General features: G+C 53.1%; 52 protein-coding genes, 1 tRNA gene, 1 other RNA gene and 1 pseudogene (2 of these 55 cut by a window edge). 34 read left to right on the top strand and 21 right to left on the bottom strand.

Annotated features, from left to right (window positions below; all coding sequences use genetic code 11):
* The 6 genes from RJ38_RS09675 to rnpB form a co-directional block, all read left to right on the top strand.
* Positions 1–408, top strand: the final stretch of a protein-coding gene (locus RJ38_RS09675) for a transporter substrate-binding domain-containing protein (protein ID WP_082005695.1). It extends 648 nt beyond the left edge of the window; the window shows 408 of its 1,056 coding nt (coding positions 649–1,056); its start codon lies beyond the left edge, outside the window; it ends in the stop codon at positions 406–408.
* A 97-nt stretch (positions 409–505) separates the two neighbouring features.
* Positions 506–793, top strand: coding sequence for an Asp-tRNA(Asn)/Glu-tRNA(Gln) amidotransferase subunit GatC (gatC, locus tag RJ38_RS09670; protein WP_039018625.1), 288 nt, complete (start codon positions 506–508; stop codon positions 791–793).
* Entirely contained in the window at positions 793–2,280 is a 1,488-nt protein-coding gene (gene gatA / locus RJ38_RS09665; protein WP_039018624.1) for an Asp-tRNA(Asn)/Glu-tRNA(Gln) amidotransferase subunit GatA, read from the top strand. The genes gatC and gatA overlap by 1 nt, the downstream gene beginning before the upstream one ends.
* Positions 2,281–2,320: 40 nt before the next feature.
* Positions 2,321–3,007 (top strand): hypothetical protein, encoded by a 687-nt coding sequence (locus tag RJ38_RS09660; RefSeq protein ID WP_039018623.1) that lies wholly within the window; start codon positions 2,321–2,323, stop codon positions 3,005–3,007.
* Positions 3,008–3,116: 109 nt separating this feature from the next.
* The gene (locus RJ38_RS09655; RefSeq protein WP_052245334.1) at positions 3,117–3,740 is read left to right on the top strand and encodes an N-acetylmuramoyl-L-alanine amidase; all 624 of its coding nucleotides are present in this window, start codon (positions 3,117–3,119) and stop codon (positions 3,738–3,740) included.
* Positions 3,741–3,751: 11 nt separating this feature from the next.
* Positions 3,752–4,152, top strand: an RNA gene (gene rnpB / locus RJ38_RS18175) — RNase P RNA component class A.
* Positions 4,153–4,280: 128 nt separating this feature from the next.
* Here the strand turns inward: rnpB and RJ38_RS09650 are convergent.
* The gene (locus tag RJ38_RS09650) at positions 4,281–4,760 is read right to left on the bottom strand and encodes a GFA family protein (RefSeq protein WP_162183563.1); all 480 of its coding nucleotides are present in this window, start codon (positions 4,758–4,760) and stop codon (positions 4,281–4,283) included.
* Between the two features lie 180 nt (positions 4,761–4,940).
* On the opposite strand from RJ38_RS09650, the gene rpmG reads away from it, so the two are divergent.
* A complete protein-coding gene (gene rpmG / locus RJ38_RS09645; RefSeq protein WP_039018622.1) occupies positions 4,941–5,108 on the top strand; it encodes a 50S ribosomal protein L33 in 168 nt (55 codons plus the stop codon).
* 118 nt (positions 5,109–5,226) lie between these two features.
* Entirely contained in the window at positions 5,227–5,796 is a 570-nt protein-coding gene (locus RJ38_RS09640; protein ID WP_082005693.1) for a GNAT family N-acetyltransferase, read from the top strand.
* 24 nt (positions 5,797–5,820) lie between these two features.
* Here the strand turns inward: RJ38_RS09640 and RJ38_RS18155 are convergent, their stop codons facing one another.
* The 3 genes from RJ38_RS18155 to RJ38_RS19235 all read right to left on the bottom strand — a co-directional run bounded on the left by RJ38_RS18155 (position 5,821) and on the right by RJ38_RS19235 (position 7,495).
* The gene (locus tag RJ38_RS18155; protein ID WP_052245311.1) at positions 5,821–6,294 is read right to left on the bottom strand and encodes a GNAT family N-acetyltransferase; all 474 of its coding nucleotides are present in this window, start codon (positions 6,292–6,294) and stop codon (positions 5,821–5,823) included.
* Positions 6,295–6,369: 75 nt separating this feature from the next.
* Positions 6,370–7,149, bottom strand: a complete 780-nt coding sequence (locus tag RJ38_RS09630) for a Bax inhibitor-1/YccA family protein (protein WP_039018621.1) — start codon at positions 7,147–7,149, stop codon at positions 6,370–6,372.
* Positions 7,150–7,279: 130 nt separating this feature from the next.
* The gene (locus tag RJ38_RS19235; protein WP_039018620.1) at positions 7,280–7,495 is read right to left on the bottom strand and encodes a DUF1127 domain-containing protein; all 216 of its coding nucleotides are present in this window, start codon (positions 7,493–7,495) and stop codon (positions 7,280–7,282) included.
* A 124-nt stretch (positions 7,496–7,619) separates the two neighbouring features.
* Between RJ38_RS19235 and RJ38_RS09620 the strand changes: the two genes are divergently transcribed.
* Positions 7,620–8,474: a LysR family transcriptional regulator gene (locus RJ38_RS09620; protein ID WP_039018887.1), complete on the top strand. Its 855-nt coding sequence runs from the start codon at positions 7,620–7,622 to the stop codon at positions 8,472–8,474.
* Positions 8,475–8,479: 5 nt separating this feature from the next.
* Here the strand turns inward: RJ38_RS09620 and RJ38_RS09615 are convergent, their stop codons facing one another.
* Positions 8,480–9,454, bottom strand: coding sequence for an NADPH:quinone oxidoreductase family protein (locus RJ38_RS09615; RefSeq protein ID WP_039018619.1), 975 nt, complete (start codon positions 9,452–9,454; stop codon positions 8,480–8,482).
* Positions 9,455–9,862: 408 nt separating this feature from the next.
* Here RJ38_RS09615 and RJ38_RS09610 point away from each other — a divergent pair, with 408 nt between their 5' ends.
* The 3 genes from RJ38_RS09610 (at position 9,863) to RJ38_RS09600 (ending at position 12,729) form a co-directional block, all read left to right on the top strand.
* Positions 9,863–10,237, top strand: coding sequence for a helix-turn-helix domain-containing protein (locus tag RJ38_RS09610; RefSeq protein ID WP_039018618.1), 375 nt, complete (start codon positions 9,863–9,865; stop codon positions 10,235–10,237).
* A gap of 90 nt (positions 10,238–10,327) precedes the next feature.
* Complete coding sequence (hisN, locus tag RJ38_RS09605; RefSeq protein WP_039018617.1) at positions 10,328–11,134, top strand: histidinol-phosphatase; 807 nt, start codon at positions 10,328–10,330, stop codon at positions 11,132–11,134.
* Between the two features lie 233 nt (positions 11,135–11,367).
* A complete protein-coding gene (locus tag RJ38_RS09600; RefSeq protein WP_039018616.1) occupies positions 11,368–12,729 on the top strand; it encodes an 8-oxoguanine deaminase in 1,362 nt (453 codons plus the stop codon).
* A gap of 79 nt (positions 12,730–12,808) precedes the next feature.
* On the opposite strand, the gene guaD is transcribed toward RJ38_RS09600, so the two are convergent.
* Complete coding sequence (guaD, locus tag RJ38_RS09595) at positions 12,809–14,098, bottom strand: guanine deaminase (protein WP_039018615.1); 1,290 nt, start codon at positions 14,096–14,098, stop codon at positions 12,809–12,811.
* Positions 14,099–14,264: 166 nt separating this feature from the next.
* Between guaD and mgtE the strand changes: the two genes are divergently transcribed.
* The 11 genes from mgtE (at position 14,265) to lpxK (ending at position 26,768) form a co-directional block, all read left to right on the top strand.
* Positions 14,265–15,647 carry a magnesium transporter gene (gene mgtE / locus RJ38_RS09590; RefSeq protein ID WP_039018614.1) on the top strand — a complete coding sequence of 461 codons (1,383 nt, stop codon included), beginning with the start codon at positions 14,265–14,267 and terminating at the stop codon, positions 15,645–15,647.
* The gene (locus tag RJ38_RS09585) at positions 15,644–16,216 is read left to right on the top strand and encodes a 5-formyltetrahydrofolate cyclo-ligase (RefSeq protein ID WP_039018613.1); all 573 of its coding nucleotides are present in this window, start codon (positions 15,644–15,646) and stop codon (positions 16,214–16,216) included. The genes mgtE and RJ38_RS09585 overlap by 4 nt, the downstream gene beginning before the upstream one ends.
* A 274-nt stretch (positions 16,217–16,490) precedes the next feature.
* Complete coding sequence (locus RJ38_RS09580) at positions 16,491–17,324, top strand: TIGR00282 family metallophosphoesterase (RefSeq protein ID WP_039018612.1); 834 nt, start codon at positions 16,491–16,493, stop codon at positions 17,322–17,324.
* Complete coding sequence (locus RJ38_RS09575; RefSeq protein WP_238321672.1) at positions 17,321–18,220, top strand: DMT family transporter; 900 nt, start codon at positions 17,321–17,323, stop codon at positions 18,218–18,220. Before RJ38_RS09580 ends, RJ38_RS09575 begins: the two co-directional genes overlap by 4 nt.
* A 156-nt stretch (positions 18,221–18,376) precedes the next feature.
* A complete protein-coding gene (locus tag RJ38_RS09570; protein WP_039018611.1) occupies positions 18,377–20,158 on the top strand; it encodes an SLC13 family permease in 1,782 nt (593 codons plus the stop codon).
* A 232-nt stretch (positions 20,159–20,390) separates the two neighbouring features.
* The gene (locus tag RJ38_RS18150; RefSeq protein WP_052245310.1) at positions 20,391–21,935 is read left to right on the top strand and encodes a hypothetical protein; all 1,545 of its coding nucleotides are present in this window, start codon (positions 20,391–20,393) and stop codon (positions 21,933–21,935) included.
* 129 nt (positions 21,936–22,064) lie between these two features.
* Positions 22,065–23,411, top strand: coding sequence for a TldD/PmbA family protein (locus RJ38_RS09560; RefSeq protein WP_039018610.1), 1,347 nt, complete (start codon positions 22,065–22,067; stop codon positions 23,409–23,411).
* Positions 23,398–24,189 (top strand): inositol monophosphatase family protein, encoded by a 792-nt coding sequence (locus tag RJ38_RS09555; RefSeq protein WP_039018609.1) that lies wholly within the window; start codon positions 23,398–23,400, stop codon positions 24,187–24,189. Before RJ38_RS09560 ends, RJ38_RS09555 begins: the two co-directional genes overlap by 14 nt.
* Before the next feature lie 95 nt (positions 24,190–24,284).
* A complete protein-coding gene (locus RJ38_RS09550; protein WP_039018608.1) occupies positions 24,285–24,530 on the top strand; it encodes a DUF4170 domain-containing protein in 246 nt (81 codons plus the stop codon).
* Entirely contained in the window at positions 24,527–25,780 is a 1,254-nt protein-coding gene (locus RJ38_RS09545) for a glycosyltransferase N-terminal domain-containing protein (protein WP_082005690.1), read from the top strand. The genes RJ38_RS09550 and RJ38_RS09545 overlap by 4 nt, the downstream gene beginning before the upstream one ends.
* Positions 25,767–26,768, top strand: coding sequence for a tetraacyldisaccharide 4'-kinase (gene lpxK, locus RJ38_RS09540; protein ID WP_039018606.1), 1,002 nt, complete (start codon positions 25,767–25,769; stop codon positions 26,766–26,768). The genes RJ38_RS09545 and lpxK overlap by 14 nt, the downstream gene beginning before the upstream one ends.
* Here lpxK and RJ38_RS09535 read toward each other — a convergent pair.
* The 3 genes from RJ38_RS09535 to RJ38_RS09525 are packed head-to-tail and all read right to left on the bottom strand — an operon-like array spanning position 26,758 to position 29,120.
* Positions 26,758–27,900, bottom strand: coding sequence for a CaiB/BaiF CoA transferase family protein (locus tag RJ38_RS09535; RefSeq protein WP_039018605.1), 1,143 nt, complete (start codon positions 27,898–27,900; stop codon positions 26,758–26,760). The two genes, lpxK and RJ38_RS09535, sit on opposite strands and share 11 nt — an antisense overlap.
* Positions 27,897–28,574, bottom strand: a complete 678-nt coding sequence (locus RJ38_RS09530) for a DsbA family protein (protein ID WP_039018884.1) — start codon at positions 28,572–28,574, stop codon at positions 27,897–27,899. The genes RJ38_RS09535 and RJ38_RS09530 overlap by 4 nt, the downstream gene beginning before the upstream one ends.
* Before the next feature lie 12 nt (positions 28,575–28,586).
* Entirely contained in the window at positions 28,587–29,120 is a 534-nt protein-coding gene (locus tag RJ38_RS09525) for a DUF721 domain-containing protein (protein ID WP_039018604.1), read from the bottom strand.
* Positions 29,121–29,193: 73 nt separating this feature from the next.
* Between RJ38_RS09525 and mutY the strand changes: the two are divergent.
* Both mutY and RJ38_RS09515 read left to right on the top strand, forming a co-directional pair.
* Positions 29,194–30,233: pseudogene (gene mutY, locus RJ38_RS09520) on the top strand (A/G-specific adenine glycosylase).
* A 46-nt stretch (positions 30,234–30,279) separates the two neighbouring features.
* A complete protein-coding gene (locus tag RJ38_RS09515) occupies positions 30,280–31,413 on the top strand; it encodes an alkane 1-monooxygenase (RefSeq protein WP_039018603.1) in 1,134 nt (377 codons plus the stop codon).
* A 156-nt stretch (positions 31,414–31,569) separates the two neighbouring features.
* Here the strand turns inward: RJ38_RS09515 and RJ38_RS09510 are convergent, their stop codons facing one another.
* The gene (locus RJ38_RS09510; protein ID WP_039018602.1) at positions 31,570–32,673 is read right to left on the bottom strand and encodes a site-specific DNA-methyltransferase; all 1,104 of its coding nucleotides are present in this window, start codon (positions 32,671–32,673) and stop codon (positions 31,570–31,572) included.
* A gap of 105 nt (positions 32,674–32,778) precedes the next feature.
* On the bottom strand, positions 32,779–33,414 hold the full coding sequence (locus RJ38_RS09505; RefSeq protein WP_039018883.1) for a ribonuclease HII: 636 nt from the start codon (positions 33,412–33,414) through the stop codon (positions 32,779–32,781).
* Positions 33,415–33,927: 513 nt separating this feature from the next.
* On the opposite strand from RJ38_RS09505, the gene RJ38_RS09495 reads away from it, so the two are divergent.
* From RJ38_RS09495 to queG, 5 genes are all read left to right on the top strand, one after another.
* Positions 33,928–34,971, top strand: coding sequence for a LacI family DNA-binding transcriptional regulator (locus RJ38_RS09495; protein WP_039018600.1), 1,044 nt, complete (start codon positions 33,928–33,930; stop codon positions 34,969–34,971).
* Positions 34,972–34,991: 20 nt separating this feature from the next.
* Positions 34,992–36,956 carry a CocE/NonD family hydrolase gene (locus RJ38_RS09490; protein ID WP_039018599.1) on the top strand — a complete coding sequence of 655 codons (1,965 nt, stop codon included), beginning with the start codon at positions 34,992–34,994 and terminating at the stop codon, positions 36,954–36,956.
* 261 nt (positions 36,957–37,217) lie between these two features.
* Positions 37,218–37,886, top strand: coding sequence for a monofunctional biosynthetic peptidoglycan transglycosylase (gene mtgA, locus RJ38_RS09485; RefSeq protein WP_039018882.1), 669 nt, complete (start codon positions 37,218–37,220; stop codon positions 37,884–37,886).
* Positions 37,887–37,941: 55 nt separating this feature from the next.
* Entirely contained in the window at positions 37,942–38,607 is a 666-nt protein-coding gene (gene fzlA, locus RJ38_RS09480) for an FtsZ-binding protein FzlA (protein WP_039018598.1), read from the top strand.
* Between the two features lie 53 nt (positions 38,608–38,660).
* Positions 38,661–39,698: a tRNA epoxyqueuosine(34) reductase QueG gene (gene queG / locus RJ38_RS09475; RefSeq protein WP_039018597.1), complete on the top strand. Its 1,038-nt coding sequence runs from the start codon at positions 38,661–38,663 to the stop codon at positions 39,696–39,698.
* A 25-nt stretch (positions 39,699–39,723) separates the two neighbouring features.
* Here the strand turns inward: queG and RJ38_RS09470 are convergent, their stop codons facing one another.
* Both RJ38_RS09470 and dapD read right to left on the bottom strand, forming a co-directional pair.
* Complete coding sequence (locus tag RJ38_RS09470) at positions 39,724–41,820, bottom strand: methyl-accepting chemotaxis protein (RefSeq protein WP_052245309.1); 2,097 nt, start codon at positions 41,818–41,820, stop codon at positions 39,724–39,726.
* A gap of 147 nt (positions 41,821–41,967) precedes the next feature.
* Positions 41,968–42,795, bottom strand: coding sequence for a 2,3,4,5-tetrahydropyridine-2,6-dicarboxylate N-succinyltransferase (dapD, locus tag RJ38_RS09465; RefSeq protein WP_039018596.1), 828 nt, complete (start codon positions 42,793–42,795; stop codon positions 41,968–41,970).
* Between the two features lie 214 nt (positions 42,796–43,009).
* Between dapD and RJ38_RS09460 the strand changes: the two genes are divergently transcribed.
* A complete protein-coding gene (locus RJ38_RS09460) occupies positions 43,010–43,828 on the top strand; it encodes an LOG family protein (protein ID WP_420319417.1) in 819 nt (272 codons plus the stop codon).
* A 15-nt stretch (positions 43,829–43,843) separates the two neighbouring features.
* Here the strand turns inward: RJ38_RS09460 and RJ38_RS09455 are convergent, their stop codons facing one another.
* The 4 genes from RJ38_RS09455 to RJ38_RS09440 form a co-directional block, all read right to left on the bottom strand.
* Positions 43,844–44,941 (bottom strand): alanine racemase, encoded by a 1,098-nt coding sequence (locus RJ38_RS09455; protein ID WP_039018594.1) that lies wholly within the window; start codon positions 44,939–44,941, stop codon positions 43,844–43,846.
* 126 nt (positions 44,942–45,067) lie between these two features.
* Positions 45,068–49,582: a glutamate synthase large subunit gene (gltB, locus tag RJ38_RS09450; protein WP_039018880.1), complete on the bottom strand. Its 4,515-nt coding sequence runs from the start codon at positions 49,580–49,582 to the stop codon at positions 45,068–45,070.
* Between the two features lie 76 nt (positions 49,583–49,658).
* Positions 49,659–50,411, bottom strand: coding sequence for a hypothetical protein (locus RJ38_RS09445; RefSeq protein WP_039018593.1), 753 nt, complete (start codon positions 50,409–50,411; stop codon positions 49,659–49,661).
* A gap of 86 nt (positions 50,412–50,497) precedes the next feature.
* Positions 50,498–51,931 carry an NAD(P)-dependent oxidoreductase gene (locus tag RJ38_RS09440; protein ID WP_039018592.1) on the bottom strand — a complete coding sequence of 478 codons (1,434 nt, stop codon included), beginning with the start codon at positions 51,929–51,931 and terminating at the stop codon, positions 50,498–50,500.
* 210 nt (positions 51,932–52,141) lie between these two features.
* Here RJ38_RS09440 and RJ38_RS09435 point away from each other — a divergent pair, with 210 nt between their 5' ends.
* Positions 52,142–52,951, top strand: a complete 810-nt coding sequence (locus RJ38_RS09435) for an undecaprenyl-diphosphate phosphatase (RefSeq protein ID WP_039018591.1) — start codon at positions 52,142–52,144, stop codon at positions 52,949–52,951.
* On the opposite strand, the gene RJ38_RS09430 is transcribed toward RJ38_RS09435, so the two are convergent.
* Positions 52,952–53,935, bottom strand: coding sequence for a complex I NDUFA9 subunit family protein (locus RJ38_RS09430; RefSeq protein ID WP_039018590.1), 984 nt, complete (start codon positions 53,933–53,935; stop codon positions 52,952–52,954).
* Positions 53,936–54,172: 237 nt separating this feature from the next.
* On the opposite strand from RJ38_RS09430, the gene RJ38_RS09425 reads away from it, so the two are divergent.
* Together RJ38_RS09425 and RJ38_RS09420 are read left to right on the top strand one after the other, a co-directional pair.
* Positions 54,173–54,259: transfer RNA gene (locus RJ38_RS09425), tRNA-Leu, on the top strand.
* 517 nt (positions 54,260–54,776) lie between these two features.
* A complete protein-coding gene (locus RJ38_RS09420; RefSeq protein WP_039018589.1) occupies positions 54,777–55,466 on the top strand; it encodes a DUF7424 family protein in 690 nt (229 codons plus the stop codon).
* Between the two features lie 159 nt (positions 55,467–55,625).
* On the opposite strand, the gene RJ38_RS18875 is transcribed toward RJ38_RS09420, so the two are convergent.
* The 3 genes in view from RJ38_RS18875 to RJ38_RS09410 are tightly spaced (each overlapping or abutting the next) and all read right to left on the bottom strand, a layout consistent with a single transcriptional unit that may run on beyond the window.
* Positions 55,626–55,799 carry a hypothetical protein gene (locus RJ38_RS18875; RefSeq protein WP_156121816.1) on the bottom strand — a complete coding sequence of 58 codons (174 nt, stop codon included), beginning with the start codon at positions 55,797–55,799 and terminating at the stop codon, positions 55,626–55,628.
* Complete coding sequence (locus RJ38_RS09415; RefSeq protein ID WP_039018588.1) at positions 55,796–57,298, bottom strand: YfjI family protein; 1,503 nt, start codon at positions 57,296–57,298, stop codon at positions 55,796–55,798. The genes RJ38_RS18875 and RJ38_RS09415 overlap by 4 nt, the downstream gene beginning before the upstream one ends.
* Positions 57,295–57,671, bottom strand: partial view of a DUF7146 domain-containing protein gene (locus RJ38_RS09410; protein ID WP_039018587.1) — the end only. The gene runs 481 nt beyond the window's last position; only the last 377 of its 858 coding nucleotides appear in the window; its start codon lies off the right edge, out of view; the stop codon is at positions 57,295–57,297. Before RJ38_RS09410 ends, RJ38_RS09415 begins: the two co-directional genes overlap by 4 nt.

Genomic DNA, 57,671 nt, shown 5'->3' with positions numbered 1-57,671 from the left:
ACAATCACCGCATCAATCACCGTAGGGGCAATCAAACAAGGCGCGACATCCCTGGCAGACATAGAACAACATCATATTGCGACAACAGAAGGCTCAACCGCATCCGCCTTTTTGTCAGCACGCGAAATCAGCCACGTAACCACCCCTGATTATGCCGCGCTCATTGAGGGTTTTGAAAATGAAGAATATGGTGCTGTGTTCTTTGATCAACCAATATTGTCTTGGTATGCCCGCACGCAATCAAGCGGTGAGGTGCGCTTGCTTGATCGCAGATACCACCCCGAAAACTATGGCATTGCGCTGGCCCAAGGCAGCCCAAAACGCGAGGCCATTAATCGCGCGTTGCTGACCTTACGTGAAGTTGGAAGATACGACCAAATCCATACCAAGTGGTTCGGCCTGCAATAACCGCCCTTCCAATAGGCGCCGCCTGTAAGCAAGCTTGCGGGCGGCTCGCAGGCGGGTTAAAGCAAGGATAACGAAATAGATCCACAGGAATCCTGGCATGTCGATTGACAAGGACACCGCCGCACGGGTGGCGAAACTGGCCCGTATCAAGGTTGAAGATGACGCACTTCCAGCGCTGGCGCAGGAATTCAACGCAATTCTCGGCTTTATCGAAGAACTGAACGAAGTTGACGTTGAAGGTGTTGAGCCAATGACATCTGTGACTCCGCAGCGGTTAAAGCGTCGCGTGGATGTCGTGAATGATGGCGACCAACAAGCCGCCGTCTTGAAGAATGCGCCCGATGCGCGTGAAGGGTTCTTTGCTGTGCCGAAGGTGGTTGAATAATGACTGATCTGAACAAACTGACCATCGCCGACGCACGTGACGGTATGCGCAAAGGTGATTTCACATCTGCCGAAATCACCGAAGCTTGCCTGACAGAAATCGACGGCGCATCTGCGCTGAACGCATTTGTACATGGCACCGCTGATATGGCGCGTGAACAGGCTGCGGCTGCGGACACACGCATCAAGGCCGGTGATGCACCTAACATGTGCGGAATTCCTTTGGGTATCAAAGATTTATTCTGCACCAAAGGTGTGCCAAGCCAAGCCGCTTCGCGCATTTTGGAAGGCTTCAAACCAGAATACGAAAGCACAATCACCAGCCAGCTGTTTGACGCGGGCGCTGTAATGCTTGGCAAGTTGAACATGGATGAATTCGCCATGGGGTCCTCAAACGAGACCTCTATTTATGGCGACGCTGTGAACCCATGGCGTCGTGAAGGTTCAGACGCGAAGATCACGCCTGGCGGCTCGTCCGGTGGGTCCGCTTCCGCTGTTGCTGCTGATCTCTGCTTGGCTGCGACCGGCACAGACACGGGTGGTTCCATCCGTCAACCCGCTGCTTTCACTGGCATCACAGGCATCAAACCCACCTATGGTCGCTGTTCACGTTGGGGCGTTGTTGCCTTTGCGTCCAGCCTTGATCAAGCGGGTCCAATGACCAAAACCGTGCGTGATTCTGCGATTATGTTGCAGGCGATGTGTGGTTTTGATCCAAAAGACAGCACAAGCGCCGATCTGGCAGTGCCTGATTTTGAAGCGGCGATCACCGGTGACATTCGCGGCAAGAAAATCGGTATTCCAAAAGAATATCACATGGATGGCATGCCCGCCGAGATCGAAGCGCTTTGGGCCGATGGCCGCGCAATGCTGAAAGATGCTGGCGCTGAGATCGTCGACATTTCCCTGCCGCACACAAAATACGCGCTTGCCGCTTATTATGTAATCGCGCCTGCGGAAGCGTCTTCAAACCTCGCGCGTTATGATGGTGTGCGTTACGGCCACCGCGCAACTTTGGGTGCAGGCGACGCGATTGATGACATGTACGAAAAGACCCGCGCCGAAGGTTTCGGTGCTGAGGTTCAACGTCGTGTGATGATCGGCACCTATGTGCTGTCCGCTGGTTTCTATGACGCCTATTACAACCGCGCACGCCGCGTTCGCACCCTGATCAAACAGGATTTTGAGAACGTCTTTAATGCCGGTGTAGATGCCATTTTGACCCCGGCCACACCATCCGCCGCCTTTGGCTTGGGCGAGATGAAGAACGCTGATCCCGTGCAAATGTATCTAAATGATGTCTTTACGGTCACAGTCAACATGGCAGGCCTTCCCGGCGTCGCCGTGCCAGCAGGCCTCGATAAACAAGGGCTTCCATTGGGTTTGCAGCTAATCGGACGTCCGTGGGAAGAAGGCGATCTGCTGAATTCCGCCGCCGTACTGGAACAGGCCGCTGGTTTCGTTTCCAAGCCCGCCAAATGGTGGTAAAAGCACCTAATTATAGGTGAACAATAAAGGTGAGTGTTAAATGCAGTTCAAGCGATCAGCGCTATTAGTTCTTTGCGCCGCAGCCTTGGTGGCTGGTTGCGCGGAAAACACAAATTCTGGCAATTACGATACAGGCGTCGGATTTGGCAGTTATTCGGATTACGAACAAGAACGTCTACGTCGCGCCGCAGAATTGCGCGGTGAAACAGTGGCACCATCCATCACACCAGCGCCAGCCGCTGATTTGTCAACGGCCGAGCTTTTGGCGAATGCAGATCGTGCCGTCGAAGATGGGGCGGCCATTGTTGGCAATCCCAACAACGCCACGATTTCCGATGAACAAGATTTCACCGCAGTCTCGGGCCGCGAAACCATTGAAAGTGATGCACAACGCATCGCCAACAATCGCAGCCGCTACGAGATCATTCAACCAACTGCTGTGCCTACGCGTTCCGGCGGCTCAGGCCCCAATATTGTTGCTTTTGCTTTGTCCACGACAAACTCTGTTGGCGAACAGCTGCATTCGCGGACCAACATTCTTTCGGGAAATCGCTTCAGCCGGAACTGTGCAAAATTCGCGTCACCTGATCAGGCGCAGGAAGCATTCTTGAAGGCCGGTGGTCCAAACCGTGACCGTACTGGTGTTGACCCAGATGGTGACGGCTTTGCCTGTTCGTGGGATCCATCCCCCTTCCGCAATGCACGCCGGGCCGCATCAGGCAATTGATCTGATGCACGACCCAGACGGCCCGGTGGACAGTCCCGTGCAATTGCCCATAAGTCACCGCTGGCGCTCGCCCAATTTCACAGAGCGCCGCGGTACAGACCGGCCTGACATGGTTGTTCTACATTATACTGCGATGGAAAGCTGTGAAGCCGCCGCTGAACGTCTTTGTGATCCGCAGTTCGAAGTTTCCGCACATTATCTGATTGCTGAAAACGGCGATATTCACCAGTTGGTCGATGAGATGGCACGCGCCTGGCATGCAGGTCGCGGGTCATGGGGCAATGTGACCGACGTCAATTCCCACTCTATTGGCATTGAACTGGCCAACACCGGCTTTCATCCTTTCCCTGAACCACAGATGGCCGCATTGGAAACCCTGCTTGCGGATATTTTACGCCGTCATGATATCGCACCAGAACGTGTGATCGGGCATAGCGATATGGCGCCAGGTCGTAAATCTGATCCTGGGTCGCGATTCGATTGGAAACGTCTTGCGCACAAACATCTGTCTGTCTGGCCGACTGATGCGCCCACAAATACACCCTTGAGCAGCTTTCCCAATCTGGCGACCTGCTTCGGCTATCCAAACGACGCCGCCCAAGATGATATCCTCAATGCCTTTCGTTTGCGCTTTCGACCCAATGCAAGCGGCCCCTTGGCCAAACAAGACGTCGCAATACTGGCATCCCTCGTCGCGAGATACCCTATTGACCCGCCAGCTGGGGACGCCTAAATCAGCCCTGCGTGGATGGCCGGATGGTCGCGGGGTCTTTATGGCCGCGAGGAAAGTCCGGACTCCAGAAAGCAACGGTGCCGGGTAACGCCCGGCCAGGGTAACCTGAGGGAAAGCGCCACAGAAAAGAAACCGCCAGCGTGTAAGGTCGGGCAACCGATACCAGCGCAGGTAAGGGTGAAACGGTGAGGTAAGAGCTCACCGCGATCTTGGCAACAAGAACGGCACGGCAAGCCCCACCGGGAGCAATGCCAAATAGGAACCGCGTGCGACGCAAGTCGCGGGAATGCTTCTTCTTAGCAGGTTCGGGTTGGCAGCTATAGTGCGTTGGTAACAGCGGACAAAGAAGAATGATCATCTATGGGGGCCTCGGCCCTCGGGACAAAATCCGGCTTACAGGCCATCCACGCAATCCCCCCGCCCACTTTTGACATGACTTTGGGTCTTGCGCCGCACGCGAAGCGTGCCCGGCCCAACAGGTTTCATTCGTCAGAATGCAAACTTGGCGGGAGCCCTTGGTTGCGAATTTCAAGTTCGGCATTAAATCCGGCGCGCCGCATCAAAGACCGTCACGGGCTGAGGGTTGCCAGCCCGATCCGTAACATGTTCAGCATAGGTTTCGATATGCGGGGGAATTATCGTTCCATGACGTGCTGTTGACAAAAAGATCTGCTTCGAATTTTCCGGCGCGATCTCAAACCAATCGGGGTCGTCAAAACTGCCCGTGAAAACACCTATGACCTGATCGAAGCGCTCAAACCCCAAATACAAGCGTCCACCACAATCTGGGCAGAAATGCAGCCAAACATGCTTACCCGATCCAGCGGAAAGATGTTCCCAAATCTTCGGCTGTCCCGCCGTGAGGTTGAAACTGTTATGTGTGAAAATCGGTTCTACCATATAGGCGCTGCCCGTGCTTCTTTGACAGAATCGGCAATGACATGTGGTGACTCGCAGAGGCGGGGCTGTAACCAAATACCGGCATTCCCCACATAAACATCCGCCTTCTTGATGTTTCATCACAACCTCCGCACCTATTACACACCTCAGCATAGCACAATTTTGCATGATTTTCACGATTGGGGTAGAATCCTTGTGTGAAGTGGTTGACTTGGGGCATGAGCACGCTACAAGCAGGCTTCAAGAATTTCACGGGCGGATGGACTATATCCCTGCCGCCCCGTTGACTGGAGAAGACCCATGGCGAAGCCGACCACAATTAAAATCCGTCTCAACTCGTCTGCGGGCACTGGTCACTTTTATGTGACTAAGAAGAATGCTCGTACCATGACAGAAAAAATGGTCATGAATAAATACGACCCAGTTGTGCGCAAACACGTTCCGTATAAAGAAGGCAAAATCAAGTAAGCCACTTTACTACGAATACAGAACATAAGCCGCGCAACCCACATCGGGAAGCGCGGTTTTTCTTTTAAGACATCCGCGCAGCCCCAACAGCCCAAGCTGACATCCGCCGGAGAAGACCATGCAACATATATCAGAGCTGAACGAATTCACTGCGATCCAACCACGTGCCACGCGCGTGCAGACCGCCAGTGGTCAGACGATTATTGTGCGGGTTGCGCGAAAACGGGACTTTGACGCGGTTGATACGCTTCTATCCCAAAGCTATCCAAAAATGTTGACAGCGGATTATGCCCCTTCTGTCTTGGCCCTTGCTTTGCCCAAAATCGCCCGCGCCAATATGCGTTTGTTGCGCTCTGGCCGCTACTACGTGGCCGAAAGCGAAGGCAGACAATTGCTGGGTGCTGGCGGATACAGCATCGAAGCCCCCGGTGGGCGCAAGTCATTTCCGGGCACCGCCCATATCCGCCATGTGGTGACCCACCACGCCCACCAAGGGCGCGGCATTGGGCGCGCGCTGTTGCGTCACACATTGGATCACGCCGCACAGGAAGGTATCACCCGATTTGATTGCCTCTCGACGCTGAACGCCGAAGGCTTCTATGCCGATATAGGGTTTCGTCGGGTGGGGTTGGTCGAATTGCCGCTTGCGCCGGGCATCCGCTTTCCAGCGGTGCAGATGCAACTCTAAAACGCCTTAAAAGGGGCTGTGGCTTCACACAGCCCCTTCTGCATAATTGCTCACCGGCAGCAAACCTGCGGATTTCATTAACTCAGCCGAGGCCGCGTTGAACGTGCCGTAAATTGCACCCATGGTGGTGTACCCTTCGTCCTTTAAATGTTCACGCAACACCTCAATCAACGCATGCCCAATTCCTTGCCGATGATGGGAAGGCAGCACCGAAATATGTTCGATCAAGCCATGGTTTCGTGCAGGGATCATCGGGGCATCTGCACCACTTCGCTTGTGGCATAGAATATATCCGATTGCGGTGCCTTCTAAGTCACGCGCCACAAAAGCAATGTGATCAGGTCCTTTTAGCGTCTCACTCAGCCAGGTGACACATTGGTCCCGATCAGGATTGGCCACATAACGCTGGGGTTGATGATCTACATGTAGATCATGCACGACGCACAACAATGGCCAAAGCTCATGCGCCTGGGCGGCGGGCAATCGGGTAATATTCATAACATGTCTCATAATTTAAACATAAAAAAGGCCGATCACTTATGACCGGCCTCGTAATTCTCTATGGTCTTAGGGTTAGTCCTGCTGACCAAGGAACATCAGCAAGAACTGGAACATGTTGAGGAAAGCCAGATAGAGGCTCATCGCGCCATCAATCGCAGCTTTGTTCAACCATTCCTGATCGCCATGCATTGCATGAGCAACATATGTGTTTTTGATGTCCTGTGTGTAATACGCGGTCAGACCAGCAAACAGCACAACACCAATTGCGGAAATCGCGAGCGTCAGAACGCCAGATTGCATGAACATGTTCAAGATCATTGCGATCAACAGGCCAACAACACCCATCATCAAGAAACCACCCATCGCGGATAGGTCACGTTTGGTGACATAGCCGTAGAGGGACAGTGACCCAAATGCGATTGATGTAACCAAGAAAGTTTGAACGATGGAACCGCCTGTGTAGACAAGGAAGATCGAGCTCATGGAAAGGCCGATAACCGACGCAAACACAAAGAAGCCAAGCTGAACGCCCGCAGAAGATGCGCGGTTCATCAAAGCGCCCCAACCAAAGAACAAGAAGGCCAGCGGGCCAAACATGATCGCGTATTTTAGGGGGGATGCGTAAATCGCTTCGCCGAATCCTGTCAGAAACTGGCCTTCGCGCAGCATGTAAGTCGTGCCGGTTGGGTCAGATGTGACCGCAAGACCTGCAACAGCCCAAGCGGCCAAAGCTGTGATCAACATGCCGATGGACATGGTGCCATAGACTTTATTCATATGGGCGCGTAGGCCTGCGTCAATGTCAGCTGCGCGTGCACCGACGCGGGCGTCGGACTGGTGATAGGTAGCCATGTTGGCCTCCGAATTAAGAAATACATGCGGACAAAAGAAAGCCGCCTCCCCGTTAATATCGGTGAAGGCGGCGGTGTTTTCAAGGTTTTCCGACCTAGATCAGGCCGATTGTAGCTATTTTTGCTGCAAATCAGAACAAGCGATGCGCTTCAACGCTTGCGTTGCGCGCTGATACACCGATGTCTTCCAGAAGATGATCATCAAGGCGCGCCAAGGCACGGCGCTGGCGCATGATAGAAGTCATTTTCGCGAAACGCGCAAAAATCGATGGGGCCTGGGGGCGTGCATTCGCATAGGCCGCAAAATCTGCGTAAGAAGTCACGGCAGTTACAGTTGCGTTGGTCATTATCCGTTCCATTCATGTTTCGTGAAGCTATTGCTTCGTTTCATCAAATCACTTGATGTATATTGCATTTCATGTTTCACATTGAAAATGAATGTTTTTGGCGAGATACATCAAGGATTGTGATATGTCGAGAAATTTGGATCTGACCGCATTGCGCAGCTTCGTGGCCGTTGCAGATGCCGGTGGCGTCACCAAGGCCGCAGGTTTTCTTCATCTCACGCAATCCGCGGTGTCCATGCAATTGAAACGCCTTGAGGAATCCATGAATGTTGCGTTGCTGGATCGGTCCGCGCGCCAAATTGGGCTCACTGCTTCTGGGGAACAGCTTCTTAGCTATGCGCGCCGCATGCTATCCCTGAATGACGAAGTATATGGAAAGTTAACCCACACCTCTTATGAGGGCGAATTCACGCTCGGTGTCCCACATGATATTGTCTACCCGGGCATCCCAACGGTTTTGCAGCAATTCAACAAAGCTTACCCCCGTATGAAAGTGCAGCTGGTGTCATCCTACACCACCCGACTGCGATCTCTGTTTGCACAAGGTGAATGTGACATCATCCTCACGACCGAGAATTCCGCCGGTAATGGTGCCGAGGTTTTGGCGGAACGTCCACTTGTTTGGGTCGGTGCGCCAGACGGCCAAGCATGGAAAGCCCGCCCCCTTCGACTGGCGTTTGAACACAATTGTATCTTTCGGCAAGGTGCCCAACGGGCTTTGGACAACATTGACATCCCGTGGGAAATGGCCGTCGAAAGTGAAAGTTCGCGCACTATAGAAGCTTCGGTAAACGCCGATCTGGCCGTGCACACTGTCATTGAAGGCATGCATGGACCACGGATGGTACCAATCGAACACGGGGGCGCGCTTCCTGAATTGGAAAGCACCAAGATCAACCTATACGTGACTGAGGTTGACCGTGGGCCGGTGTGCGAAGCTATGGCGCAATTGCTGCGTGGCGCTTTTAACGCGATCTAAACGTCTTAAACGGGCTCCGAGGTTGGGTAAATTATGATTTTGCCTCGGGATTTACGACTGCGCAGAAGGTCCAACGCATCTTCAATTTCCGCCAACGGAAAGCGGTGATGAATATTGGCGTCAATTTTTCCGTCAGCCGCCCAGTTCAACAACATCCGACCCGACGCGAGAACAACTTCTGGGGCGAACGCCCAATAGGCGCTCCAATTGATGCCAATCAGATCGATGTTTTTTACCAACGCGTGGTTGGCGGCAATTTCGGGCACCTCACCGCTTGCAAAGCCAATGATCAAAATACGCGCCCCAGGATTGCACGATCGAAATGCGGCATTAAACAAAGCGCCACCCACAGGGTCATACACGACATCAGCGCGGCCAAGCGCAATCATTTCATCGCGCACATCCATACTGTCGGAATCAATCAAATGATCTGCGCCTGCAAGTTGTGCGGCCTTTAGTTTTTCGGCACCGCGCGCAACAGCAACAACCCGAGCACCCAACAGTTTGCCCATGGTGACCGCGCTCAGCCCTACGCCACCCCCGGCACCCAAAACCAAAAGCGTTTCACCTTCCTTAAGCTTAGCCCTTTGCGACAAAGCAATATGACTGGTCCCCCAAGCCACCTGCAAGCCAGCGGCGACGTCATACTCGAGGGCATCAGGAAGAATCAGGCAACGTTCAGCCGGCGCACAGGCGAACTCAGCGAAGCCGCCAGCGCCCGCATAGGCGGTAACCCGCATATTCTTCAGGTCAGCGTTAACGCCCTCTCCGCAGGCCACAACCCGGCCTGAAAACTCAAGCCCCGGAGTAAATGGAAGCGACGGCGTATCTTGATACGTTCCCTTTGCCAGCAGCAAGTCAGAGAAGTTAACCGACGCCGCAGCCACTTGGATGCAAACTTCGCCTTTAGCGGGGGCAACACATTGAGTCTCAACGATTTTCGCCGGAGAATGAAACGAGGTTTGTTGATAATTTCGCATAAACGGCACATCCCATAGCTGATATTTACATTTCTATATCAGATCATACGCCGACTTGGGAAACCCAATGAATATTGGAATATTCACCCCGAAAAAAGGCATGTAGAATATTGGATTTTCCGATAACACCCAATCACATTTTCGCAATTTGCAATGGTCGATTTGAGTGATGTATTGCATTTTGCACAATGCAATGCAAAACACGCTTAGCGCGAATAACGCGGGGCGGACTTGTCGCAAACGTGAGACAAATCTGCACCTGTCTTTAAGTTCAAGTCAACCGGAAGAACTCCGGTGAAATCAACGTCAGACGCTCATTTTCGCGTCAATCGCAACGAAACATAAAAATGAGCTCTTACTTGGCACAAAAATTGCTTACTAAGAGAGACAGGGAAAAAGGAGTATGGTATGAAACACCCCGTAGACGTACATGTAGGTAAACGCGTCAGACATCGCCGCTGGATGGTTGGAATGACCCAACAACAGCTGGCAGAAAAAGTTGGAATTAAATTTCAACAAATTCAGAAATACGAAACCGGTATGAATCGTGTCAGCGCATCTCGCCTCTGGGATATCTCAGAAACGCTTGACGTGCCCGTCGCATATTTCTTCGGTGGCTTAAGTGAATCCGCTGACGAACAAACAACGGAGCAATCCGCTGTGCCCGGAGACCTCCTCGCCGACAAGGAAGCGCTTGAACTCATCCGGTCATATTATGCTATCCCAGAAAACCAACGCCGTCGTCTGTTCGACTTGGCGCGCGTTTTAAGTGACGCGGCCTAACAAACAGAGCGCAATTCAAATTGCTTTTTGTTGACGCAATGTGCTCCGCATGCCAGAGAATCGTAATCCTTGGCATGCGGAGCACACACTATGGAACTTTCCACATCAGAAATTAAAGAACTGAAGGCCTGTGCATTCGCATTGGCTGACGCTGCACGTCCTGAAACGCTTAAATATTTCCGCAGCTCAGGATTAACCGCAGAAAACAAACTAAGTGACAGCTTTGACCCGGTCACCATCGCAGACCGCGCGGCGGAAAGGGCGATGCGTGATCTCTTGGCTAAAATGCGCCCAAACGATGGCGTATTCGGCGAAGAATACGGACACACAGATGGTACGTCCGGGCTGACTTGGGTTTTAGATCCGATAGATGGAACACGCAGCTATATCAGCGGCACCCCGACCTGGGGCGTGCTGATTGCCGTCGGCGATAAAAACGGGCCCATCCTTGGCATCATTGATCAACCCTATATTGGCGAGCGCTTTTTTGGCGGGTTTGGCCACGCTTGGGTCGATGGCCCGCAAGGGAAGGTCGACCTAAACACATCATCAGTGACTGCCCTTGAAGACGCGACACTTTTCACAACCTTTCCCGAAGTCGGAACCCCATCCGAACGTCAAGGATTTGAGGCCGTGCGTGACCAAGTGCAATTGACCAGGTATGGCACCGATTGTTACGCCTATGGCCTTATCGCTGCTGGTCAAATCGAACTGGTTATCGAAGCTGGCTTACATGCTTATGACGTTCAAGGTCCCATCGGCGTGATCCAAGCTGCAGGCGGTATCGTTACAGATTGGCACGGCAATCCGGCCCATAACGGCGGGCAAATCTTAGCTGCCGCCAACAAGGAAATACATGCAAAAGCTTTGGCACTATTGCAGCCTTTCGCCCATTAAGAACAGGCCCTCCCGCCCCTTGATCTGCGCTGCTAAAGCAGCTCAACAAGCGTTGGGCGTGGCCGTCTGCTGTATGCAGCAGACGGCTGGCGCGTGACGGCACCCCAAACCCCATTGAAAATCATTCGTATTTTTGTAAACTACGTCAACTGACCGGAGTCCTTGCCCTTCTGTCCGTCAGTGGATGTCTTCATCTAACCGAACGGGTCTTCTTTAGCGGAGGCCAGCGCTCCATGAGCATACACCCCACGCAATCCCCAGAGATACTTATCAAGAATGCTGCATGCGTCCTCACGATGGACGACGAACGGCGCGAATTGCGCGACGAAGACATTCTCATCGGCAACGGCTGCATCGTGGAAATCGGCCCAAATTTAGATGCCCCAAATGGTATTAACACGATCAACGCCCAAGGTTGCTTGGTGACCCCCGGCCTCGTGAACACCCATCACCACCTGTATCAAAGCCTAACCCGCGCTGTCCCCGGTGCCCAAGATGCCCTGCTGTTTGGTTGGCTACAACGGCTCTACCCTATTTGGTCATCATTTGGCCCCGAAGAGATGCGCGTATCAGCACTTACAGGCCTAGCAGAACTCGCGCTGTCCGGCTGCACAATGACCTCGGATCACCTGTATCTATATCCCAACGGCAGCCGCCTCGAGGACACGATCGACGCCGCCCAAGAAGTTGGCCTGCGCTTTCACCCTACGCGCGGCGCTATGTCGATTGGCGAAAGCGCGGGTGGACTTCCCCCGGATCACCTGGTTGAATCAGAAACCCACATTCTCAATGACATGATCCGACTGGTAGACCGCTGGCACGATCCGCAAGAGGGTTCGATGCTGCGCATCGGGCTTGCACCTTGCTCACCCTTTTCTGTCAGTCGCGATCTAATGCGCGACACGGCGCTTCTTGCGCGAGACAAGGGCGTGATGTTGCACACTCATCTTGCAGAGAATGACGAAGATGTCGCCTATAGCCTTGAGAAATTCGGTTGTCGCCCCGGGCAATATGCGGAAGACTTGGGGTGGACTGGCCAAGACGTGTGGCACGCCCATTGCGTGAAGCTCGACAAGCAAGAGATCGATCTGTTCGCCCGCTCGGGCACAGGTGTTGCGCATTGTCCCTGCTCCAATTGTCGGTTGGGGTCGGGCATCGCCCCCATACGAAAAATGCGCGATGCAGGGGTGAATGTCGGATTAGGTGTGGATGGTTCCGCCTCTAATGATATGGCAAATCTAGCAATCGAGGCCCGTCAGGCGATGCTGTTGCAGCGTGTCAATCAAGGGGCGGACGCGATGAGCGCCCGAGAAGCCCTAGAGATCGCTACACGTGGTGGTGCGGATGTCCTTGGTCGGCCTGAATGCGGTCGCATCGCCCCCGGAAAACGTGCTGACATCGCCATTTGGGACATGAATGGCATAGAATCTGCGGGCAGTCATGATCCCGCAGCGCTTTTGCTGTCAGGGCCAAACATGGTCCGAGATCTGATCGTCAATGGGCGCCAGATCGTGGCGGAAGGCCAAATGCTGACCATAAACCTTAAGGAAACGATTTCTTATCAAAACCGCCTTGCACGTAGATTGGTGATTTAACCATCATCAAACATCGGGTGAGAAAACATCACCGTGTCATTCCGAAAAATGGCACGGCATATTATTCGATCACACAAAATCAGCGGTCGCAGACCCCATTGATCCAGGTAGCCTGCACCGCACGATCATCGCCCATCATCAATGTCGGGAAAACCGCTTCCCAAATATCGGTCGCGCGCATGCTGCGTTGTGAAATGGCGGGGGTCGACGCCAGATCAAGCACGACAAAATCTGCCTCCATGCCCTCAACGATATTGCCGATTTTGTCTTCCATACGCAGGGCACGGGCGGACCCTTGTGTCGCAAGCCAAAGCATCTGTGCCGGGTGCAACGGTGTGCCACGCAATTGGCCAATTTCATAAGCCGCAGCCATGGTGCGCAACATGGAAAAACTAGATCCACCGCCAGTGTCAGTGGCAAGCCCAACACGCTGCCCTTCTGCCACCAATCCCGCCATATCAAACAGGCCAGACCCAATGAATGTATTGGACGTCGGGCAATGCACAAGGCCTGCGTCCATCTCGCGCAGGCGCATACGCTCGCGTTCTGTCAGATGAATGGCGTGACCAAAAAGACCTCCTTCACGCAACAGGCCATGTGCCTCGTAAGTATCTAAATAATCACGTGAATCTGGAAATAAATCCTGCACCCAGGCGATCTCATCCACCTGCTCAGACAGATGAGTTTGCATCAAAACTTCGGGGTATTCACCCCATAGCGCACCCAAAGCAGACAGTTGATCCGGTGTAGACGTTGGTGAAAATCGCGGCGTAATCGCGTAACTTGCCCGTCCACGTCCGTGCCATTTTTCCAGTAACATTTTACTGTCATCATAGGCGCTTTGCACCGTGTCGCGTAGCCCGTCAGGGGCGTTGCGATCCATACAGGTTTTGCCCGCGATAATGCGTTGTCCGCGTGCCTCCGCAGCTTCAAACAAAGCATCCACGCTTTCTGGATGAATGGTGCAAAAACTGGTCACAGTGGTCGTGCCATTGGCCCGCGTCAGATCAAGGTAACGATCCGCAGTGTCGCGTGCAAATTCTGCATCATGAAACCGCATTTCTTCTGGGAACGTATAGCTGTTCAACCAATCGATCAGGCGCTTGCCCCAGCTGGCGATAATCGCTGTTTGGGGATAATGCACATGGGCATCGACAAGGCCTGCACAAATCAGATGATCGCCGTAATCTGTTACCAGCGCTTGTGGGGCTTTTGCACGAATCTCATGCGCAGTGCCGACGGTTTCAATCTTTCCACCCTTGATCAGAATCGCACCATCAGTGATCACGCGCACGGCTTCTGTGGCGGGGCCTTCAAACGGGTTTGCGACGAATTGCAGAACCTGTCCTGTAAGAATTTTCTGCGTCATACACCTGTCCTATGGCTGATCTTCACGACCCACAGCATAACCTGTCGCATTTTGCAGGTAAATCGCCCGGTTCTCTCTGTTTTTCGGAAACTGTTTTGGCTATGGTCAGCAAAAGGCGCGGATGAACAACATCCGCAGGTGTGGTTTCCGGCAAAGAGGCAGATAAATGGCTGACACAATCTTTGATTCGGACGACCAAGAAGAAGACTTCGCGCTCGATAGATCTTTGGTGGATGAGGTCCGCCTCGCGGTTGCAACGGTTAACAAATCGCGACTTGCCGATATCCTAACTCCCATGCACCCGGCCGACCTCGCCGACCTTTTGGAACAAGTCGACCATAGCTTGCGTCGCGAAATATTCCTGTTGGGGCGCGATGTATTTGACGGCGAAGTCCTGTCGGAACTCGACGAAAGCTTGCGCGAAGAAGCGATCGAGTTTCTGCCCGACGACGTGGTGTCAGACGCGGTGCGCGAGCTTGAAACTGATGACGTTGTGGACTTGGTTGAAGACCTTGATGAACCCCAACAGGAAGCCATTCTTGACGCGCTGGAAGACGCGGATCGGGTCGCGGTGGAACAGGCCTTGTCTTGGCCCGAAGATTCCGCTGGGCGGCTTATGCAACGCGAATTTGTCGCGGCCCCTGAGCATTGGAACGTTGGGCAGGCAATTGATTTCCTGCGTGAAGAAACCGAGCTTCCAGAACAATTTTATCATGTTATCATCGTTGATCCGCGCCTAAAACCAACGGGTTACGTGACCCTTGGGAAATTGCTAGCCTCAGCCCGCGACATCCCACTAAGTGACATCACCGAAGACACTTTCCGCACCATTCGTGTGTTGCAGGAAGAAGAAGACGTCGCCTATGCTTTCAACCAATATCACCTGATTTCGGCGCCTGTTGTCGACGAAGATGACCGTTTGGTCGGGGTGATTACCATCGACGACGCCATGGCCGTATTGGATGACGAACACGAAGAAGACATCCTTCGTTTGGCTGGTGTGGGCGAAACCTCAAGCCTATCTGACCGCGTAATAGAAACCACCAAAGCCCGTTTTCCTTGGCTGTTTGTGAACTTGATCACCGCGATCTTGGCATCCCTTGTGATCGCCCAATTTGAGGCGACCATCGCGCAATATGTGGCGCTTGCCGTTTTGATGCCGATCGTCGCATCCATGGGCGGAAACGCTGGCACGCAATCGTTAACAGTTGCGGTGCGGGCCCTTGCCACGAAAGATTTGACCAGCTCAAACCTTTGGCGTGTGATCAAACGTGAAGCCTTGGTGGGGCTTGCAAATGGCATGATCTTTGCGCTGTTTATGGGCGTCGTTGGCTATGTTTGGTTTGGCTCTATGATGCTGGGGGTTGTGCTTGCGATCGCGATGGTGGTGAACCTTGTGATCGCGGGGCTTGCGGGCATTTTGGTACCCGTGACATTGGAAAAGCTCGACATCGATCCAGCCCTTGCGTCGGGTGCGTTTGTAACAACCGTGACTGATATCGTTGGATTTTTTGCCTTCCTTGGCCTTGCAGGAACCCTACTATTATGACCGATCTGATTGCCCTTAAATCCGCAGCGCGCAAAGCCGCTTTTACGCGCCGTGGTGAAACCCACCGTGCCGAAGACGCCCCGGCGCGTAATGCGGCGGCAAATGCGAAATTGATGGATGTAATCGCCCGCCATACCGGCAAGATCATCGGGGCTTATATGCCGATGCGCAGCGAGATCGATCCGCTTCCTGCAATGAACGGCCTTGCGGCCACATCACAAATCGCTGTGCCCGTGATCGAAGCAAACGGCCAACCCCTGAAATTCGCCCTCTGGACACCCGACACCGTGATGACCATGGGCACTTTTGGCGCGCGTATCCCTGCGGATTGCCAATGGGTTGAACCCGAGATTTTGATCGCCCCATTGGTGTCCTTTGATCGCGCGGGTGGGCGTCTGGGATATGGCGGTGGATTTTACGATCGAACCCTTGAAGGCCTGCGCGCCAAACGTCCGACGTTGGCAGTTGGCTTTGCCTGGGCTGCACAGGAAGCCGTTGATCTGCCCCTCGAAGACACAGACCAGCCCCTAGATTATATTGTGACAGAAAACGAAGTGATCACCTTCTAATGGGAATGGACTGATGAAAACGGGCGGCCCGTTTTATTCAGAAGCCTTTTCCAAGGTGTGCTTCAGGCGCTGCTGATACGCCCAATTTACACACCACTCCAGCGATCCACCATGATTTCAGTCTGCTCGTATCTGCCGGAGCTGGCCGAGCGCATCCAAAACACAAGCACATGTTCGCAGAATTCTTCCCATTCCTGGCGGCTATCAGGCAAAAACGCGACGTTCCAGTCGTTTCTACGCTTGCGCGACACCATGGCCGTGATAATGCAGGGATATGCGTATTCTATTTCTCGGCGATGTCGTTGGTCGTACTGGCCGCAATGCAATTACTGAACGTCTTCCTGCGATGCGGAAAGACTGGAAGCTCGATTTTGTCGTGGTGAACGGCGAAAATGCAACCTCTGGTATGGGGCTGAACGCTGGCCATGCGAAAGCAATTTTGGCGGCGGGCGCCGATGTTGTGACCCTTGGTGATCACGCTTTTGATCAGCGGGATATGAACACCTATATCAACGAAGAACCGCGTATCATTCGCCCACTGAACTTTGCCAAAAACGCGCCTGGTCGTGGGGCTGGCATCTTTGAAGCGACACGCGGGCGCAAGGTTCTCGTGACACAGGCATTGGGCCAAGTGTTTATGAAACGCCCCTTTGCCGACCCATTTTCCGCGGTCGAGGCCGAGCTGAAAAAAGCCCCCCTTGGTGGCCGCGTGCAAGCCAGCCTTGTGGACATTCACTGCGAAGCCACAAGCGAAAAAATGGGCATGGGTCATTGGTGTGATGGGCGAGCAAGTGTTGTGGTCGGCACCCACACCCATATCCCAACAGGTGACGCGCAAATCCTACCAAAAGGCACGGCGTTTCAAGCAGACGCCGGCATGTGTGGCGATTATAATTCCGTCATTGGCATGGAAAAAGACGAACCTATGCGCCGTTTCGTAACCGGCATGGGCAAGGGGCGTTTCACCCCCGCCGTGGAAGAAGCGACCCTATCCGGGCTGTTTGTCGAAACCAACGATATGACAGGCAAAGCAAAACGCGTCGCGATGATCCGCAATGGCGGGCGTTTGCAACCATCATCCCCCGACAGCGCTTGGCCCCCGGCGTGATCGCACGCGCAAAGCAAGGAAATGGTTTTCTGTTCCTGATGCTGCTGGGCTGCGGCTTGATCTGGGGCGCGTCCTTTCCGTTGAACAAAATTGCCGTTTCTGCGGGCTACCGCGATTTCGGTATTATCTTTTGGAATCAACTTATTGCCGCATCTGTTCTAGCAGTGATTTGCTGGCAACGCGGCGTCTGGCCCGGCTTTCAGCGCAAACAAATCAGGCTTTATCTGGCAGTGATGCTGTGCGGCACATTGCTGCCCAACTGGGCGTCTTACACCGCGTCTGTTTACCTGCCCGCCGGCGTCGTGGCCCTGCTGATTTCGCTGGTCCCAATGTTTGCCTTTCCCATCGCGCTTGCCTTCGGGGCCGAACGTTTCGCATGGCGACGTTTCGCAGGGTTGCTCACGGGCATGGCCGCGGTTCTGTTGATCGCAGGGCCCGAGGCCAGCCTGCCAGAACGCGCCATGGTGGTCTTTATCCCGCTGGCTTTGATCGCGCCGTTTTTATACGGGCTGGAAGGCAATCTTGTGGCAAAATGGGGCGATACAGGTGAAGGCCCGGTGCGGGTTTTGCTTGGCGCAAGCTTGCTTGGTGTCATCACAAGCCTGCCCATCGCCCTGATCAGCGGCACGTTCATTGATCCGCGCGGTCCCTGGGGCGCGCCGGATCTGGCGATTGTCATCGGGGCCATCACCAATGTCATCGCCTATACGGGTTATGTCTGGTTGGTTGGTCGCGCCGGTGCTGTGTTCTCGGCCCAAGTGGCCTACATCGTAACCGCCGCCGGACTTCTATGGTCAATGATCCTACTGTCCGAGAGCTATTCCAGCTATATTTGGTTCGCCCTGGTTCTGATGATGGCCGGGCTGTTTTTGGTGCAACCGAGGGAAGCGGAATAAACAATGCCATACCAACTACAGCTCATGTTTGAGATTACATATGTGCCACTTGGTCAACCAAAGTAGGACCATAGTAGCAGCAAATGCCAAACACCACACTTGCACCCGCACGCATAAACCGCGACACTTGTGCGATTGTAACGAATATGGGTCCTGATGATCTTAGCTGAATTTCTCTCCCCTACGGGACAAGCCATCCTTGCACTTTGCGTGGTGGCGGCGATGTTTGTGTTATTTCTACGCGAATCTTATCCAACCGAAGTCGTGGCCATCTCTGGCGTTGCCTTGATGCTGGCCACGGGTATTTTACCCTATGAAAAAGCCCTGCCAGTGCTGGCAAACCCAGCGCCCTGGACGATTGCGGCGATGTTCATCATCATGGGGGCATTGGTGCGCACGGGGGCGCTTGATTGGTTCACGCAATACGCCGACCGCAAAGCCCAGACCCAGCCCGTTGTCGCCGTGGCGATGTTGATGGGGTTTGTGATCTTCAGTTCGGCCATCGTGTCCAACACCCCGGTGGTCGTTGTGATGATCCCGGTCTTCGTGCAATTGGCGCGCACCCTTGGGCTGCCGGCCTCTAAGATGTTGATCCCCCTGTCTTATGCCGCGATCCTTGGCGGCACCCTGACCTTGATCGGCACCTCAACCAACCTGCTTGTGGATGGTGTTGCGCGTGCAAACGGGATGGAGGCGTTTTCGATCTTCGAGGTCACGCCGCTGGGCATTATCCTTGTGATCTGGGGCATGATCTATTTGCGGTTCATCGGGCCAAAACTGCTGCCGGACCGCGATAGCATGGCAGATCTACTGTCAAACCAGTCCAAAAAGAAATTCTTCTCAGAAGCAGCGATCCCGCCCGAAAGTAACTTGATCGGGCGTGAAGTCAGTGACGTGCAATTGTTCAAACGTGAAGGCGTGCGATTGATCGACGTCTTGCGTGGGGATTTATCCCTGCGGCGCAACCTTAAAGACGTGATCTTGCAGGTTGGCGACCGCGTGGTTTTGCGCACAGAAATGACCGAGCTTTTGTCGCTACAACGTAACAAAAGCCTTAAACGCGTCGATCAACTTTCCGCAGTGGAAACCAGCACGGTTGAGGTTCTGATTTCGCCGGATGCCAAAATGGTTGGTCGATCGCTGGGGTCACTGCGTCTTCGTCGGCGATACGGTGTTTATCCGCTGGCTGTTCATCGCCGCAATCAAAACATCGGACGTCAAATTGACGATCTGGTCGTGCGCGTGGGGGACACCCTGCTGCTGGAAGGCGCACCGGAGGATATCCAACGCCTCGCAAATGACATGAACCTTGTTGACGTCACCAAACCCTCTGGTCGGGCGTTTCGCCGGGCCAACGCCCCTATTGCCATTGCTGCATTGCTTGGCATCGTGGGGCTTGCCGCTGTTGGTGTTGCCCCAATTTTCCTGCTGTCCATCATTGCCGTCGCGTTGATTTTCCTGACGAAATGTATCGATGCCGAAGAAGCGTTCGCCTTTATCGACGGGCGCTTACTGGCCCTTATCTTTTCGATGCTGGCAATTGGTGCGGCATTGGAAGCCTCAGGGGCGGTGCGGTTGATCGTTGACGCTGTTGCGCCAGGCCTTGGCGTGTTGCCACCTTTCCTGATTGTCTGGGCGGTCTATCTGCTGACATCGGTATTGACGGAACTTGTGTCCAACAATGCGGTTGCGGTGGTTGTCACGCCCATCGCGATTGGGTTGGGCGAAGCCTTGGGCGTGGACGCGCGGCCTTTGGTCGTTGCGGTCATGGTCGCAGCAAGCGCAAGTTTCGCCACCCCCATCGGATATCAAACAAATATGATGGTCTATGGTCCTGGTGGTTACAAATTTACAGACTTTATGAAGATCGGTATTCCATTGAATTTGACCGTTGGATTATTGGCATCACTGTTGATCCCCTTCTTCTGGCCATTGTAAATTCAAGGTGGGGCAATCTGTCCCATCCGCTTGAAACAAACTGAAAAGCCCCCATATTTCCTACATGCAAGCAAGAACATCGTATTCTTATTCACCGCCCTATGGCGACGCTTTGGTTTCCAACACCATACGCAAAACATAACTGGTTTAGCGCGGGCCACGCACACACGCCTTGACCCCCACACACTCACAACGATAATTGATCCCAAATTTCTCACAGAAAGGCTCTGTAATGAACCGTATTCTTACACTGAGCGGCCTCGCAGCCACATCCTCTATCTTGATGACCACAACGGCGCTTGCGGATATTTCCGCATCCGAGGTCTGGCAAGCTTGGCAAGAAGACGCCGCACGGATGGGTATGACCCTGTCAGCAAACACGCAAGAGACCAACGCTGGCGTCGACTTATCGGCCCTAGAATTCACGGTGACCATTCCGCAATTCGGCGAAATGGAAGCCCCCGCAGAGATTCGACTGAACATTGGCGAGGTCTCTTTGAATGAAAACGATGGCGCAGTATCTGTCATTTGGCCTGACAGTCAGCAAGGTGTCGTTTCCGTCGTCTATGGCAAAGATGGCGGGGCGCTTTCTTTTGAAGGGACCACTTCGGGTCGCGCCTCGGTCATCAGTGGGTCTGTTGACGAAATGATCTACGATATAAGCCTTGATGACATGTCTTGGAAAGTGTCCGATTGGTCCGTCACAGGCAACGACATTTCCACACAAGATCTCGCGAAGTTTGTCTTTGAACTGTCTGTTCTTGCCGAAGGTCTGACCGCGAAAACCACCGTGAATCGTATGGATGGGTGGCACGCAGTGTCAACTGGCACGACAGCAAAATCATCCTATGACTTCCTGGTTGACTCCGGGACCGACGAGGGCCGCCAGGCAACCACTCAAACGCAAACGGGTGGCGCATACGAATTCTCACTGACGCTACCGGACAAGATCGACTTCACGACACCAGAGGGCACAGTCGCAGCCTTGCAAGCGGGCCTTGCACTATCCATGCAAGGCACTGTCGATGACGTGCAGCAACAGCAAACCCAAGTGACGCCAATGGGCGAAGTAAACAGTAACATTGTGGCAAGCGACCTTGAATATGCAATCACTGCAAACCAAGATCTCGTAAAGCTCACTGGTGTGTATGGTGAAACCCAACTTGACCTGAGTGGCGGCCCCATCCCGCCCGTCACAATCAACGCCTCAGGCGCAGGTGTTGAATTAACGTCCCCCCTTGTCGCCGACGGCAGTCGCGCGCGTTATATGATTTCTCTAAACGACTTCACGTTGAACGACGAAATCTGGGGCATATTTGACCCGACCGCAGTCTTGGCCCGTGACCCTGCGCAGCTGACCCTTGATCTATCAGCCGACCCTGTTTGGAAAATCGATATTCTTGACCTTGCGGCATGGGACGCTGTCGGCCCCGACAATCTGCCCTTGGCGCCAACCGATATCCGTTTAGATGCATTTGAATTGACCGCAGCGGGTGCCAGCATCACCGGCACAGGTGAGATGAAGGTGAACTATGATGATGTAGCTAGCGGCGGCGATCCTGTACCTGCCGGACACATCAAATTGGCCGCCTCTGGCGTGAATGGCCTGATGGATAATCTCGTTAAAATGGGTTTCCTACCTGAGCAACAAGCAATGGGCGCACGTATGATGATGGGACTGATTGCTGTTCCAGGTGAAGGTGAAGATACACTAAAATCCCGAATTGAGATGACCGAAGAGGGCCATATCCTAGCCAACGGCATGCGCTTAAAATAAGTGAGATATCAGACTTAAACGGGCCGCTCAGCAAACTGGGCGGCCCTTTTCTTTTGCTCATTTGCATCATCTGCTTGTGCGAGAGCGCTTGGGCAATTACCTCTGGTACAAACAGCAGCAGGTCCGATTATGACAAACGCCCTTTCCGACATCACCGACATCCTTTTACAAGCCGCGCGTAAAGCAGGTGCAGATCACGCGGATGCCATCGCCGTTGAAGGCCAGTCCATTTCCGTTGATGTCCTAAATGGCGCGTTGGAACATGCCGAACGTTCCGAAGGTACAGACATTGGCTTGCGGGTGTTTATCGGTCAACGCACGGCTATTGCGTCCTCGTCGGATACGCGCGCTGACACTATCGCACAAATGGCCGAACGCGCCGTTGCCATGGCAAAAGAAGCCCCAGACGATCCCTGGGCATGCCAAGCCCAAGCCGGGGAATTTACAACAGCATTTGATCTCGCATCGCTGGAACTCGAAGACCCGTCGCCAGAACCATCCCCAACAGATTTGGAAGAAGACGCCCGCCGTGCCGAAGCCGCGGCCCAAGCAATTTCCGGCGTCTCACAAGTACAGTCAAGCAGCGCGGGATACGGCACAAGCCGCATCCACCTTGCCACCAGTGCGGGGTTTGCCGGTGGTTACGGGCGCAGCAATCGCGGAACATCCTGTGTCGCGATTACGGGAACCGGCACCGAAATGGAACGTGACTATTACGGTGATTCCCGCATCTTCCAAAGCGATTTGATCACACCCGAAGAGATCGGCCGCATCGCCGCAGAACGTGCGGTCGCCCGCGCCAATGCCCGCAAACCCGCAACGGGCACCTACCCTGTGATCTTTGATGAACGCATCTCAAGTTCGCTTATCGGGCATCTTCTGGGTGCTGTGAATGGTGCGTCCGTTGCGCGCGGATCCAGCTGGGCGAAAGATTGTATTGGCGAACAGGTTTTACCAGATCATATGTCCCTGACAGAAAACCCACATCGCCCCCGTGTTGGTGGATCACGCCCGTTTGACGCTGAAGGTCTTGCGACCACTTCGCGCAACATCATTGAAAACGGCATTCTAACCGGCTGGACTTTGGACCTAGCAACAGCGCGTCAATTGGGTATGGAAAGCACAGCCAATGCCAGTCGTGGCACATCATCAGGGCCATCCCCCACAAGTGGAAATGCGGCTCTAACGCAGGGGAATCAGACCCTAAACGAGCTACTGCGAGACATGGGAACGGGCCTATTGGTGACCTCTATGATCGGATCTACCATCAACCCGAATACAGGTGATTATTCCCGTGGCGCATCTGGTTTCTGGATCGAGAACGGGGAAATCCAATACCCCGTCAACGAATGTACCATCGCCGGGAATTTGCGCGACATGTTGAAACGCATCATTCCCGCAAATGACGCCCGTATGCATCTTTCGCGCAATGTTCCATCCTTGATGATTGAAGGAATGACCCTTGCCGGAAGCTGATCTTAACCTTCTGCGTGACGCAGCCCTGGCCAGTGGTGACATCGCGCGCAAATTCTGGAAGCAGAACCCTGACGTCACCGATAAGCCCGATGGTGCAGGTCCGGTAACCGAAGCCGATCTTGCGATTGATCGCATGTTGCACAGTGAATTGCGCAGCGCACGGCCCGATTATGGCTGGCTGTCAGAAGAAACCGAAGATGACCAGAAACGGTTAAACCATGATCGGGTTTTCATCATCGATCCAATCGACGGCACCCGTGCATTTATTCAAGGCGATAGCAGCTTTTCGCATTCTCTTGCGATTGCCGAAAAAGGCGAAGTCATTGCCGCCGCTGTTTATCTGCCGATCCGAGACGAAATGTTTTTGGCCCATAAAAACGGCATAGCCACCCTGAACGGTAAACCCATTCAGGTGACCGCTGCGGCGACACAAGGGGCAAAAGTGCTGGGGGCGAAGCCCAACTTTGCACCGGACCATTGGCAAGATGATCAAACGCCCCCCATTGAACGCCACTTCCGATCGTCATTGGCCTGGCGCCTGTGTTTGGTGGCCCAAGGTCGGTTTGACGCGATGATCACCATCCGCCCAACTTGGGAATGGGACGTCGCAGCAGGCAGTCTAATCGCAACACTTGCTGGCGCAACCGTCACCGACCTTGCGCAGGGCGAAGCGCGCTTCAACAATGCCCACCCAAAACTCCGCGGAATGTTGGCCGCAGGGCCAGATCTGCACAGTGATCTGATCTCTCGTCTGAAACACACATCCATTCCAGCGTAACGTCTGGGCACGTCAGCGTAACATCTGGGTTTCTCCTTTAAACATGTGGCATCATCGCATAGGTTGACGGCAACTTTTAAAACTCTGAGGTTCCAATGACCCAACGCCTGCATCTCGTCTTTGGTGGCGAACTGACCGACCCATCTAAAAATGCTTTCAAGGATGTTAACGACATCGATATCGTCGGCATGTTTCCCGATTATGACAGCGCCTACAACGCATGGAAATCTGCGGCTCAGCGCACAGTTGACAATGCCCACATGCGCTACTTCATTGCGCATATCCACCGTCTCCGCGACGAGGCCACAGCCGCCTCTCCGACTGAGGAACTCGGCAACTGAAAACCGGTTTCACCCCTTCCCTCAGCCTGAAGCTATATGAGGCCCTCACCCGGCGGAAGCGTCTTTCTGATCAAGCAATTGACCCGAAAGACGCCCGCCCCGTCGGCCCCCTTGTTTGGTTGCACGCTTGCACAGAAACACAGGCTGTTGCCTTCATTGAGTTGGCCCATCGATTGGCCGAGGATCGTGGCGAGCTTTGGGTCTTGATCACCACCCAATCCGCCGACGTCAAATCCCAAATTGACGCCCATCTTACATCCGCCCCAATGACACAAACCGTGACGTTGATATTTGCGGACGATGATCCCCGCATTGCCACCTATTGGCAGCCGGACATCTGCATTTGGACGGGTGGCACCTCACATCCAGCTCTGTTATCTGAAATTGCACGCACCAGCGAAGTCATGCTACTTGCAGATGCAGAAATCTCGACGCTATCGCCTGGCACATCCCTGCCCACCCCCGGCCTTCGCAGCGCAATCCTGCGTTACTTCGACAAAGCTTTTTCACTAAACGAGATGAGCTTCGCAGGCCTCCAAACCGCCTTTGGCGACAACGCCCGTGTCGAAAATATTGGCCCGTTGCGCCAAGGTGCATGCCCGCCAAGTTACAACGAAGCCGAATTCGCAGACGTCAGCCAACGCCTTGCAGCCCGTCCACTTTGGCTGGCCGCGCTTTGTGTCCCAGATGAATTTGAAGCGGTCCTAACCGCGCATGAACGCGCCTTACGCAGCTCTCACCGTTTGTTGTTGCTGATTTGCCCAGCCCGTGAAGAAGACGGCGCCATGATCAAGGCACTCGCCGAAGCCCGAGGCCTATCCGTGGGGTTGCGATCTGATGGCGAAGATCCTGAACAAGACTGTCAGGTCTATGTCGCAGATCACCCCGAAGAAATCGGCATGTGGTATCGCGTGGCATCCGTTTGTTTCGTTGGCCAAACTTTAACACCCGGTCACAGTCCACGATTACTCCCCCCAGCAGCTCTTGGGGCAGCCTTGATCTTTGGGCAATACGGCAACAACACACGTAGAATAATGGACCAACTTATAGATCAAAGCGCAGGTATATGTGTCACAGACACACAGCCACTGGCTGATGCCGTAATCAAATTGCTTGCCCCAGACAAAGCTGCCCGTCTGGCCCATAACGCGTGGGAAACAATCACCGAAGGGGCCGTGATTCTGGATCGTTTGACCGACATTGCTGCATCTGTCCTCGACGGCAAGGGGATCCCCGATGCGCACCCCTGATTTTTGGTCACAACCCTTGGGGTTGAAAGCCCGCGTTCTGTCACCTCTGGGGGCGCTTTATGCCCTCGCGACAGCACGCCGCCTGGCCCGTGGGCACCCCAAATCCCTGCCCGTACCCACCATCTGTGTCGGCAATCTAAACGCCGGTGGTACTGGAAAAACACCGGTTTGCATCTGGCTTGCCTCTGAGTTGCAGGCGATGGGACACACCCCATACATCGTCTCGCGCGGATATGGTGGCACCCAGATCGATCCATTGCGTGTGGACGAACGCAAGCACACCGCCGAACGCATTGGTGACGAACCCTTGCTGCTGTCTGCCTTCGCACCGGTGATTGTTGCAAGAGACCGCGCCGCAGGTGCCGAGCTTGCCATTGCGCAAGGGGCCGATGTGATCATTTTAGACGATGGCTTTCAAAACCCTGCATTAGACACTGATTTACCGATCATCGTGGTCGATGCCAATGTGGGTTTTGGCAACGGATGTTGTATCCCAGCCGGACCATTGCGTGAACCGATCACAGCAGGGCTTCCGCGTGCTGCTCAGATCATTGCCATCGGGGATGAGGCAGCACAATCTGGCTTTGACGCCGCCTGGGGTGCCAAAATCCACGAGATCGCACCCAACCTGCCTATCGCGCAGGCCTCTCTCGCGCCATTGCAAACGGGAATGGACTGGAAAGACATGCCTGTTTTCGCCTTTGCTGGAATTGGGCGACCCGAGAAATTCTTTTTGACACTGAAAAACCTCGGGGCCGATTTGATCCACACCGAACCGCTTGCAGACCATCAAGCCCTGTCAGACCGCTTGATGTCACGGCTGCTGTCAGATGCGAAATCTCACAGGGCGCAGCTTGTCACCACAGAAAAAGACGCTGCAAGATTGCCGCAAAAATACCGACAGAAAGTGTTAACTTTGCCGGTGCGCTTACAGTTTAAAGACCCTATTCCCCTGAAACAGAGCCTTATTAACTTGTTTAACTCTTAATTGCGTTCCACAGTTTTGCACGAACATCAGCCCCATGTTCGTCCAACGCAGGTGATGGCTGGGCAATCGAAAGCTCGGCATCAGAAAAAATCACTGGGGCGCGAACAGACGGTATGCCATCCAGATCCACTTGCATGCCCCGCGCAACAACTTGCGGGTCTGCGAACACATCTGCCATGTCATTGATCGGACCCGCTGGCACGTTATGGGCCTCACAGGCGGCCAAAAGATCCGATTTTGTCCGTGTTAGGGTCTTTTCTGTCAAGCGGCGCGTCATCTGATCACGGTTTTTTAACCGATCCGCATTCTTCAAATATTCAGGCGCAAATGCCATGTCTTCCAAGTCAAGAAGACAGCACAAACGCTGGTATTGCCCATCATTGCCCGTTGCGATGATCAACCAGCCGTCGGAACAATCAAACACTTGATATGGCGTCAAATTTTGGTGTGCGTTACCGATACGCTGTGGCGCGTTACCGGTTGTCAGGTAATTCATGCCCTGGTTGGCCCCGATCGCCACAGCAACATCCAGCAAGGACATGTCGATGTGCTGTCCTGTTCCTGTGCTATGACGCTGATGAAGCGCTGCCAAAATCGCGGTCACCCCATATAATCCTGTAAAGATATCAGTCACCGCAACTCCAACCTTTTGCGGTTGGCCTTCGGGGGCACCCGTGACGCTCATGAGGCCGGACATGCCCTGGATGATATAGTCATATCCCGCGCGATGCGCATAGGGCCCGGTCTGGCCAAAACCTGTGACCGAACAATAGATAAGACCCGGATTCACCTGTTTTAGGGTCTCATAATCCAATCCATATTTTGCCAAACCACCCAGTTTGAAGTTTTCAATTAGGATATCAGCACCAGAAACCAGTTCCCGGATAAAGGCTTGGTCTTCCGCACTGCGAAGATCAACCGCAACCGAGTGTTTCCCCCGGTTGCAGCTGTGAAAATAAGAAGCCGATCCATCACGTTCAACAAAAGGGGGCCCCCATTGCCGCGTGTCATCGCCTTCATGGCTTTCCAATTTGATAACATCCGCACCATAATCCGCAAGCGTCTGCCCCGCCCATGGACCAGCAAGTACACGGGCAAGTTCGACGACTTTCAGACCTTTAAGTGGTGTCATTCTGCTGGCAGCTCCGCATCAATCAATTCCGCCAGATCAGCATAGTTCATGTTGCCGTATTTGGTGTCATTCACTTTTAGCGAAGGCGTGGATGTGATCGCGTCAGCCTCAGCGTTTTTCTGATACACGGCAAGCATCGCACGCGGCATGTCTTCATCCGCGAAACATGTGTCCAATTCTGCATCCGAAACACCAGCAGAACGCCCAATTGCGCGTAGGTTCTCGACGATCTTAGCCGGGTCGCTACCATCAAGCCATTCGCGCTGCGTGCTGTACAACACATCTTGGATACCGAAATAACGCAGTGGGCCACCACAACGCGCAACCATAGACGCCCAAAGGCCGAAACGATCAAAATACACTTCGCGATAGATGAAACGCACCTTGCCCGTATCGATGTAATTCGCCTTGAGCTGTGGCATCACATTTGCATGAAAGCTGGCACAATGTGGGCAAGTATAGGACGCATATTCCGTGATCGTCACAGGCGCATCCGCATCGCCAAGCACCATTTCAATCACACCAGATGTATCAATGTCACTTGCTTCTTGCGCATTTGCAGCACTGATAGGCGCAAATGTTGTTGTGCCAGGCCTTGCACCTTGGCTTAAAAACCAAGCGCCGCCGCCCAAAAGCGCCGCAGCGCCCGCACCAAGAACTGTTCTTCTTTGCATGTTCATACCTCTTCAGGATTTCTGTTTGGATAAAATGTTTTCACCAAGCAACGCGAGAGCATCATGCAGGGTTTGATTCTCAACCCCCGCCACCACATCGCGCGCGTTATGCTTCATCTCTTCGGTAACGATCTTCTCAGGCTGTTTGCGCGGCTTTGGCTTAAACTGCACTTTCCCCTCGGCAAAACCCGTGGCGGCTGTCTGGGTGATCTTCACCTTGGATATCGCCGCATAGCCATAACAGCCATTCACCTTTTCGCGGATCTTTTCAGCCTGCATTTGCAACAATGGCGCGTTCGCCCCCGTCGTAAGCACCGTCAAGGTTGCCCCCATTCCACCACGCCCATAGCCTACCTTCACAGGCAAAGCGGTGGCGGCCGTTTCTTCGCCAACGATCTCAGCCCAATGGGTCAAAAGGCGTGAAACACTAAACCCACGGCTTTCGCCGACCTTGCGAATCTGCTTTTCCAACAGACTGCCGGTGCGCGTAAACTTGCGTCCACGCCGACGATAAGGCGCCGTCTTTTTATAGGTGTGCTTTTCCATTTCACATGTATTGTATCCCGGCCCGGGCGGGGCACCAGCGAAAAGACTTCAAAGGATGTAAAACTTGCGTGATATGGCCGATTTAAGTGGTGAGTTGCTATCTTGGTACGACCAAAACGCCCGCGAAATGCCCTGGCGCACAGCGCCAAGCATGCGAAAAAATGGCGTCACGCCAGATCCTTACCACATTTGGATGTCCGAAATCATGTTGCAGCAAACCACGGTTGCCGCTGTTAAGGAATATTTCCTAAAGTTCACCACCCGCTGGCCAAGTGTCATGATCTTGCAAATGCCCCTGACGAAGACGTTATGGCCGCTTGGGCCGGGCTTGGATATTATGCGCGCGCCCGAAACCTGTTAAAATGTGCCCGCGCGATTGTGACCGATCACAGTGGAATTTTCCCTAATGATCACGCGATTTTACTTAAATTACCTGGGATCGGCCCCTATACGGCGGCGGCGGTGTCCTCCATCGCGTTTGATCAGCCCTACACCGTGCTGGATGGCAATGTGGAACGTGTCATGTCACGTCTTTACCGCGTTGAAACACCTTTACCTGCTGCTAAACCTGAACTTACCGAATTGGCGGCGGCCCTAACCCCAAAACAACGCCCTGGCGATTACGCCCAAGCCGTGATGGATCTTGGGGCGACGATTTGCACCCCGAAATCACCCGCCTGCGGCATTTGCCCCTGGATGACATATTGCGACGGACGCAAAGCCGGGGATCACGCTGATTTTCCCAAGAAAACACCGAAAGCCCCCAAACCAACACGCCACGGCATCGCCTATATTGGTCGTCGCGCAGATGGCGCTTGGTTGATGGAACGTCGCCCCGACAAAGGTCTTTTGGGCGGAATGCTGGGTTGGCCCGGTGCAGAATGGGGCGATATTGCGAAAGAAGCCGCCCCTGTAAAGGCCGATTGGCAGGTCCTTCCGGGGGAAGTGCGCCATACGTTCACGCATTTCCATCTGATCCTGCATCTGCGTTATGCTGATCTGCCCCAAGATTGCCCCGGCCTGTTCATCACCAAACACAAGTTCAGCGCATCGGATCTTCCAACGGTTATGCGCAAAGCCTTCACCATGGCGCACCCGCATTTGCCACATTGAATTCTTAACCCGATTGCGATTTTATCGCCGCAATCAGGAGTTCATTATGTCATTTCCCCCGAACCTTAACCATTTCACAAAAGCCCTGCCCTTCTGGATGAGCCTTCTCACCGTGCCCACCGCCATTTTTGGCGCTGTAAATGGTGGATGGGCGGTCTTCTTATTGCCTGTGATCTGTTGGTATTTCTTTTCAATTCTCGACGCATTCACAGGTCTAAACTTGGACAACGCCGATACCGACACCGATGACGACGATCTGTTCTGGTATCGTCTCATCACCATGATTTGGTTCCCTATTCAGTTCATCACCAGCTTTGCGATTCTCTGGTATGTGACCCACAGCGGTCACCTTGCGATTTGGGAAAAGATCGTTCTGTTCTTTGGCATGGGTGTAATGTGCGGGTCGGTTGGCATCGTTTACGCCCATGAATTAATGCATCAAAAGCCTCGCATTGAACGTGTGTTGGCCGATCTGTTGTTGGCCATGGTTTTATACAGCCACTTCCGCAGTGAACATTTATTAGTGCATCATCGGTACGTTGGAACGCCACGCGACGCCGTTACAGCGCGTTACAATGAAGGGTTCCATCGCTATTTTCGTCGTGTCTTTGTCGAATCAATTCAATCGGCTTGGCAAGTGGAAACCCGTCGACTTGAGGCCCGCCAAATGCCCCCCGGCCATCCAAGCAACCCGTTTTATCTGTACTGGGCCCTTCAAGGGGCGATGCTTGTGCTGGCCATCGCGCTTGGTGGGATCACTGGGCTTTTGCTGTTTCTATGGCAGGCTTTCATCGCGATTTGGCAGCTGGAGCTCACCAATTATGTCGAACACTATGGTCTCACCCGCAAACATTTGGGCGATGGCAAATACGAACATGTCAAACCCCATCACAGCTGGAACGCTGCCCATAAAGCCACCAATTGGTTGTTGATCAATCTACAGCGTCATTCTGACCATCATTACAAACCCAATCGCCGCTTTCCCCTGCTTCAAAACTATACCGCAGAGGAGGCCCCTCAGCTGCCTTATGGGTATCCGATCATGGCGGTGGCGGCGATGATCCCACCGGTCTGGAGACGCATTATGAACCCAAAAGTTCAAACCTGGCGCCGGACATATTACCCTGAAATCGAAAGCTGGCTGGCATATAAAAACGCGACAAACCCCATGCCTCGTTAAACAGTCGCTTAAGCAAAAAGGCCCCGCTACAGGATGCAGCGGGGCAAGTATGCGCCGCGAACGAAATCGCAGGCACAGGCGGTAACCAGTTATTCTGTAATTACACCAACAGGGTCGTATGCCCCGTTGGTGATTTCTGTGAACCTCAGCTCAGCCTTAGTTCATCTCAGCGCGAATTTGTTGGCGCAGCAGATCGATCGGAACAGTCTTTCCGTCTTTCTTATAGCACCAATAGGTCCAGCCATTGCAGCTTGGCGCACCCTCAAGGGCAGCGCCCACTTGGTGGATTGATCCTTTTACGTCAGGCCCGCCCACAAGGGTGCCATCCGCACGAACTTTGGCCTTATGGCGCATATTCATGGAATACAGCTCTTCGCCCGGCAGAAGCATGCCACGTTCCACCAGCTGGCCGAATGGCACGCGTGGTTGCGCACGTTTGGACACCGATACAATCAGGCTTTCTTTGTCGAACTTACGGATCTTGGACAGACGTTTTGCAGCAACCGTGCGGTACGCTTCTTCACGTTCGATACCGATGAAATCACGGCCCAATTTCTTTGCAACAGCGCCAGTGGTGCCCGTGCCAAAGAACGGATCAAGCACAACGTCACCAGGGTTGGTCGCACCCACAAGAACGCGGTGCAGCAGGCTTTCAGGTTTCTGTGTGGGGTGGGCTTTCTCGCCCGCATCGTTTTTCAGACGCTCGCCACCGTTACAAATCGGCAGAACCCAATCAGAGCGCATTTGGATGCCCTCATTCAGGGATTTCAACGCTTCATAGTTAAAGGTACATTTCGCGTCTTCGGATTTACCGGCCCAGATCATTGTCTCATGGGCGTTGGTCAGACGTTTGCCGCGGAAGTTCGGCATTGGGTTGGACTTGCGCCAAACCACATCGTTCAAAATCCAGAAACCTTGGTTCTGCAATTCGGAACCCACGCGGAAGATGTTGTGGTAAGATCCAATCACCCAGATCGCACCATTTGGCTTCAGCACACGACGCGCGGCTGCCAGCCATTCTTTGGTGAATTTGTCATAGGCGGCGAAACTGGAAAACTGATCCCATTCATCGTCAACCGCATCCACTTTGGAATTATCGGGACGGTGAAGATCGCCTTTGAGTTGGAGATTATAGGGGGGATCAGCAAAAATCAGATCAACGGAACCTTCAGGAAGGCCGTTCATGATCTCAATGCAATCGCCCGCAAGTATTTCGTTCAGCGGCAATTCAACAGCCGCTTTTGTACTGGTTTTTTTCATATCTGCCTCAATATCCGGGTGTCTTAAGCGCACCTCGTGATTGCCCTAAGCATGAGTCATCCTGGATTCCGCGTCAAATATTTTATTGCAACCTGGGGATAAGTTTTAGCCTTGATACAAGATGTTGTGTACGGGCTTGAAGGAACGTCTATGGTGTGGGGTCACACCAAGATCCTTCAACGCATCCTGGTGCATTTTTGTCGGATATCCGGCGTTCTTTTCCCAGCCATAGCCTGGAAACTCGGCGCCCAGCGCCACCATCAGGTCATCACGCAATGTCTTGGCGATGATGGATGCGGCCGCGATGGATTGTGATTTGCCATCCCCCTTGATCACCGCCTCGGATGGAACATTAAGGCCGCGCGGTATCATATTGCCATCAATCAATAAATAATCTGGTGCAGGGTCCAAGGATTCTACCGCGCGTACCATCGCAATATGGGACGCGCGCAGAATGTTGTGTTCGTCGATCTCTTCAACCGAAGCCTCGCCGACCCCCACTTGGGAGGTAGTGGTGATCGCCCCAAACAACGCGCGGCGTTTTTTTCCGGACAGTTTCTTTGAGTCATTGAGACCTTCAGGCACATTGGCAATGTCCAAAACCACAGCGGCCGCCATCACAGGCCCGGCCAACGGCCCCCGCCCGACCTCGTCCACCCCGGCAATTCGAAGGAAACCCTTCTCACGCGCAGCGGTTTCATACGTTAAATCTGGGGCGGGTTTTGCAAGCTTATCAGTCATAGGATCAGAAACGCGTTTTTTAGACGCATGACAAGTGCAAGATCGCAACATTTCGCGCTTAGCATCTCTCGTTTTCTCACAACCTCAAGCGGGCCGGAACTGGCACCTAATGAAACCGTTTTCAATCGGAACATGGTAAAATTTCAACCACGACAAAAGACAAAACTTAAATCAGCTCTCCCCAACGGCCTTGTTAGGTAACTATATCGATCAGTTTTGCATTTTCAGGTGGGCATATGAGAAAAATATCTTTTCAGGTCCTCGCCCCGTAAAATCATCCAAAACATTAACCATAAGGTAAAGTGACAATATCAAATTTTCTTCATTTTATCTGAATTATACTTGTGGCCATGGACTGACGCCCAACTGCTGGCGTGTTTTTTATCGATAATATTCATCGACTGCTTCTGAAACAGAAGCATGGCCCGATCAACCTGTGACATCAAGGCATGGCTTTCTACCGCAACTGTCGGTAACAATAGCGCTAACAGTAACAAAAGGCCTGCGTATCCCATGACATCGAAACTGCCGGAACCGCCCAAACGTGCCCTCACTTTACGTGATGTATCAGAGGCCTCCGGCGTCAGTGAAATGACGGTGTCGCGTGTTTTACGCAATCGTGGTGATGTATCCACAACCACCCGTGAAAAGGTGCGCGCCGCTGCAAAAGCGCTTGGATATGTCCCCAATAAGATCGCCGGAGCCTTGGCATCCCAACGCGTAAATCTTGTGGCGGTGATCATTCCGTCTATGTCGAATATGGTTTTTCCTGAGGTCATGACCGGCATAACAGATGTGCTTGATGGCACGGGCTTACAGCCAGTTATCGGCATCACAGGGTATCGCCCCGAAAAGGAAGAACAGGTTCTGTATGAGATGCTGTCTTGGCGCCCTTCTGGCGTAATCATCGCTGGCTTGGAACATACGGATGCGTCACGCGCCATGATGCGCAACGCCGATATTCCCGTGGTGGAAATTATGGACGTGGATGGCACGCCGATTGATTCTATGGTCGGCATTTCCCATCGTCGTGCCGGGCGCGAAATGGCCAAAGCCATCGCCAAAGCGGGTTATGAACGTATCGGCTTTCTGGGCACAAAAATGCCGCTTGATCACCGCGCACGAAAGCGTTTCGAAGGTTTCACCGAAGCCCTCGCCAAATCTGGCCTCGAAATCCATGACAAGGAATTCTATTCCGGGGGGTCCGCCCTCGCCAAAGGGCGCGAGATGACCCAAACCATCCTGAACCGTTCGCCTGATCTAGACTTTTTGTATTATTCAAACGACATGATCGGCGCGGGTGGGCTGTTGCATTGCCTCAGTGAAAATATCGATGTGCCCGGTCAAATTGGCCTAGCGGGTTTCAACGGCGTTGAGCTGCTTAAAGGTCTGCCCGTACAACTTGCCACAATGGATGCAGGGCGTGCCGACATCGGGCGCGCAGCCGCAGAGATCATCATCAATCGCAATGCGCCCGACAGCGATGGCGCGCCTGTGCGCACGGAAATCAGCCCAGTGATTGAATTCGGTGAAACGCTGAAACGGCGTCGCACATAGCCCACACCAAGGAGAGCCCCGTGCAAAGTTCACAGACGATCTCAATTGAACGCGACATGGGGATCCCCCTTTCAGATGGGACACGACTGTCCGCCCAAATCTGGATGCCAGAAGGCACACAGACGACACCTTTGCCCGCCATCCTTGAATATTTGCCCTACCGGAAATCTGACGGCACCGCCGCCCGCGATCATGGCATGCACCTGCATTTCGCTCAGCATGGATATGTCAGTATTCGGGTAGATCGGCGTGGATGTGGCGATTCAGAAGGGACATTTGACGACGAATATTCCGAACAGGAATTATCTGACGGAATTGAAGTCATCAACTGGATCGCAGCCCAATCTTGGTGCAGTGGAAACATCGGCATTCAAGGCATTTCTTGGGGCGGGTTCAACGGGCTGCAACTGGCCATGCGGCGGCCTGAACCGCTGAAAGCTGTGATCTCTATCGGGACCACGGTGAACCGTTACACAGACGACATCCACTACAAAGGCGGCATTCAGGTTTCCGAAAACATCGGCTGGGCGGCCACCGCCATGTCGTGGAATTCCATGCCTGCGGATCCGGCCTTACGCACCGACTGGCGCACACTTTGGATGCAACGTTTGGAAAGCACACCGTTTCTTGCGCAGACATGGATGCAACACAAAAACCACGATGCCTATTGGAAACACGGATCAGTCTGCGAGGATTACACCGCAATCCAAGCCCCGGTCCTTGTGATGGGCGGGCAGCACGACGGTTACCGGAACGCCATGTCCGATTTGGTCGAGCATTCCTCAGGCATCGTCAAAGGTGTTCTTGGCCCCTGGAGCCACAAGTACCCCAACATATCCACCATCTCCCCTTCAATAGACTATCTTTCTGAGGCCCTGCATTGGTGGGATCATTGGTTAAAGGGTATCGAGAACGGCGTTCAAGACCTACCGGATTACCGCGCGTATATCATGGACAGCTGCCCCCCAGACCCCGCCCTAAAGCATCGTGACGGACACTGGGCGGTTGAAAGAAAATGGCCATCAGGGAATGTTTCACGCACTAATCACATTCTGCAATCCGAGTCTGATCAAGGCAAATTAGTCAAAACCAACCTGTCCTGCGGGCAAGGGGCAGGCGAATATTTCCCTTTCGGATTCGGGCCAGGCGAACTCCCGGATGATCAAAGCGCAGACAATGCACATGCGTTATGCTTTGACTTGCCGCCCACCTTGGAAACCACCGATATTCTTGGCGCACCCCAGATCCAACTGACCATCTCAGCCGATCAACCACGTGCGCATGTTTACGTGCGGCTCTGCGATGAACGCCTTGATGGCACATCCAGTTTGATCACCATGGGCATGCTCAACCTACGCCATCATACAGGTGCCGATACCGCACGCGATCTCGTTCCGGGGCAGCCGGTCACCGTCACCATCTCCCTGGATCAAACCGCATATCGCCTGCCTAAGGGCCACCGTTTGCGCGTGGCGATCTCTCCAAGTTATTGGCCCTATGCTTGGCCCGAAGCCGATAACACGACACTAATTGTTCACGCAGCGACCCTATCATTGCCTTGTAGGCGGAATATAACATCCTTAGATGAATGGTCTTTTCCATCCCCACCTCAGATGGAGCAGCGGCGACAAGACCACCACAGCGACAGCCCCGAAGAAAAATACTGGAGAACAGACCCTATTTCAGGCGGAATATCACTTATTGTCAGATCTGGTCGCAATCAAACATCCGATCTGGTGAATGGGTTAAAGACAGGTTCCGAACTGCAAGAGATCTGGACAATTCAACCCGATGATCCCGCTTCGGCCAAGGTTGAAATCACTTGGGAACGCTGGCTCACGCGTGGTGACACCACTGCGCGCAGCGTCGTCATCACACAGATGTCGACCACCACCAATCATTTCGACGTCGCCCAAACCATGACTGCTTTTGAAAATGATGTTCAAATTTACTATAAGGAAATGCAGGATAAGATTGCGCGCTAAATCCATAAACATAAAATACCACAGTGTTGCCCAAGATCGGCAAATTGTCGTTTGGATCCCAAACTTGCAGAGTTCCAGTTGACCTTGGTCACAACAGTATGAGATTGCTGGCACGTGGTGAAAAAAACGACAAATAAGACAGCCGGCGACACCGGATCGGAAGGGAAGAAAGCAGGGAGGCCTGCCAAGGCATCTTCCCATGCAAAGCCGCGTCGAAAATCGACTAAGGCACGCAGCGACGCACCAGCTCAAACATCATCAATCTGGCGAATATTACGTCGTTGGTCCCTACGTTGCTTTGGTGGCCTCGTTCTATTCACCGTGCTTGCATCCCTATTTTACCTGCTCGTGAACCCGAGGATGACCCCCTATATGATCTCAGAAACGCATCGGTTGGGACAACTCGACCATGACTGGATTTCGATGGATGACATCGCACCTGTTATGGCGCGTTCCGCCGTCGCCGCCGAGGACGCGAATTTTTGCAATCACTGGGGTTTTGACGGGGCAGCCTTGCGCGCAGCCCTCGCTGGTGGAGGGGACCGTGGAGGGTCGACCATAAGCCAGCAAGTCGTTAAAAACGTTTACCTCTGGCAAGGCCGCAGCTGGCTGCGCAAAGGCCTAGAAGCACTCATGACGCCAGTAGTGGAACTGTTTTGGTCAAAGCGCCGTATTCTTGAGGTCTATTTAAACGTCGCCGAATTTGATGAAGGTGTATTTGGTGTCGAGGCAGCGGCCATCCATTATTTCGGCGTCCATGCCACTGATTTGTCTCCCCAACAGTCGGCACGTTTGGTAAGTGTGTTGCCAGATCCCAAAGGTCGATCCGCTAGCCAGCCTAGCGACTGGCAACGCAGACGTGCCGCCTCAGTCGCAAATGGTGCCGAACTGATTTCAAATGATGGGCGCGCTGATTGTTTTGCGCCTTGATTTACCCCGATAACGGGGGAATAAAAGAAAAACCCTGAAAAGAGCCGTTACCAATATGATCCGCCTTTACCATGTTCCGCTTTCACCTTTTTGCCGCAAAGTCCGGCTAAGTCTGGCCGAGAAACGGCTGGAAGTCGAACTCGTTGAAGAACGGTATTGGGAACAAGATCCAGATTTTTTGCGACGAAACCCCGCCGGGAAAGTTCCCGTACTGCGCATGGACGGGCATTTGTATTCGGAAAGTGCGTCCATTTGCGAATATATCGAAGAACAATTTCCGACCCCATCTCTGATGCCCCAAGCGCCCCAAGCCCGGTATGAGGTGCGTCGCATCGTGTCTTGGTTCGACGATAAATTTCATCATGAGGTGACATCAAAGCTGCTTTATGAACGGGTGAATAAGAAGGTCACAAAATCCGGCTATCCTGACAGCAAAAATGTCAAGTCAGGGGCGAAAGCGATCAAATTTCACATCGATTACATGACTTGGCTTTTGGATCAACGCCGCTGGTTGGCCGGTGATACAATGACTCTCGCGGATTTTGCAGCTGCGGCACATCTGTCCTCGCTCGATTATATTTGTGATGTAGACTGGAACCGATCCGCAACGGTGAAAGATTGGTACGCAAAGATAAAATCGCGCCCTGCATTTCGATCAATATTAGCGGATCAGGTTTCGGGTTTCCCGCCCCCACCACACTACGCAGATCTTGACTTCTAATCTCGCAAAGACCTTCAATTGAAGGCGTTCTTGCAACACCGATGAGGGCATATATGTCAGATCTAAAATCGCGCCTGCAAGATTTTTCGCTTGAAGCCGGCTTTTCTCAAATGGGCGTTTGCCGCCCCGATTCCATACCCGAAGCAGCAGAGCGGCTGACCCAGTATGTGAACGCAGGCCGGCATGGAGAAATGGCATGGATGGAAGACCGCATGCACTGGCGCGGCAGCCCAGAAGCACTGTGGCCGGAAGCAAAATCAGTCGTGATGCTAGCCGAAGTATACTCCCCCGAACACGATCCCCTCGAGATTTTGACGCAAAAAGATCGCGCTGCAATCTCAGTATATGCCCAAAATCGGGACTATCACGATATCGTAAAAAAACGGCTCAAACGCGTCGGGCGTTGGCTGATCGAACAGGAACCCGACACGCAGATCAAAGTGTTTGTCGATACTGCACCCGTGATGGAAAAACCGCTGGGGGCCGCCGCAGGCCTTGGGTGGCAAGGCAAACATACCAATTTGGTTGGGCACGATTTGGGTAGTTGGTTCTTCTTGGGCGCGATCTTCACGACAGCTGAGTTGCAACCGGACACCGCGGGGCGTGATAGCTGTGGCTCATGCCAAGCATGCCTGGATATTTGCCCAACGTCCGCTTTTCCAGCACCCTATCAACTGGATGCCCGACGTTGCATTTCGTATCTGACGATTGAACATCACGGACCAATTTTAGAAGAATTACGGCCGATGCTTGGTAATCGCATATATGGCTGTGATGATTGCTTGGCTATCTGCCCATGGAATAAATTCGCCAAGTCTGCCCAGGAAATAAGATACACAGCACGCCCTGAACTCTTGGCGCCAAAGCTTGATGAATTGGCGCAGTTAGATGACACGGCATTTCGCGGCCTATTTTCAGGATCCCCGATAAAACGCATTGGCCGCAACCGGTTTGTGCGCAATGTTCTTTACGCGATCGGGAACTCGGCGGATGCGCAGCTGAGTGCGTCGGCACAAGCTTTAACTTTGGACCAAGACCCAACGATTGCAGATGCAGCTCGTTGGGCCGTGATGCGATTAAAGTCGACGTAAATTACAACGCGCACCAATCCAATTTTTATGCCGTCATGCTTTGGCCGCCTGATGTTACCGCCCAGTTTTCGCCTTTGCCTTCAGATTTTTCGATTTGAAATGCTGATGTGCTATCCGCAAGGATATTCACCGCCTGACTTAAGTTCTGTGTCGCCGCATTGCTTTCTTCAAACATCGCCGCATTTTCCTGTGTTACTTGATCCAGCTGATTGATGGCAGAGTTGATTTCTTTCAGCGTTGTTGACTGTTCCCGGGACGACGAGGAAATTTCATCTACACGTTCGCTAATGGTAATGATCGATTTTTCCACTTCTGAAATCGCTCCGCCTGCGGTTCCGACCAAATCAACACCATTTTTAACCTCGTCGGCAGAAGCGGATATCAATTCGGCAATTTCACCCGCTGCATCAGAAGAACGCTGCGCCAATGCTCGCACCTCGGCGGCCACAACGGCAAAGCCTAACCCAGCTTCGCCAGCACGCGCGGCTTCCACCCCCGCGTTGAGGGCTAATAGGTTGGTTTGGAATGAAATTTCGTCAATCACGCCAATGATTCTAGATATCTTTGACGAACTGTCCGAGATTTTTTCCATCGCTAGCTTGGTCTCGTTCATCACCAACGCACTTTTTTGCGCCGATGCTTTGGTGTCATGTGACATATTTTGCGCCTTGTCTGCCAATTCAGTTGCCGACAAGACAGATGCGGTCAGTTCGTCTACTGCCGCCGCCGTTTCTTCCAAGGCTGCCGCCTGTTTTTCTGTTCGGGCAGCGAGATCATTGGATGACGCCGAAATCTGCGTAACATCGCCCCTTATCGAAATTGTGTTCTCTACGATGCCACGCATGCTTTCCAACAAAGCAGCTGTGGTTGCGTTCAAATCACGTCTCAAAGGTTCGAATTCTGGCGGGAATTCGTCATTCATTTCGACCATTAAGTCCCCGGCAGACAAGCGGCCCAATGTTTCCCCGATTTCGTCGACAACCTTCACGCGTTGTGTGATGTCAGTCGCAAATTTGACCACTTTGAACGGCTTGCCATTCGCATCAAAGATCGGGTTGTAACTTGCTTGGATCCATATCTGTTTGCCGCCTTTTCCAACGCGCATGAACTCACCCGCGACGAATTCTCCCCCAGCTAAGGATTTCCAAAAATCTGCGTATTCGCCGGACGCCGCAAATTCTGGCGTCGCAAACATGCTGTGATGCTTGCCCGTAATTTCGTCCAACGTGTAGCCCAGCGTGGATGTAAAGTTCTTGTTTGCAGTGATGATCGTGCCATCCATCTTGAATTCAATAACGGCTTGAGATTTAGAGATAGCGGACAATTGTCCCTGTGCATCAGCAGACGCGAATTTTTCCACGGTAATGTCAGACGCAATTTTCACGACTTTAACAACATCACCTGACGCGTCGACAATCGGATTATAGCTTGCCTGCAACCACAATTCACGACCGCCTTTTGCAAAGCGTTGAAATTCACCTGCTCGATATTTCCCAGCTGCAAGGCTTTTCCAGAAATCCCTATATTCATCGCTGGCGGCGTATTCTGGATCAGCAAACATACTGTGATGTTTGCCCCTTATTTCATCAAGAGAATACCCCACAGCCGCCTGGAAGTTTTCATTGGCCTTCAAGATTGTGCCATCGGGCTTAAACTCGATAACAGCTTGAGATCTGGAAATTGCGTCCAGCTGACCAAGCGCATTTTGCTCAAATATTTTAGCGGCGGTCACATCGGTCGCAAACTTCACCACTTTTACGGGTGTTCCGTCCTTGTCTAAGATCGGATTGTAGGAGGCCTCGATCCAGATGTGTTTGCCACCTTTTCCCACACGTTCAAAGGTGTCTTGATATTGCTCGCCACTTTTCAGGCGTCCCCAAAATGTCTTGTATTCATTCGAAGATGCAGTGCGCGGCGTGACAAACATACGATGATGTTTGCCCAGAATTTCGTCCAGAGAATATCCGAGAGTTTGCAGAAAATTTTCGTTCGCGTCCAAGATGTTGCCATCCAGATCAAACCAAATTACAGCCTGCGCCTTATTCAGCGCAGCAATTAGGGCTGAACTTTCAAGGGCAACAGTTTGATCGGCCCCCCCGATCTTGTTCCGCAAAAAACCCATGTGTCCTATCCTTTTCTTAAGCGTTGGGTCGTTCTACCAACAAAGCCTTAAGTAAAAGTAAGTCCGGGACCAATCAGGCCATAAGGTGCCAAAATTTCACGGCAACGTATGTGTTCCCACTCAAATGCAGGAACACATTGTATTCTATCAATCGCGCAACAGCTCGTTGATTGAAGTCTTGGAACGTGTCTGCGCATCCACGCGTTTCACGATCACTGCGCAATATAGGTTCACACCATTTTTGGACGGCATAGAACCAGCCACAACGACAGAACCAGAAGGCACTTCGCCATACATGACTTCGCCGGTTTCGCGATCAACGATCTTGGTGGATTGGCCGATAAACACGCCCATGCCAAGAACAGATCCTTCGCGCACGATACAGCCTTCAACAACTTCCGAACGCGCACCGATAAAGCAGTTGTCCTCAATAATGGTCGGGCCTGCCTGCATGGGTTCAAGAACGCCACCGATGCCAACGCCACCAGACAGGTGAACGTTTTTGCCGATCTGCGCGCAGGACCCAACAGTCGCCCAAGTGTCAACCATGGTGCCCTCGCCAACATAGGCGCCAATGTTCACAAAAGATGGCATCAGAACCGCACCAGGGGCCACAAAAGCGGACTTACGCACAACACAGTTTGGAACAGCGCGGAAACCGGCTTCTTTCCATTCGGCCTCACCCCAACCTTTGAATTTGCTGTCGACTTTATCCCACCAGCCAGCGCCTTGTGGGCCACCTTCGTGCTGTTCCATGTCTTTGATGCGAAAGCCCAATAGAACGGCCTTTTTCGCCCATTGGTTCACATGCCAGTTGCCGTCTTCACGTGGTTCAGCAACACGCAGTTTGCCACTATCAAGCGCGTTCAGCGTGTCTTCGATCGCGTTTCGCATCTCGCCTGTGGTGGCGGATGAAATAGTATCGCGTGCGTCCCACGCGGCCTCAATGGCGGTTTCAAGTTGAGCGTTAGACATGGTTTCGTTTCCCCGAAAAATACAAAGTTGGCATGTCTTAACCGAAGATGTGGCTTTCGTCATCCACAGTTTGCGACACTGGCGAAATCGAGCGCGGCACAGACAATAGAAATGACGTGACTGGCATTCTGCCTCGGCAGCCTGTAGCTGTTGGGCCAAACAGATATTACGCAAGGAAACGCGATTTATGAGTAACAGCAACCGCAAACACCCGATGCGCTTTGCCCGCGAAGATGTGAAAAAAGCGAAAGAGATCCCCGACACGCCGCAGACCCGTGCCCCGGCCTATCGTCTGGCGTTTAACGACGAAGATTTCATGTGTCAGTCTGCCCTGCGTCCTGTGCGTTTGCAGTTGGAACTGTTGAAAACTGAGATGGCCATGGAAGAACATGGCATCGAAAGCACCATCGTGATGTTTGGCGGCGCACGTATTCCTGAGCCCGCGAAAAAAGACACAGCCCGCACCAAAACCTTGGCTGACCTGTCTAGCTTTTATGACGAGGCCCGTGAATTTGCCCGCCTCATGACCCTGCGCAGCATGGAAAGCGGTGGTCGCGAAGATGTGGTTGTCACGGGTGGCGGACCTGGCGTGATGGAAGCGGGAAACCGGGGTGCGATTGATGCGGGTGGCGCATCTATTGGCCTCAACATCGTGTTGCCACATGAACAAGCGCCGAATGAATATGTGACGCCCGAACTGTGTTTTAACTTCCACTACTTCGCGATCCGCAAGATGCACTTTCTGATGCGCGCCAAAGCGGTTTGCGTATTCCCTGGTGGTTTCGGCACATTGGACGAGATGTTCGAAGCCCTCACCCTGATCCAAACCGGCCGCATGGACCGCCTGCCATTCCTGTTGTTTGGCAAGGGTTTCTGGCAGAAGATCATCAACTGGGATGCTTTGTCAGATGCGGGCACGATTTCCGCCGAGGACCTAGACTTGTTCCAATTCGTTGACACCGCACAAGAGGCGATTGATGCGATTGACGCTTGGGGTGATGCCGAAGCCCGCAATGAACTTCCCGGTCGTTGACATACAGGGGTGGGGTCAAACCCACCCGTCACATCGGTCCCATATCTCGCAGTTTGTGACATGAAATCGGCCATGCCCCGCAGCTGCTGTTAGGCAGGCATGGCCAGGCAATACCCGCACCATTGCCCCGATGGGAAGGCGTTCAAAGTCAGCTTCGCTGTTCACCGGAACGGTCCCATGTTCCTGATGCACGCCGCTGATCCGCAGATCAAATGGCGCAAGCGTTTCAACATCACAAAGCAAGCCAAACCCAACATTTGACATGTGGTTTTGCGCGCCAATATCTTTGGACATCGCAAGCGCACCCGCATCTACCGTCAACACACCGGCATTGCGATTATGCCCAACAACGGTTGCCAGCACGCTCAGCGCCAGATCATCAATCTTGCACATCTTGCGACCAAGCTGGCACAGATCCCAGACCATATAGATCCCTGCGCGCACCTCAGTGATGCCTTCAAGACTGTCTGCGTGTAAAACCGTTGGCGTAGATCCAATGGAAACCGTTTCCACTGGGATGCCGGCTGCTCGAATACGATCTGCTACGTGAACGGCCGCACCGACCTCACGCGCTGCGATATCACGCACGGTTTTAATATCATCCGTCGCGTATGAATGCCCGGCGTGACTCATCACACCCTTAAAGTTTTTGGCCAGTATTGTGGCTATCTCAAGAATGCTGCCGTCGTTTTGGTCAATTCCGCCGCGATGCTCTCCACAGTCGATCTCAAGCAAAACCGGGCAGGTCAACCCATGCACACGGACGGCCCGCGCCATCTCAATCGAATCCACCGTCAGCACAATTGTCTTGCCCGTTTCGCGCTGTATCCGATCAACCCGGGCAAACTTATTCGGTGTGATTCCAACAGCGTAAAGAATGTCATCGAATCCCGCATTGGCGAAATATTCGGCTTCCTGCAAGGTGGACACGGTGACCGTTCCCATGCGCCCACCCGTCGCAAGTTTGGCCACTTCAACGGATTTACTGGTCTTCAAATGCGGGCGCAAGATCACGTTCATCGCCTCACATCGAGCCATCATTTTACCCGTATTTGCCTTCAATCGATCAAGATCTAGGATCAACGCAGGTGTCTCTAATTCAGCGAATTTCATGGATTAACCTTTCAACGCGATATGCTTGACGATCTATCTATGCAGGTCAGGATCTACATCCAATCCCAAAAATCACATACCCCAAATCAAAACGCCCACCCTGATCATTCAGAGTGAGCGCTGGCATTATTCCGCTGCTATCGCCTCTAAGGGCGCGGGCAGATGGGCGAGCATCTCTTTCGGGCAGATCTGCACGAAATTGCCGCGTTCCAGGTCCCAATGTTGCAGGATCTCACCGGCTTTTTGACTGCCTGTCTCGTCATAATGACATTCAATCAAGCCTTTCAGCTGGTCTTCCCAATGGGCGTTCGCCACTGGGTTCATCACAAGGGTTTCATGGTTCATCAGTGCATCCACTTTTCCTTCAGGATCATATAGATACGCCATCCCACCGGTCATCCCCGCGCCAAAGTTCGCACCAATGGACCCAAGGATCACCGCGACACCACCGGTCATATACTCACAACCGTTTGACCCGCAGCCCTCAACAACCACGCTCGCACCGGAGTTGCGCACAGCAAACCGTTCCCCCGCACGACCCGCCGCCAAAAGCATACCAGCGGTCGCACCATAAAGCACCGTGTTGCCGATAATCGTGTTGTCCGACGCCTTTAGTGGGCTGTTCATCGGTGGACGCACAACGATCATGCCACCAGACAAGCCCTTGCCAACGTAATCATTCGCATCACCGGACACTTCCAGTTTCAACCCAGGGGCCGCAAACGCCCCCAATGCCTGGCCCGCAGAGCCCGTCAATTTCACCGTCAGGTGATCTTGCTGAAGCGAATTGCGCATCCCAAAGTTCTTCACAATATGGGACGACGTACGCGTACCAACCGTGCGATGCGTGTTCTGAACCGCGTAATGCAGCTGCATCTTTTCACCGTCATTCAGGAACCTCGCCGCATCGCGCACGATTTCCGCATCAAGCGTGTCCGGCACGAAATTGCGTTCTTTGTCACGGTTGTAGATGATATCAGCAGCCCCATCGACGGTGATCAAAAGCGGGTTCAAGTCCAACTCATCCAGATGCGCAGACCCGCGCGAAACCTGCGTCAACAGATCCGCACGCCCGATGATATCATCCATTGACCGCGCCCCAAGGCTTGCCAAGATTTCACGCACTTCCTGCGCATAAAACGTGATCAAATTCACGACCTTATCGGCATTCCCCGTAAACTTTTTGCGCAACTCATCGGACTGCGTACAAACCCCAACTGGGCAGGTGTTTGACTGACACTGGCGCACCATAATGCACCCCATCGAGATCAGGGCCGCGGTGCCAATACCGTATTCTTCAGCCCCCATCATCGCCGCCATGACAATATCACGCCCCGTGCGCAAACCACCATCGGTGCGCAAAGTCACGCGTTCACGCAGGTTGTTCATCGCCAGAACCTGATGCGCCTCTGTCAGGCCCATTTCCCACGGCAAACCCGCGTATTTGATCGAGGTCGCAGGGCTTGCACCCGTGCCGCCGTTATGGCCGGAAATCAGGATAATATCCGCCTTGGCTTTCGCCACACCCGCAGCAATCGTGCCAACGCCAGAAGACGCCACCAATTTCACCGTCACCTTACAGCGCGGATTGATCTGTTTCAGATCGTAAATTAGCTGAGCGAGGTCCTCAATACTGTAAATATCGTGATGTGGCGGTGGGGAAATCAATGTCACACCTTTGGTCGCATGACGTAGGCGCGCGATCAGATCTGTCACCTTCATACCAGGCAGCTGACCACCTTCGCCGGGCTTCGCGCCTTGGGCCACTTTGATCTCAAGTTCTTCACATTGGTTTAGATATTCCGCCGTCACGCCAAAGCGCCCGGACGCCACCTGCTTAATCTTTGCAGAAGGGTTATCACCATTGGCCTCGGGCACGAAATGCGCCGGATCTTCGCCACCTTCGCCACTGTCAGATTTCGCCCCAATCCGGTTCATCGCGACGTTCAGCGTCTTATGTGCCTCGGGTGAAAGCGCCCCCAAAGACATGCCCGGCGTCACGAAACGCTGGCGAATTGAGGTGATGCTTTCCACCTCTTCGATCGGCACAGGTGCCGCCATTGGCTTCACATCCAATAGGTCACGCAAATGAATCGGAGGCAGGCTGCGTATCTTGGCCGAATATTTTTTCCACAGCTCAAAGCTTGCGTCATTACAGGCAGTTTGCAGCAGATGCATTGACTGCGCTTCCCAGGCGTGGGTCTCGCCTGATTTGCGTGATTTATAGAAACCACCCACAGGCAACACGTTGGAACCACTAAAGAAAGCGCGCGCATGCACCTGTTCCAGCTTGCGCTGAATTCCAGTGATCCCGATGCCTGAAATCCGGCTGGTCATGCCAGGGAAATATTCCGCAACCATCGCACGTGACAGGCCGACCGCCTCGAAGTTCAGACCACCACGATAGCTGGAAATCACAGAAATCCCCATCTTCGCCATGATCTTCAGAAGCCCTTGGTCAATCGCATTACGATACCGCGAAACAGCTTCCGTCAGGGAGCAATCCAACAAACCACGATCGACCCGATCCGCCAAGCTGTCTTCCGCCAAGTAAGCGTTCACAACCGTCGCACCACAGCCGATCAGCACGGCAAAATAATGCGCATCAAGGCATTCCGCAGAGCGCACATTCAGCGATGTGAACGTCCGCAGGCCCTTGCGTGTTAACCATGAATGCACCGCAGAAGTCGCCAAGATCATTGGCATGCCCACGCGGTTTTCACCCAGCGCCATATCCGTCAAAACGATATGCCCTGCACCAGAACGCACCGCTTCTTCCGCCTCTTTACGCACCCGCGCTAGGGCGTCGGCCAGGGTGCCGTCGGTTGGAAAAGTACAGTCGATCTCGGCCATGGGGGCGTTGAATTCTGCAACCAGTTTTTCAAACTGCGCATTGCCAACAAATGGACTTTCCAGCACCAGGATCTCGGTTTGCGAGCTGTCTTCATCCAACACGTTTTTCAGGTTGCCGAAGCGTGTTTTCAACGACATCACACGGAATTCGCGCAAGCTGTCGATTGGCGGGTTGGTCACCTGTGAAAACGACTGCCGGAAGAAGTGGCTTAGCGGGCGGTATTGATTCGACAAAACCGCGCTTGGCGTGTCGTCGCCCATCGATGCCAAGGCTTCTTTTCCGTCTTCCGCCATTGGGGCCAGAATTTGTTCCAGCTCTTCCAAGCTAAAGCCCGCAGCGATCTGGCGTTCCCGCAGATCATCACCGCTGAAAACAGCTTTTTCTTCAGTCGCAGCAAGCACGCTGTCGATTTCATTGATCTTGCCAACCCATTCACCAAAAGGTCGTGATCCAGCAAGAGTATCTTTCAGCTCAGTGTCGTGGAAAAGCCGCCCATCTTTCAGATCCACAGCAATCATCTGCCCTGGGCCAAGTGCGCCTTTTTCAACGACAGTCGCCTCATCAATCGGTACCATTCCGGCTTCAGAACCCGCGATCAATAGACCGTCACCGGTCACGACATAACGCATCGGTCGCAGGCCAGATCGGTCCACCCCAGCACAGACCCAACGCCCGTCTGTCATCGCCAAAGCCGCCGGGCCATCCCAAGGTTCCATCACGGAATTGCAGTAGGAATACATATCAAGCCACGGTTGCGGCAATTGGGTTGAGCTTTTCGACCAGGCCTCAGGCACCAACATGGTTTTCGCCATAGGTGCCGAGCGCCCGGCGCGCACCAAAAGTTCGAAAACAGCGTCTAACGCAGCGGAATCCGACGCCCCGCCAGACACAATCGGTTTGATATCCCCAGCACGATCCCCAAAGAAAGCCGACGCCATCCGGGTCTCGTGACTTTTCATCCAATTCAAATTGCCCTTCAGCGTGTTGATCTCGCCATTATGCGCAAGCATGCGAAACGGCTGTGCCAACCACCACTGCGGGAAGGTGTTTGTGGAATAACGCTGGTGGTAAATCGCAAAATTCGACTTGAACCGTTCGTCCATCAGATCCGGGTAAAACTCCGCCACCTGTTCCGCCAACATCATGCCTTTGTAGATGATGGACCGACAGGAAAGCGACGCTAAATACAATTCGCCCACATTCGCCCTTTGCGCGGCTTTTTCAATACGGCGACGAATGATATATAATTCGCGCTCAAACGTGTCTTCATCCACACCCTTGGAATTTGAGATCAAGATCTGTTCGATCTCAGGGCGCGTCGCGTTGGCTTTTTCACCCAAACAGGTCACATCAACCGGCACATGGCGCCAACCGTAAATGTAATACCCCATCGCCAGAACTTCGGTTTCAACGATCGTCCGACAAGTTTCCTGCGCGCCAAAATCCGTGCGTGGCAAGAACACCTGACCCACCGCGACCAGTTCATCCATACGCGGTTCATGCCCCGTGCGACGGATCTGATCGTAGAAAAACATCACCGGAATTTGCACATGAATTCCTGCGCCATCGCCGGTTTTCCCATCTGCATCCACAGCACCCCGGTGCCAGATCGCCTTCAGCGCGTTAATGCCCGCATCAACAACTCCGCGCGAAGGCTCGCCATCGATCGAGGCCACGAAACCCACCCCACAAGAGGAATGTTCTTCTTCTTCACGATAGAGGCCATTTTCAGCCATCCACTGCCGCTTCGCTTCTTCCGCGCGCACCCAGTTATCGTCGTATGTCATTGTTGTATCAGTCATTTGGATGTCCTTCTCAGGGTGCCCACATGGGGTCTTAGGTGTTCATATTCGTCTATAATCTTCAGCCCGCAGGCGTTACCGGCGCATCAAGCGCTGACAGGATTTCACCGCAGCCAAACAGCGGCGTGTCGGTCAGAAAACCTGCGCCACCGGGGCGCGCGAAAGTGATTGGGGATTGATTGTAACTTTCCCAAATGCCCTCATTGTTCCGAAACTCACCAATTCCACCCAAAAACAAGTTGAACTCTTCCAGAACATATTCCTGTCCGCGCATTTCAAACGCATCTTCGCCGCTTACTTCTCGCAACTCATAGTCACTGCCCAGCAAAGCCTGGCCATCGACCACTATGTTGTCACCATTTAGGCGATCGAAACCTGTGATATGTTGCTCAACCACACCCCGGCCCGGATAGCTCAGCAATTGAACAAAGTCATAGCTGTCGACGCCGCTGGTCAGAAGATCCCCCATGGATTGACGATCTTTTTCCCGCTTCCCCATGAATTCTTGGCGGCCATTGATCAGGTTTTCCGAAAACAGCCAGCGGTATTCATCATCCACTTGGGATACATATGTTGGGCCGTCTTGCCCCAAAACATAGCGCCATTTTACGCCATCCGGATCAGAATCACATTTCCAGTAGTGTTCGACTTCACAACTCGTGGATTGCACTGTCAAAAAAGCTTCGCATCCCTCTGGTGGTGTAACCGTGCCAGCCGCAGCCGAACTACACATGCCTGTCACAAGCGCCACCGAAAATAGGTGCGCAAAGAAACGCAATGCGTTGCCCTTATTTATGCATGTTTGTTCTGACATCGATTTACGTCCTATTTACTGTCATCGTCAGCAAGGCTGACCTGTTAACCCTTTGGGAGCGTCACCCCATGTGGTTGCCAAGCAGATCACTCTGCCGCGACCATCGCACCCGCGTTAAGGTTTTCTAAAATATCAGCGGCGGCATCACGACCATCCTTGATCGCCCAGACCACCAGACTTGCGCCGCGTGCAATATCGCCCACCGCCCACACACCAGGCAGGCGGGTTTGATGTGTTGCGCTATCGGTCAAAACAGTGCCCCAACGCGTCACTTCCAGTTCAGGCGTATTCCAAAGCATTGGCAGATCTTCAGGCTCAAAGCCAAGGGCCGTAATCACCAAATCAGCGTCCTCAACATAATCCGCGCCTTCGATCACTTCGGGTCTCTGACGCCCTGAGGCGTCAGGCGCACCAAGGCGCATTTTTTGCACCATCACGCCATTGACGGGGTCACCAGCAAAACCTTTGGGGGCCGCGAGCCATACAAATTCAACACCTTCTTCTTCAGCGTTTGTCGTTTCACGCACAGAACCGGGCATATTGGCACGGTCACGACGGTACAAACACTTCACGCTGGTTGCGCCTTGGCGGATCGCTGTGCGCACACAGTCCATCGCCGTGTCACCGCCACCGATCACGACCACCTTTTTACCGCTGGCGTTCAGCGTGCCGTCTTCAAATTCTTCAACCACATCACCAAAGCTTTGGCGGTTGCTGGCGGACAAGTAATCAAGTGCCTTTACGACACCTTCAGAACCTGCGTCTGGCCCTTGCAAATCACGTGATTTATATACGCCGGTTGCCAGAACAACCGCGTCATGTTTGCCCCGAATTGCATCAAAGGAAATGTCTTCCCCCACGTTACAATTCTGCACAAATTCCACACCCGCTTGCGCCAGTTGATCATTGCGGCGCATGACGATGTCTTTCTCAAGCTTAAAACCCGGAATGCCATAGGTCAGCAAACCACCGGCGCGATCATAACGGTCATAAACAGTCACCTGAAGACCCGCGCGGCGCAGCATATCGGCTGCCGCAAGGCCGCCAGGGCCCGCCCCAATAATGCCCACGGATTGATCACGTTCACGGCGCGGAACGCCCGGCGTCACCCAGCCATTTTCCCAGGCGGTGTCCGTGATGTATTTCTCAATTGCGCCGATGGTCACGGTCTCATGACCGGATGTCTCAATCACACAGCTGCCTTCGCACAGGCGGTCCTGTGGGCAGATGCGGCCGCAAATTTCGGGGAATGTATTCGTCGCCTGAGACATCTCATAGGCCTCGCGCAAACGCCCCATCGCCGTCAGGCGCAGCCAATCGGGGATGTTGTTGTGCAGCGGACAATGATCTTGGCAATAGGGCACACCACATTGGCTGCATCGGCTTGCCTGTTCCTCAGCTTTCGCCTTTGCGAACTCGGCGTAGATCTCGTTGAAATCTTCGTTACGCGCGTTTGCGTCGCGCTTTTCAGGCATATCACGTGATACATCTACAAACTTCAACATAGGGTTCTCTGCCATGGCTCTTCTCCGCTGTGGTTCGCCCTTGTAGCGCTTGCGATCGAAGATTGAAAGTAAGCATAGCTGACCTATATTGCATTTTTTTCACACCCACTCAATCTTTACGCAGCTCAAGCCACCATAATAGGTAATTAATGCTTACCTTTGATCTCTCTTCCCTTTCACATGCAGCAAGATAGGTTGTGAAAAACGAATCACAAAAGCATTGCCATGACCCTGTTCCATCTTTTCTTTATCGCGATCATCCAAGGCCTCACTGAATTTCTACCGGTTTCATCATCCGGTCATTTGATCCTATATCCCCTACTGACCGGGGCACCCGACCAAGGGCAAGCCATTGATGTAGCAGTACACCTTGGCACGCTGGTCGCGGTGGTTATCTTCTTCAGAAACGATGTTTTGCAAGCAGCCTACGGACTTCCGCGCTTGTTGCGTGGCAAGATCGACACCCCGGGTGCGAAGCTCGCTCTGTTACTAATCATTGCCACCATCCCCGCCATTATATTTGGACTTATCCTAAAGCTAACCGGCCTGGACGACATGATGCGATCCGTGAAGGTGATCGGCATCACGATGATCGGCTTTGGCATTGTGTTGTATTTCGCGGATCAAAAGGGCGAGGTCACACGCAAATCAGAAGATTGGAACCTGCGCGATGCGATCATCATGGGCCTATGGCAAGCCATTGCTTTAATTCCCGGCACATCGCGTTCCGGCGCAACGATCACAGGGGCCCGAATTCTTGGATTTTCCCGCGAAGATGCCGCACGGATCTCAATGCTTATGTCGATTCCGACAATCATCGCAGCTGGCGGCTTATTGGGTATCGAAGTCGCTGCGACAGCAAATATTCAAGCCATAAAAGATGGGGCAATCGCAGCCGTGTTTTCATGCATTGCTGCATTGCTTGCGCTGTCGCTGATGATGCGACTGCTGCGCAGTGTCAGCTTCACGCCCTATGTGATCTATCGGATCGGGCTGGGCGTGATACTATTGTTTATCGGCTTTGGTGGGGCGTAATTAGCCCCGCAGATTTGCCGCTGAATCGCGAATATCATCGTATTGACCAGATGGACGATAACGCCACAGATATTCTGGAAGAACGGTATCAAGGCGCACCGGTTCAACACCAAAGTCGGCAAGTGTTTTCACATCATCACCTACAACATTGTCGTCACCCATGGCGCGCAACTGGTCGCGAGTCATAAGAAAATTCGGGACCGCCCCCAATGACAAAGTCTCAACCAAAGACAACGCACCCGCCATGACGTGTCCAACAAACATTGGCAACCCAACAAGAATACGCTTACGGTAAGAAACCTTCAGCGCTTTTTCCATGATCTCGCGGAATGTCAGCACGTCACTGCCACCAAGTTCATAAACACCAGGGGCAGCACCACCGATGATCGCGACAACAGCCGCCTTCGCCACATCATCCACATAGACCGGCTGAAAACGTGTATCGCCAGAAAAGACAGGCATCACAGGCGTGAAGCGTGACAGGCCAGCGATCTTGTTAAAGAAACCGTCTTCCGTGCCAAAGATCACAGAGGGGCGTAGGATCGTTGCGTCATGGAAGCTCTCCAAGATCGCCGCCTCACCTTCAGCTTTGGACACAAGGTACTTGCTGGTGCTCTCCAGATCCGCGCCAATCGCAGAGAGATGCACCAAACGAGCAACACCCATATCGGATGCGATACGCGCAATACGGGCAGCACCTTCGGATTGCACAGCTTCAAAGCTTTGCTTGCCGCGTTCGTCACTGATGCCCACGCAATTCACAACAGCATCCGCACCTTGCATGACAGCGCGTACAGAATCGTCATCGCGAATGTTGCAAAATACAGGTTCCACCTGGCCAGGCGCGCCATATGGTTTCACATGCATAGATTCGTTGGGACGACGGCCCGCAACACGCACACGCCAGCCTTCTTTGGCCATACGCCGTGCAATATAGCGTCCGACAAAGCCGGCACCGCCGAAGATGGTGACAAGTTTGGTCATGGGTATCCTCCGGGAAATTCCTGCATCTGGAATAACGCCCTCTGTCGCCGCAAACAAGGCGCAAACCGATATCTCACCCGGAAAACCCCTTCCATATGAGGTATTTTCGCAATCATCCGTACATTCTTACCGACCCATGGATCAAGATGCGCCAGCATTTCACAGGATTCGTCGAATTCCAGTGTTTTCGCATTGACAGCTCCAACGCGCAGGGATAAATCCGCCTCACTACCCCGTGCCCAGATGGCGGAATTGGTAGACGCGCTAGCTTCAGGTGCTAGTGTCTGTATGGACGTGGAGGTTCGAGTCCTCTTCTGGGCACCATTTTATTCACGCAATCAGTTGATTTATAATTAAAATATGTGACGGGATAAAAGTCCTACCCCCCTAAATATCCCCCTTAGGCCAGTTGCTACCCGCTTCATTCATACGGTTGTGCTTTCCGAAATCATGGAAAGCACACAAATCGTAGCGGCGACCATCGGCGACTCGCTTCCTTTTTCTAGGTTATGCATGACGGTTAGAAATCAATGTGCCTAACGATGCGCGCTGTGTGATGACTGTTTCTTTCGGCTTCCAAAAAAGGGGAGAAGCGCCATTACACCGCTGCGCGTACTGTACCATAAGCTCTTTATGTTGGGCGGTTGCGGCCGCTTGTTTTCGCTGAGTTTTCATAAATACATCAACGAGAATAAACCGAATTCGTTATTTAATCCTGTGATTATTGGGAGACGGTGGCAAGCATATTGATCGATCCGACACCACGCCAGTTTCAGATTGACACCCCCGGACCCATGCCTATTAGTGAAGGGCGATTTAATAAAATATTGAGGTTCCCCATATGAAAATTGCAGTCCCCATTATTGCGCTTGCACTTCTTTCAGGTTGTAAGACCAACACTCAGGCTACGGTCTATACATCAGACGCATTGGGTGTGGCTGAAAATGGTACAATCCTGCAAACACCCCTTACAATAGGATTTGAGGTGGTTAGCGAAAGTAAGTGTCGTGAAGTCAGTTCAACACTATTAGAACCACTTCAAAACGCGTTCCACTCTGCCGAATTTATCGGATGCGAACGGGATGGAATAGATAGCTTTGCAGTATACAGGCTTACCACTGACATTGTTTTACTTACGGGGGATGATGGTCATTTAACTGAAATGCCGCTATATATAGGTGTAGTAAATAAACCTAGTGCCGATGGTGAAAATTGGGTGGATGTTGGTTTTCTTTTAAATACCTTAAAGGCCGACGAGCTTATTGCATCCATACCTAATGAGGTTATTGGGTACCGCGACCCCGAACTTAATGCTGTACTATCCGCCACAATAAGTAATGATATGGCCTCTGATATTGTAATTCAGGCGAGTGACGCTTTTGCCGATGGCCAGCCAGTCACGAACTTTAAAAACTTTACAGTACCACGGCGCTCCGAGGTCGAAATTAAGCTCTCTAACGTATCGAACGCCGCCTTTGGCGAGGTTGATGCATGGGCGAGGATAGCATATATTGCTTCCCCTCGAGAATAGCGACTTCTCGGGAAAAGTCCTTTTTACGTAGTTGGCAGTCGAACAATCACCGAATGGGTGACAGTGCTACCGTATGCCTCTTTTTTTGGGGGGGGCTGGCCACTATATGGATCATAGCTTTCTCCCGGTGCGTAACTTCGAAAGCGTCGGGCTTATTTATTAGGCTTTGATTTCCGGGCTTATATTTACTTCCCCTACCATCAAGCCATCGCAAACCATCTCAAACCCATCTATAAGTTGCACATCAGGGCTTTTTGATGGTTGTTGATGGCTTGATGGTTCCCTTTCTAAAATAAGCTCTGGCTTTCGGGCCAGCTCTAGCCAGCGGCTCATTTGATGTATCCTAGCCGTGGATTTACCGCGTATGAAATTGATGGTCGCCCGCTACCGTTGCCACGTTCTTCACGTATCCAGTCGAAAGAGATTAGGACGTCCAGCGCCTGCTTTACTGCCTTCGTTGTGCCAAGGTGTTTGCGCCCCCGGTTTTGAATGTCGCGCACCTTGAATGCTTCGACGCCCTCGCACTTGATGATTTCGGCGATAGTTCGAGCGCCCTGCATCTCAGGTGCGGGCTTGATTGAGCCATAGGCGCGGTGCGCATGACTGCGCAAATGCTCCCCGACATAGTGGCAAGCCCTGCCCATATGATTGGCATTGATTTCAGTTACCATATCGTCACCACCTATTGCAGCATCAAGGCAAGCCAGAACAAGGGAAACACGCACAGCTAAGCCGGGCAATTTCCCGACATGGCCTTTCATCAATCCAATGGCTTCACCTTCCCAAGCCCGGCACTGCCCTCTAAATTCCTGCAATGCCACTTGTGCACTTTCATCAAGATGTATGAAAAACGGGCGCTTGGTTTGGCTTTCATCTGTTGCAGGTTGCAGGGCCAACAACCGCTTAAAGGCCGTTATCGGGGTGGCTTCATCCAGCCGACAGCTAGGCCGTGCCAGTGGCACAGGATCGGGGAACACGGTTAGAAAGCGGGCAAGCAATCCATCATCATCAGAGTGCAACAACAGGCTTTCCAGCTTATCCGGCTGAGTTCCCCCAAGGATCGCAACTGAGAGGTGTTCAACGGTCACAGGCTCAGGGCTTGCCTTACGGTCTACCGTGTAGCTGCGGCCCCCGTATGCCTCTAACCAGAACGGTCTATCACCCCCGCCCGAATAACGATCCATTGAACCAAGCCAGCCAGATAATTCGTCACGCGACAGCAGAAGGCCGCGCCATGTGCTTGCTAGTAATTCCGCAACCTTCTCAGTGGTGGCATCGGTAATGCGCACACGCTTGCGAACGGGGGCCTTTCCGGCGCTGGCCTCATTGGGTTTTGTTGTCGGTTCTCCCCCGTCGGCAAGCGCTCGCTTTGCGTCTGCCTTCCATTGGGAAAGAACAATCCCGGCAACTTCGTCTTTATCAAGCCATTCCTTGCGTTCTTGTTCATAGGCTTGTGTTAATTCGCGGTCTATTTCCTTGAGGGGGTCCAGTACCGCATCAAGAGCCGGGCTTTTGCCCGCTGATGGGTCGCCGATCAAGACCCCCCATAGAACAGGCGGTTCTTTCCATCCATCCCAAGGCACTGCCCAACGGGTGTTTCCGATGATAGCGCTGGCGGTTGTGAGCAATGCCAAGGCCACATAATCAACATGTGTTCCCTTTACCTCTGCCGCTGATTTCAACCAGTTTGACCAAGCGCCAAACATCAGACTAAATTCCTCATCCGACATAGTTGGCGCGGGTTTTCGGTCTGAATTGATTAGGCTTAAATCAGGCGCTGGCCACTGCATTGCGGGGTCATACTGAAATTCATTAGGGTGTATCGCATTCATGCGCTTACCCCCTTCATCAATACATCATTCCAGTCCACCCCATTGGGCGCGGGCAACAGGCTGACTTTCCAGCCCAGCGCGGTTGCACGGTTCGCCAGCACTTGCCCGGCCTCATAGCCCGGTGCATCCCCATCGGTTGCGATTGTAAGCTTGCCGGGGGTGGTTGGTAGGTCCAGCCCTTTTATACCGCCAGTGGATAGCGCCGCCCATACGGTAGCAGGGCCACTCAGAAGGCCAGACAGCAACGACAACCCGGTTTCTATGCCCTCACACACCACCAGACGCCCAGCGCCTTGGGAAAGCTGAACAGCGCCCCCACAGCACGGGCCAAGCATCATTTTTGCTCCTTTGTTCAAGCGGCTTCCTTTCTTGT

The sequence above is a fragment of the Halocynthiibacter namhaensis genome (genome assembly GCF_000812685.1).
Lineage (GTDB): Bacteria > Pseudomonadota > Alphaproteobacteria > Rhodobacterales > Rhodobacteraceae > Halocynthiibacter > Halocynthiibacter namhaensis.
This window is presented reverse-complemented; position numbering and strand designations above follow the sequence as displayed.

Excerpts from the sequence above, each read along its gene's own strand:
- gatC (WP_039018625.1), top strand. The coding sequence starts at position 506 with ATGTCGATTGACAAGGACACCGCCGCACGGGTGGCGAAACTGGCCCGT.
- gatA (WP_039018624.1), top strand. The coding sequence starts at position 793 with ATGACTGATCTGAACAAACTGACCATCGCCGACGCACGTGACGGTATG.
- RJ38_RS09660 (WP_039018623.1), top strand. The coding sequence starts at position 2,321 with ATGCAGTTCAAGCGATCAGCGCTATTAGTTCTTTGCGCCGCAGCCTTG.
- RJ38_RS09655 (WP_052245334.1), top strand. The coding sequence starts at position 3,117 with ATGGTTGTTCTACATTATACTGCGATGGAAAGCTGTGAAGCCGCCGCT.
- RJ38_RS09650 (WP_162183563.1), bottom strand. The coding sequence starts at position 4,760 with ATGAAACATCAAGAAGGCGGATGTTTATGTGGGGAATGCCGGTATTTG.
- rpmG (WP_039018622.1), top strand. The coding sequence starts at position 4,941 with ATGGCGAAGCCGACCACAATTAAAATCCGTCTCAACTCGTCTGCGGGC.
- RJ38_RS09640 (WP_082005693.1), top strand. The coding sequence starts at position 5,227 with ATGCAACATATATCAGAGCTGAACGAATTCACTGCGATCCAACCACGT.
- RJ38_RS18155 (WP_052245311.1), bottom strand. The coding sequence starts at position 6,294 with ATGAATATTACCCGATTGCCCGCCGCCCAGGCGCATGAGCTTTGGCCA.
- RJ38_RS09630 (WP_039018621.1), bottom strand. The coding sequence starts at position 7,149 with ATGGCTACCTATCACCAGTCCGACGCCCGCGTCGGTGCACGCGCAGCT.
- RJ38_RS19235 (WP_039018620.1), bottom strand. The coding sequence starts at position 7,495 with ATGACCAACGCAACTGTAACTGCCGTGACTTCTTACGCAGATTTTGCG.
- RJ38_RS09620 (WP_039018887.1), top strand. The coding sequence starts at position 7,620 with ATGTCGAGAAATTTGGATCTGACCGCATTGCGCAGCTTCGTGGCCGTT.
- RJ38_RS09615 (WP_039018619.1), bottom strand. The coding sequence starts at position 9,454 with ATGCGAAATTATCAACAAACCTCGTTTCATTCTCCGGCGAAAATCGTT.
- RJ38_RS09610 (WP_039018618.1), top strand. The coding sequence starts at position 9,863 with ATGAAACACCCCGTAGACGTACATGTAGGTAAACGCGTCAGACATCGC.
- hisN (WP_039018617.1), top strand. The coding sequence starts at position 10,328 with ATGGAACTTTCCACATCAGAAATTAAAGAACTGAAGGCCTGTGCATTC.
- RJ38_RS09600 (WP_039018616.1), top strand. The coding sequence starts at position 11,368 with ATGAGCATACACCCCACGCAATCCCCAGAGATACTTATCAAGAATGCT.
- guaD (WP_039018615.1), bottom strand. The coding sequence starts at position 14,098 with ATGACGCAGAAAATTCTTACAGGACAGGTTCTGCAATTCGTCGCAAAC.
- mgtE (WP_039018614.1), top strand. The coding sequence starts at position 14,265 with ATGGCTGACACAATCTTTGATTCGGACGACCAAGAAGAAGACTTCGCG.
- RJ38_RS09585 (WP_039018613.1), top strand. The coding sequence starts at position 15,644 with ATGACCGATCTGATTGCCCTTAAATCCGCAGCGCGCAAAGCCGCTTTT.
- RJ38_RS09580 (WP_039018612.1), top strand. The coding sequence starts at position 16,491 with ATGCGTATTCTATTTCTCGGCGATGTCGTTGGTCGTACTGGCCGCAAT.
- RJ38_RS09570 (WP_039018611.1), top strand. The coding sequence starts at position 18,377 with ATGATCTTAGCTGAATTTCTCTCCCCTACGGGACAAGCCATCCTTGCA.
- RJ38_RS18150 (WP_052245310.1), top strand. The coding sequence starts at position 20,391 with ATGAACCGTATTCTTACACTGAGCGGCCTCGCAGCCACATCCTCTATC.
- RJ38_RS09560 (WP_039018610.1), top strand. The coding sequence starts at position 22,065 with ATGACAAACGCCCTTTCCGACATCACCGACATCCTTTTACAAGCCGCG.
- RJ38_RS09550 (WP_039018608.1), top strand. The coding sequence starts at position 24,285 with ATGACCCAACGCCTGCATCTCGTCTTTGGTGGCGAACTGACCGACCCA.
- lpxK (WP_039018606.1), top strand. The coding sequence starts at position 25,767 with ATGCGCACCCCTGATTTTTGGTCACAACCCTTGGGGTTGAAAGCCCGC.
- RJ38_RS09535 (WP_039018605.1), bottom strand. The coding sequence starts at position 27,900 with ATGACACCACTTAAAGGTCTGAAAGTCGTCGAACTTGCCCGTGTACTT.
- RJ38_RS09530 (WP_039018884.1), bottom strand. The coding sequence starts at position 28,574 with ATGCAAAGAAGAACAGTTCTTGGTGCGGGCGCTGCGGCGCTTTTGGGC.
- RJ38_RS09525 (WP_039018604.1), bottom strand. The coding sequence starts at position 29,120 with ATGGAAAAGCACACCTATAAAAAGACGGCGCCTTATCGTCGGCGTGGA.
- RJ38_RS09515 (WP_039018603.1), top strand. The coding sequence starts at position 30,280 with ATGTCATTTCCCCCGAACCTTAACCATTTCACAAAAGCCCTGCCCTTC.
- RJ38_RS09510 (WP_039018602.1), bottom strand. The coding sequence starts at position 32,673 with ATGAAAAAAACCAGTACAAAAGCGGCTGTTGAATTGCCGCTGAACGAA.
- RJ38_RS09505 (WP_039018883.1), bottom strand. The coding sequence starts at position 33,414 with ATGACTGATAAGCTTGCAAAACCCGCCCCAGATTTAACGTATGAAACC.
- RJ38_RS09495 (WP_039018600.1), top strand. The coding sequence starts at position 33,928 with ATGACATCGAAACTGCCGGAACCGCCCAAACGTGCCCTCACTTTACGT.
- fzlA (WP_039018598.1), top strand. The coding sequence starts at position 37,942 with ATGATCCGCCTTTACCATGTTCCGCTTTCACCTTTTTGCCGCAAAGTC.
- queG (WP_039018597.1), top strand. The coding sequence starts at position 38,661 with ATGTCAGATCTAAAATCGCGCCTGCAAGATTTTTCGCTTGAAGCCGGC.
- RJ38_RS09470 (WP_052245309.1), bottom strand. The coding sequence starts at position 41,820 with ATGGGTTTTTTGCGGAACAAGATCGGGGGGGCCGATCAAACTGTTGCC.
- dapD (WP_039018596.1), bottom strand. The coding sequence starts at position 42,795 with ATGTCTAACGCTCAACTTGAAACCGCCATTGAGGCCGCGTGGGACGCA.
- RJ38_RS09460 (WP_420319417.1), top strand. The coding sequence starts at position 43,010 with ATGCGCTTTGCCCGCGAAGATGTGAAAAAAGCGAAAGAGATCCCCGAC.
- RJ38_RS09455 (WP_039018594.1), bottom strand. The coding sequence starts at position 44,941 with ATGAAATTCGCTGAATTAGAGACACCTGCGTTGATCCTAGATCTTGAT.
- gltB (WP_039018880.1), bottom strand. The coding sequence starts at position 49,582 with ATGACATACGACGATAACTGGGTGCGCGCGGAAGAAGCGAAGCGGCAG.
- RJ38_RS09445 (WP_039018593.1), bottom strand. The coding sequence starts at position 50,411 with ATGTCAGAACAAACATGCATAAATAAGGGCAACGCATTGCGTTTCTTT.
- RJ38_RS09440 (WP_039018592.1), bottom strand. The coding sequence starts at position 51,931 with ATGGCAGAGAACCCTATGTTGAAGTTTGTAGATGTATCACGTGATATG.
- RJ38_RS09435 (WP_039018591.1), top strand. The coding sequence starts at position 52,142 with ATGACCCTGTTCCATCTTTTCTTTATCGCGATCATCCAAGGCCTCACT.
- RJ38_RS09430 (WP_039018590.1), bottom strand. The coding sequence starts at position 53,935 with ATGACCAAACTTGTCACCATCTTCGGCGGTGCCGGCTTTGTCGGACGC.
- RJ38_RS09420 (WP_039018589.1), top strand. The coding sequence starts at position 54,777 with ATGAAAATTGCAGTCCCCATTATTGCGCTTGCACTTCTTTCAGGTTGT.
- RJ38_RS18875 (WP_156121816.1), bottom strand. The coding sequence starts at position 55,799 with ATGAGCCGCTGGCTAGAGCTGGCCCGAAAGCCAGAGCTTATTTTAGAA.
- RJ38_RS09415 (WP_039018588.1), bottom strand. The coding sequence starts at position 57,298 with ATGAATGCGATACACCCTAATGAATTTCAGTATGACCCCGCAATGCAG.